Genomic DNA, 57671 nt, shown 5'->3' on the forward strand with positions numbered 1-57671 from the left:
TAACTGAATTTGGTTTATAACATTCAATTTATAATCGTTTATCACACACTATTTTTCCAACATTCCTTTTAAAACAGGGACTCAAAAAAATAATTAGTGTCAAATAAACATTTAATTCCTTAAATATGAAAGAAAATTTTCATATTTAAAAAATTGAATTAACTTCATCCTTTCAAAATAATGGAGAATTCGAGCGATATACACCTGTTGTTTTAAAACATTTTTGCTACACAACAACCAGTATTACACTTATTTTTAGCTACTTACTTTTTAGAGTTTTATGACGAGAGATGGAATGATGTCAAAAAAAAGAGATAAAAACATTAGATAAATGGAATATTACAAAAAAGATTCAGGTATCTTATTAGCCATCGACTGTATCATCTTTGGATTTAACGGAGAGTCGTTGGAAATTTTATTAATTAAACGTGATTTCGAACCCGAAAGAAACAAATGGAGTTTAATGGGTGGATTTGTTCAGTCTGATGAGAGCCCCGAAGAAGCTGCCAGTCGCATATTAAAAAAATTAACGGGCCTTGAAAATGTCTATATGGAACAATGCAGTGTATTTGGAGAGCCCAAACGTGAGCCTAACGATCGTGTGGTGAGTCTCTGTTACTTTGCTTTGATAGACACCCAACAATATCAACACATTTTAAGCGATGACTACGAAGCGAAATGGTTTCCATTACAGCAACATCCCGCATTGATCTTTGATCATGATCAGATGATTGCCTCAGCACAGCATCGCCTCCGGATGAAAGCCGCGCTTTATCCTATCTTATTTGAATTATTACCGGAGAAATTTACCATCCCACAAATTGCGGCCCTATATGAAGGTGTTTACAATATAGAGCTTGACAAACGTAACTTTAGCCGAAAGCTGCTCTCCTCAGGTTTGATCATCAAGCTACAGGAAAAAGACAAAGAAAATTCCAAGAAGGGAGCATACTATTTTAAACTGAATACCGCAATCTACAAGGAAAAAATCATGTCTTTCCTCCGCTACCTGCCAAGCTGGTCACCCGAAATATAGGTAGAAGTGTGCATGATAATGTGATGTTCAGGAATATATTTCATTTTCAATTTTCGTTTTTTTAATAATTCCTTATATTTATCACTAGCATATGTTAGCTTTGCAGCTGGTATAAACTGATTAAAAAATATTCTTATAAAATAGACAACATGAGCAGATTGAGATTCGCATTGGTATTCTTTACGATTTTATTTATTTCATCACACTCGTTATTACGGGCCCAGACACCTGCTGCGCAGGCTAACAGTGCCTTCAAATACAGTCCAGATGGTTTAAGAAAAGGAAGTCTGGCAAATCAATTTGACCACTTAAATTACATCTCAAAAAACAATTACGACTTTAAGATGATCCGCAAGACTAATTTGGACATCGTTAGGAGGAATGTTATTGATACCGTGTCCAAATTACATAAAGAGATCAATACACTCAGGTCCTCTTCTAGCAACTATGCTTCCAATACCAAAACCCTGCAGGATTCAGTTCAGGTGCTAAAAGATCAATTAGCACAGGAAAAAGAAAAGACGGATAGTTTTTCATTTTTAGGGATCAATACCAGCAAAGGTTTATACAGCACGGTGGTTTGGACCATTATTGGTGTTCTGGCAGTTGCAGCATTTGCCTTTTTAGTTTCCTATAGAAAAGCCAAGGTAGATACGGTAGAGTTCCAAAAAACAGCCGAACAATCCCAGGAAGAACTGGCGACATTCCGTAAAAAGGCAATGGAAAAAGAACAATTGTTAAAACGCCAATTGCAGGATGAGTTGAATAAAAAAATCTAACACAAGCTTGATCCGCTGTTAAAAAATCATCGACCTGTAACGTACCTTCCACCATATCGGCACTACAGGTCGATGTTATTTAGCCACTATTGACCGTTTGGATGAATGTGCTCAAATGGATCGTGTTTAAAATCCTATTCAGCCTCAATAAATACGAAAAACTATATTTGTAGGTATAAGAATCGAAACTAACAGAATTACAAGAGATAACATTTTGACCTACATTAATAAAAATGTAATTTAATTGCAAATTCTATTTGTTTTTAAAAACGAATAACCTTATTTTTGCTGACCAAAAAAGAGGCCTTTTGTGTCTCCTTTATAAAATTGATTAATAAATATTTAGTCCCTATAATATGCCCAAGATTGGTAAAATAGCGCAGATTATCGGCCCAGTTGTTGACGTCAACTTCGCCGACAGTGAAAATCTACCTAAAATTTACGATGCATTGTACATTCAAAAAGAAAATGGACAACGTGTTGTATTGGAAGTTCAACAACACTTAGGTCAGGATCGTGTTCGTACAATTGCCATGGACGCAACTGAAGGTTTGGTTCGCGGAATGGAAGTTGTCGATACTGGTGCTCCTATCAAAATGCCTGTTGGTGAAGAAATCAAAGGTCGTGTATTCAATGTAGTTGGTGATGCCATTGATGGTATCCAAAATTTGAGTAAAGAGAATGGTCGTCCTATCCACAACGTCCCTCCTAAATTCGAAGATCTATCTACTGAATCCGAAGTACTTTTTACTGGTATCAAAGTTATTGACCTTTTAGAGCCATATGCTAAAGGTGGTAAAATTGGTTTGTTCGGTGGTGCCGGTGTAGGTAAAACTGTATTAATCCAAGAGTTGATCAACAACATCGCCAAAGGCCACGGTGGTCTTTCCGTATTTGCCGGTGTAGGTGAACGTACACGTGAAGGTAATGACTTATTGCGTGAGATGTTGGAATCAGGGATCATCAAATATGGTGAGCATTTTATGGAAGGCATGGAAAAAGGTGAATGGCCTTTGGACACTGTTGACCACGAATTAATGAAAGACTCTAAATGTACTTTCGTATTCGGTCAGATGAACGAGCCTCCTGGTGCACGTGCACGTGTTGCTTTGTCAGGTTTAACTGTCGCAGAATATTTCCGTGATGGTGATGGCGAAGGTCAAGGTCGTGACGTCCTATTCTTTATCGATAACATCTTCCGTTTTACACAAGCAGGTTCTGAAGTATCCGCACTATTAGGCCGTATGCCTTCTGCTGTAGGTTACCAACCAACCCTAGCAACGGAGATGGGTTTGATGCAAGAACGTATCACGTCAACTAAAAACGGATCAATCACTTCAGTACAAGCGGTATATGTACCTGCCGATGACTTAACTGACCCTGCTCCAGCGACAACATTCGCTCACTTGGACGCAACGACAGTATTGTCCCGTAAAATTGCTGAGTTAGGTATCTATCCTGCTGTGGATCCTTTGGACTCTACATCACGTATCCTTTCTCCTGCTGTTTTAGGTGCTGAACATTATGATACTGCTCAACGTGTAAAAGAAATTCTTCAACGTTATAAAGAATTACAAGATATCATCGCCATCTTAGGTATGGATGAGTTGTCTGAAGAAGATAAATTGACGGTACACCGCGCACGTCGTGTACAACGTTTCTTGTCACAACCTTTCCACGTAGCAGAACAATTTACAGGTTTAAAAGGTGTATTGGTAGACATCAAAGATACCATCAAAGGTTTCAATATGATCATTGATGGCAAGGTTGATGAATATCCAGAAGCTGCCTTCAACTTGGTAGGTAACATCGATGATGCAATCGAAAAAGGTAAGAAATTATTAGCAGAAGCAGTTTAATTTAGATATTGGACCATAGATATGAGATAATAGACTTTCGATTATCTCATATCTATTTGAAAACCTAAAGTTCTCAAATCTCATATCTCAAATCTTATATCTAAGAATAATGAAATTAACAATTATCACTCCCGACAAATTAGTATACGAAGGCGAGGTAACATCGGTTACTGTTCCTGGCTCTGCGGGCTCTTTCCAGATCCTGAAAGACCATGCTGCCATTGTTTCTACTTTGGAAGATGGAAAAGTAATTATTCAACAAGGTAAAGGTGGACAAGAAGTGTTCATTAAAGGTGGTGTTGTGGAAGCAAAAGACAATGTCATTACCGTGCTTGCTGAAGGAATTATCGGAGATTAAATCAAATCGATTTTATAAAATTTAAAAGGCTTCCGATAGAAATATCGGAAGCCTTTTTTTTAAAGTTTTTTTGACATTTTCTTCATTTTAGGAAGAAATTTGGCCATTGTAACAAAAAATAATTTTTTGAATAGGTAGACCAATTTTAAATATGGTATACGACTAACAAAATATAAAACTGATAAAATCACATTATTTAGACTTAAAATTTTTTATAATTTATATTTTTAAAATTTTATTCTAAATATAAAATTCGTACTTTACCTATTGCCAATTATTGTAATTCCTACTACCTTGAGGAAATGAAAATCGGAACTCTTTGCGAACGCTTGAGACCGTGTGATTTACCACCAAGAGCCAGAACTAAGGGAAAATATTAACAGGGTAAATTTTGGGTTATGAAATATTACGACAAGAACACATTGATCTATTTAGACGGAGCTTTTGTAAAAGCTTCTGAGACGGCATTGGATCCCTTCGCCCAATCGCTTCATTATGGCTATGCTGTATTCGATGGTCTACGTGCGTACAACACCCACAATGGCCCCCGTATCTTTAAGGCAGACAAGCATTTTGAACGATTAAAGAAATCCTGTGAAGCAGTTAATATACCTTATAGCTGGAGTAACCGCGAGCTTATTGATAAGTGCTATGAACTGTTGGCTGTCAATAATTTAAGAGAGGCCTATATCCGGCCTTTAGTTCTTACCGGTTCAAATATGCACCTTACTTCATCCACTGCGGCGAATATCATGATTACCGCATGGGAATGGGGGCCTTATCTTGGTCAAAACCTTTTACGTGTATGCATCTCCGATATCAAAAGACCAAACCCAAAATCTTTTAAAACGGACTCGAAGATATCAGGTCAATACGTAAACTCTATTCTAGCAACAACCGAAGCCATTAATAAAGGTTTCGACGAAGCGCTTATGCTTGATCATGAAGGTTTCGTTGCCCAGGCTTCCAGTGAAAATATTTTTATTGAGAAAGATTTCAAAATCTATACTCCTCCGGTGAAAAACATCTTTCCCGGCATTACACGGCAGACTGTTAAAAACATCTGTAAAAAACTGAATTTCGAAGTCATCGAAAAACAGTTGACCGTAGAAGATATCTATACCGCAGATAGTGCATTCCTATGTGGAACTGCGGCGGAAATTATCGGAATCAAACAAGTCGACGATGTTGTCTATCCCGAAGCCTGGGAACACAGCATAGGTGCGTCGATCCAAAGAAGATATAAAAATTTAGTACTAGAGAACGAAAATTATGAAGTCATCATCTAACGGCGAAAATGCAATGAACAAATACAGCCGTACATTTACACAAGACGAAACGCAACCTGCTGCCAAAGCAATGCTTTATGGTATTGGCCTGACAGATGCCGATATGGAAAAAGCTCAGGTCGGTATTGCCAGCATGGGATATGATGGTAATACGTGTAATATGCACCTCAATGACTTGGCACAACTGGTCAAAAAAGGTGTTTGGAATAATGACTTGGTCGGTTTGACATTCGGCACTATTGGTGTCAGTGACGGTATGAGCAACGGTACCGATGGTATGCGTTATTCATTAGTCAGCCGTGATGTCATCGCCGATAGCATTGAAACAATCTGTGGCGGACAGTATTATGATGGCCTGATCTCTATTCCTGGATGTGATAAAAATATGCCTGGTGCCATTATGGCCATGGCCCGTTTGGATCGCCCTTCATTAATGGTGTACGGTGGGACCATCGCACCTGGCCATTATAAAGGCGAAGAATTAAATATTGTATCTGCCTTTGAAGCGTTAGGTCAGCGCATCTGTGGAAACCTCTCCGATGAAGACTACGAAGGTATTATCAAACATACCTGTCCAGGTGCCGGAGCCTGTGGAGGAATGTATACAGCAAATACAATGGCTTCAGCAATCGAAGCATTGGGCATGAGCTTACCCTATTCTTCTTCCAACCCGGCAATCTCGGATGAAAAGAAAAATGAATGTCTGGAAGCAGGTAAACATATCCGTACTCTCTTAGAAAAAGATATCAAGCCCTCGGACATTATGACACGCAAGGCATTCGAAAATGCTTTACGTACGATCGTTATCCTAGGCGGCAGTACCAACGCAGTACTTCACTTCATTGCAATAGGTAAAGCTGTCGGTGTTGATATCACACAAGACGACTTCCAACGCATGAGTGATGAAACACCGGTATTGGCGGATTTTAAACCATCAGGCAAATACTTGATGCAGGATCTTCAACAATATGGTGGAACTCCGGCCGTGATGAAATACCTATTGAATGAAGGTTTATTACATGGTGACTGTATGACTGTAACCGGAAAAACTGTTGCTGAAAACCTAGCGGATGTCAAGTCGATTATGGATTATGATCAACCGATTGTCAAACCATTGAGCGATCCGATCAAAGCAACAGGTCACTTACAGATCCTTTATGGAAATTTAGCTGAAAAAGGTTCAGTGGCCAAGATTTCCGGTAAAGAAGGTGAAAAATTCACGGGTCCTGCACGTGTATTCGACGGTGAACATGACTTGGTGGCTGGTATTGCGTCGGGCAGAATCAAACCTGGTGATGTTGTCGTCATTAAGAATGAAGGACCAGTAGGTGCTCCTGGTATGCCTGAAATGCTTAAACCAACCTCCTTGATCATCGGTGCTGGTCTAGGAAAGTCGGTTGCCTTGATCACTGATGGCCGTTTCTCCGGTGGCACACATGGCTTCGTGGTAGGGCATATCACCCCAGAGTCGTACAAAGGCGGATTGATCGGCCTTGTCAATGACGACGATGTTATCGAAATCGATGCGGTTAATAATACCATCAACGTACAGCTTTCGGACGAAGAAATCGCTCAGCGCCGTGCGGCTTGGGTACAACCAGCATTGAAAGTAAGTAAAGGAGTCTTATACAAATATGCCAAAACTGTGGCTGATGCCTCAGAAGGCTGTGTAACAGATCTATAGGAAATAAAAAAAAGAGACCGATAAGAAGAGAGGCCTCAGATCTAATATCTAAATACTAAAAAGACTGAATAATCAACAATAAAAACAATCAACGTAATGAGTACACTGGAAATAACAGAAAATAAGGCTGCTACCAAGCAAAAAACTCCTACACAAATTTCGGGATCGAAAGCTGTTATGGAAGCCTTATTGAGCGAAGGAGTTGATACCGTATTTGGTTATCCTGGGGGGGCAATTATGCCGATCTATGATGCCCTTTATGATTATACGGATCGTCTGAAGCATATTTTGGTGCGCCATGAACAAGGTGGAATCCACGCGGCGCAAGGTTATGCAAGAACTTCAGGTCGTACTGGTGTCGTCTTCGCGACAAGTGGCCCTGGAGCAACAAACCTAGTTACTGGACTGGCTGATGCTATGATCGACAGTAACCCTATCGTCTGTGTCACAGGTCAGGTCTTTGCCTCACTATTGGGCACCGATGCATTTCAGGAGACAGATGTCATCAATATCACAGCTCCGGTCACCAAGTGGAACTACCAAGTCACTGACGCCACCGAAATTCCAGCTGCACTCGCAAAAGCATTCTATATTGCCAGTACAGGCCGTCCAGGACCAGTATTGATTGATATTACAAAAAATGCGCAACTGCAATTATTTGATTACTTCGGGTACGAAAAATGCAACCATGTACGCAGTTACAGACCTGCACCACAAGTTCGTAAAGAATACGTTGAACAAGCGGCTGAATTAATCAACAATGCAAAAAAACCATTTGTTCTTTTTGGGCAAGGTATCATTCTTGGAAAAGCAGAGGAAGAATTCAAAACTTTTATCGAGAAGGCCGGAATTCCATCCGCAGCAACAGTGATGGGGTTGAGTGCACTTCCAACAGATCATAAACTTCATGTCGGAATGCTTGGCATGCATGGCAACTATGCCCCGAATGTCATGACCAATGAATGTGATGTATTAATCGCCATTGGTATGCGCTTTGATGACCGCGTAACAGGTCGCTTGGACAAATATGCCAAACAGGCAAAAGTGATCCACTTGGATATCGACCCAGCAGAAATCGACAAAAACGTACAGACAACCGTACCGGTATGGGGCGACTGTAAAGAATCACTTCCAATGCTGACTGAATTAGTCAACGCATCAGATCATTCCGCATGGTTGGAACAATTCCGTGAACTTGAAAAAGAAGAGATCAAAGAGGTCATTCACAATGAACTCCATCCGCAAACGGATATCATGACCATGGGAGAAGTGATCAACGTGTTAAATGAATTGACAGGCGGTGATGCTATTATCACAACAGACGTCGGTCAGCATCAGATGGTGTCCTGCCGTTATGCTAAATTTAACAACAGTAAATCAAATGTAACATCAGGTGGACTGGGAACAATGGGCTTTGGTCTTCCGGCAGCAATCGGTGCATGGTACGGCGCGCCAGAGAAAACTGTCGTTGCTATCATCGGTGACGGCGGAATTCAAATGACCATTCAGGAATTGGGAACCATCATGCAGTTTGGTGCGAAGGTGAAAATCATGATCTTGAACAACGAGTTCTTAGGTATGGTGCGTCAATGGCAACAACTGTTTCATGACAAACGCTATTCATTCGTGAATATCACCAGCCCAGACTTTGTCGCTGTAGCAAAAGGTTACTATATCGACGGTCAGAAAGTTTCTGATCGAAAAGATTTACGCAGTGCACTGCAGACGATGCTTGATCATGACGGGGCTTATCTATTGGAAGTTATGGTAGGAAAGGAAAACAATGTATTCCCAATGGTTGCACAAGGAACATCTGTATCGGAGATCCGCTTAAAGTAGAATTTAACATGGAAAAACAAGAATATACCATCACCTTATATACGGAGAATTCTATCGGTCTTATCGGTCGGATCTCAACAATTTTTTCAAGAAGAAAAATCAATATCGAAAGCTTGAATACCTCCCCTTCTGAAGTAGAAGGGATACACCGCTTCACCATAGTCATTACCGAAACGGAAGAGGTATTGCGTAAGCTATGCCGTCAGCTGGAAAAACAGATTGACATTCTTAAAGCCTACTACAATACCAATGATGAAGTGATCTGGCAAGAACAGGCCTTATATAAAGTACCTGCTGATGTGGTCAATGAAAAAGTATATGTTGAACGTTTGTTGCGTCAATATGGTGCTAATGTAGTTGTGATCCGTAACGATTATATTGTATTCGAAACGGCCGGCCATCGTGAAGAAATCGATAAGCTGACCGATGAGTTGACGAAGTATGGCTTGATCGAGTTCGTCCGTGGCGCCCGCATAGCGATCATTAAAGACAGTGCTGGCTTTCACTCTAAATTGATTCAGTTTGAAGCACAGGAGCCATCGGTAGAAATCGTTGAAAATGAATATCTCGACAAACGGGATGATGTCTTTACTATGTAATCAGATGCAAGAAACATTTAAATTTATCCTACAGGCACGTCAAAAGTTTATTGAACTGATCGACAGCCTCTCTATAGAGCAACTCAACAAAATCCCCGCTGGATTTAACAACAATATTATCTGGAATTTCGGACATATTGTAGTGAGTACGCAAACTTTAGTCTATGTCCGTACCGGTATCAAAGCAGACACTGCTTGGGTAAAATACAACGAAGATTATAAAAAAGACACCAAACCAACCCGCTTTGTCGAACAAGCAGAAGTGGATGAGTTGAAAGAAATCGCAATCCGTAGTATCGAGCAAATTGCCGTTGACTATGAGAACGGTGTTTTCGGAGCGATCACCTCCTTTTCAACTTCAACCTATGGTTATCCCTTGAACACAATCGAGGAAGTGATCGCCCTAACATCAGGGCACGACAATGTTCATTTCGGTTACGCAATGGCTCAACGTAGATGTTTGTAAATCAAAATAGAAATTAAAAAATATATCATTACTCAATACTAAATCAAAACAATGGCAAATTATTTCAACACCTTACCGCTTAGAGAGCAGTTAGAACAATTAAGTCACGCTGAATTCATGGACAACACGGAGTTCACGGATGGTGTAAACGCTTTAAAAGGTAAAAAAATCGTAATCGTAGGATGTGGTGCACAAGGCTTGAACCAAGGTTTAAACTTAAGAGATAGCGGCTTGGACGTATCTTATGCTTTACGTAAAGAAGCTATTGAACAGAAAAGAGATTCTTGGAAAAACGCTACGGACAACAACTTTAACGTAGGAACATACGAAGAATTAATCCCTACAGCAGATGTAGTCATTAACTTGACCCCAGATAAACAACACACTTCCGTGATCAACGCTGTTATGCCGTTGATGAAAGAAGGAGCGACATTATCGTATTCACATGGTTTCAACATTGTTGAAGAAGGCATGCAGATCCGTAAAGATATTACCGTTATCATGGTTGCTCCAAAATGTCCAGGTTCTGAAGTGCGTGCAGAATACCTTCGTGGTTTTGGCGTACCTACCTTGATCGCTGTTCACCCAGAGAATGACCCGCAAGGTAAAGGCTGGGCTGAGGCAAAAGCATACTGTGTAGGAACAGGTGGCCACAAAGCCGGTGTATTGAAATCCTCCTTCGTAGCCGAAGTAAAATCAGATTTAATGGGTGAGCAAACGATCCTTTGCGGATTGTTGCAAACCGGTTCGATCTTATCTTTTGACAAAATGGTTGAAAAAGGAATTGAGCCAGGTTACGCATCTAAATTGGTACAATACGGTGTAGAAGTGATCACTGAGGCCTTGAAACATGGTGGTGTGAGTGGCATGATGGACCGTTTAAGCAATCCTGCAAAAGTAAAAGCTTTTGAAATTTCTGAGGAATTGAAAGCGATCATGCGCCCATTGTTCCAAAAACACCAGGATGATATCATGTCAGGTCACTTTAGCAAGACGATGATGGAAGATTGGGCAAACGGTGATGCGAACTTATTGAAATGGAGAGCTGAAACGGGTGAAACAGCATTCGAGAAAACGCCAGCAGGTGATGTTAAAATCAATGAACAAGAGTATTTTGACAACTATACATTGATGGTTGCTTTCATCCGTGCAGGTGTTGAGTTGGCATTCGAAACCATGGTTGAAGCTGGTATCAAACCTGAATCGGCATATTATGAGTCATTGCATGAAACACCACTGATCGCCAACACAATCGCACGTAAGAAATTGTTCGAAATGAACCGTGTTATTTCTGATACAGCAGAATACGGGTGTTACCTGTTCGATCAAGCTTGTAAACCGTTATTGGCAGACTTCATGAAGACTGTTGATACCGATCTAGTTGGTAAAAACTTCAATGAAGGTAAAGATGCTTCAGTTGATAACGCCCAATTAGTTATTATCAACGAGATTTTACGTGATCACCCAGTAGAAATCGTAGGCCGCAAATTGCGTAAAGCAATGACAGCCATGAAAGCGATCAAAACTGTTTAAAAGTTCATGCTAAATTATTTGTTCTTTACAGGCCGGATGGGATATCTCGATGATTTCAATACCCTGCGTGCTCCAAAATCATGAATATTTCGTAATTTAGTATCTTAAAATCAAGGTGATATTGAGACATTTGCAATATCACCTTGATTCCTATAAAAATAACATAAGAGAGAATAAAAATGTCAAAAACATTAGTAGAAAAGATTTGGGATGCTCACGTCGTCAAGCGTGAAGAAGGGTTTCCGGATATTTTATATATCGATACCCACTTGATTCACGAGGTTACTTCACCTCAGGCTTTTGATGGCTTGCGCAAAAGAGGAATCCCAGTTTTTCGTCCAAAGCAAACGGTAGCAACTGCCGACCACAACGTACCGACACTCAACCAACATTTACCAATCAAAGAAGAGCTATCTCGCTATCAGGTAGATATGCTGACTAAAAATTGTGCTGAATTTGGCATTGAACTATATGGTTTGGGGCATCCATACCAAGGGATCGTACACGTTATTGGCCCCGAATTAGGCATTACGCTACCTGGCAAAACCATGGTCTGTGGCGATAGCCATACTTCGACTCATGGCGCTTTTGGTGCTATTGCTTTTGGTATCGGAACCTCTCAAGTAGAGCAGGTCTTCGCTACACAATGCTTGTTGCAGTCGAAGCCAAAAACCATGAAAATCGAAGTGAACGGAACCTTGCAAAAGGGTGTGGGCGCCAAAGATATCATCCTTTATATTATCTCCAAAATTTCTGCCGCAGGTGGTACAGGATATTTTATCGAATATGCAGGTTCAGCCATCCGCTCGTTGAGCATGGAAGCCCGTATGACCATCTGTAACATGAGTATCGAAATGGGTGCACGTGGTGGACTTATCGCACCGGATCAAATTACGTTTGATTATGTCGAAGGCCGTGAGTTCGCTCCTAAAGGTGAAGCATGGGACAAAGCCTTAACCTACTGGAAAACATTGTATTCTGACGAGGATGCCATCTTTGACAAAGTATTGACTTTTGATGCAGCCGACATCGCGCCAATGATTACGTACGGTACCAACCCGGGCATGGGTATGGGGATCGCCGAACATATTCCAGCCACAAATGCTCAACCAGAATCAGAAAGACCATCCTACCAAAAAGCATTGGACTACATGGGCTTCAAAGATGATTCCGTTGTCTTAGGAAATCGTGTTGATTACGTTTTCATCGGAAGCTGTACCAACTCCCGCATCGAAGATTTACGTGAAGTAGCTTCATTTGTCAAAGGCAAACAAAAAGCACAGGACGTGGAAGTTTGGATTGTACCAGGCTCCAAACAGGTAGAAAAACAAGCCAAAGAAGAAGGCTTGGATAAAATATTTGAAGCAGCAGGATTTCAATTGCGTGAACCAGGCTGTTCAGCATGTTTAGGGATGAACGAAGATAAAATCCCCGCTGGCAAATATTGTGTTTCCACTTCCAATAGGAACTTCGAGGGACGTCAGGGACCTAATGCCCGTACCATGCTGGTGTCTCCTTTGACAGCAGCAGCAGCAGCCGTAACGGGGAAAGTAACAGATGTAAGAGAGTTGATCTAAGCAGAAAAAAATGAAAAAATTTGAAACTTTAACTTCACAGGTAGTACCGCTGCCTATTGAAAATATTGATACCGATCAGATTATACCAGCACGCTTCCTGAAGGCAACTACACGGGAAGGATTTGGAGATAACCTATTCCGTGACTGGCGTTTTGACAGCGATAATCAACCAAAAACTGATTTCGTGCTGAATAATCCGACCTATTCGGGGAAAATATTGGTGGCAGGTAAAAATTTTGGCTGTGGTTCGAGCCGCGAACATGCTGCCTGGGCCATTCAAGACTATGGTTTTGATGTGGTCATCAGCTCGTTCTTTGCGGATATCTTCAAAGGAAATGCCCTAAATAACGGTGTATTACCGATACAGGTTCCCGAAGAATTTTTGGAAAAAATATTTGAACTGGTGCACAAAAATCCAGGTACCGAAATTATCGTCGACCTCGAAAAACAAACTGTGATGTTAACTGAAACCGGCGATCAATTTGAATTTGAAATCAATCCATACAAAAAATCATGTTTGATCAATGGATATGATGACATCGATTTTATCTTGAATCAAAAGGATTTGATTGCATCATTCGAAGCAAACAGACAATGGTAGATCCTGTCGTCCATATTGCCAATTTAACTATTCAGTACGGTAAAGATACCGTACTGCAAGACTTAAATTGGCAAATTTTTCCGGGCGAACAATGGATCTTGGGCGGTCCAAGTGGCACTGGAAAAACGACACTTGCAAAAGCTATTGCCGGGCAATTGAAATATGAAGGTAAAATCGCAGTCCACCTTGATCCCAATAGTCCCCTTCCAGCAAAAATTCACTACGTTTCCAACTGGTTCCAGTTTACCAATCTCGAAGGTGATCGCAACTTTTATTACCAGCAGCGATACAACAAATTCGCGAAAAACGATACATTAACGGTTTTTGCCGAACTAAAACATTTTGCGCAGGAACAACAGCTCTCATTTGAAAACGTACGTTCTTACCTGACAATTTTTGGATTCGAAAATTTCAAAGACCAGCAATTGATCGAGCTTTCCAGTGGCGAGCACAAAAGGCTACAATTGATCAAAGCCTTATGGCTCCAGCCTCAATTGCTCATTATCGACCAGCCATATACAGGGTTAGATGCACAGTCGAGAAAAGATCTCAATCGGGTTTTTGATCAGCTTGCAGATAAGGGCGTTTCATTGTTGCTGATCAGTAATGATGACGAACAACCCAGCTGCATCAACCGTTTTGCTGAGATTCAGGCGGGGAAAATCGTTTTTCGCCAAACGAGTGAAGAGATTTCCAAGGGTATCCCCCGAACAAAAAAAGCATTACCCTATTTTCTGCAACACCCCCCCAAGGTATCTGCTCATGTCATGGTAAAAATGAACAAGATCAATATCTCTTACGGTGATAAACAGATTTTAAAGAACATTGACTGGGAAGTAAAGGCAGGTGAAAAATGGTTGTTGCAAGGTCATAATGGTTCCGGAAAATCAACGCTGCTTAGTCTGATCAATGGTGACCATCCACAGGCTTATGCCAATGACATCCACCTTTTTGGGAAGAAAAGAGGATCCGGAGAAAGTATCTGGGACATCAAAGAACACTTAGGCATCATATCTCCCGAATTACACTGGTATTATGATATGAACGCTAACGTTGGACAGACCATTGCTTCGGGATTCTTTGATTCCATGAGTCTTTACCAGCGGTTAGGATTTGAACAGCAGCAAAAGCTCGAGCAGATTCTTCACTTCTTTGATCTCAAAGAGGTTAAACACAAAACATTAGGCTCATTACCATTGGGTCAACAACGTTTGGTCTTATTGGCGCGTACAATCGTGAAACATCCGGAACTGCTGATTTTGGACGAACCCTGTCAGGGCTTGGACAAAGAACAAACTCAATATTTCAACGACGTCATCGATGACCTGAGTAAAAGCGGTCAGACCCTCATCTATGTGGGACATTTCCAAACACAGTTGCCAGCTTGCATTGACAATAAAATCGTGTTGGAAAAAGGGGAAGTAAAGGCTGTAACTGAAGTTATCCACAAAAAAGAAACGTTATCAACATGAAAAATGTGGAAAACGTCAATTAAATAACAGATATTAGATGATGGATATTAGACAGTTCTAATATCTAAATACTAAATAAAACAATGAAGAAAAATATTTTAATCATACCTGGAGATGGCATCGGCCAAGAAGTTACGACATGGGGTAAAAAAGTTTTACAAAAAATCGGTGAAAATTATGGTCATGAATTTAGCTTTGATGAGGCGATCATGGGCCATACTGCGATTGAAGCTACAGGTAATCCACTTCCAGATGAAACATTGGCGAAAGCAAAAGCTTCCGATGCGATCCTTTTCGGTGCCATTGGACATATCAAGTATGATAACGATCCTTCGGCAAAAGTAAGACCTGAACAAGGTTTATTGAAAATCCGCAAGGAATTAGGTCTTTATGCAAACCTTCGCCCAATTCTTTTATTTGACGAATTATTGGATGCTTCAAGCCTAAAGCCTGAGATCCTTCAGGGAACAGATATTCTGTTCTTCCGTGAGTTGACAGGCGATGTTTATTTTGGGGAGAAAAACCGTAACGAGGACAATACCTTTGCCTCAGATCTGATGAACTATAACCGTTACGAAGTTGAACGTATTGCACGCAAAGCTTTTGATGCAGCTCGTACACGTAGCAAAAGATTATGCTCTGTTGATAAAGCCAACGTATTGGAAACTTCGCGCCTTTGGCGAGAAGTGGTACAGGAAATTGCAAAAGAATACCCAGATGTTGAAACAGAACACATGTTTATCGATAATGCAGCAATGCAGTTGGTAAAAAACCCGAAGAAATTTGATGTGGTATTAACAGCCAATCTTTTTGGTGATATCTTGACCGACGAAGCTTCACAGATTGCAGGTTCAATGGGCATGCTGGCTTCTGCTTCCGTAGGTGATGGCACAGGTTTCTTTGAACCTATCCACGGTTCTGCACACGATATCGCGGGTCAAAATAAAGCAAACCCGCTTGCGTCTATTTTATCAGCCGCATTAATGCTTGATATCAGCTTTGGCCTGCAGGAAGAAGCTAAAGCAGTGACCAATGCTGTTGCTGAAACATTAAAAGCTGGTTGGAGAACCGGTGATATTGCCAACAGCAGTACAGAAACATCAAAAATCTTAGGTACTCAGGAAATGGGTGAAAAAGTATTGGAGTTTATTAAATAGTAATGAGACATAAGTAATGAGTAGTATGCATTTGATGCTGCAAGCCCATAGCGGTAGCATTTAGACGCGCTGTTTCTTACTTATTTAGTATAAATCTTTGAATTAAGAAATTATGTTACACGACCCTAATCATCTTTACATTTTCGACACCACCTTACGTGATGGCGAACAGGTGCCCGGCTGCCAATTAACTACACCAGAGAAAATTGAGATCGCCAAAGACCTGGAAAAACTGGGTGTGGATATCATCGAGGCCGGTTTCCCTGTGTCAAGCCCTGGTGATTTCCAATCTGTCGTAGAATTGTCCAAAGCGGTGAACGATGTCATTATATGTGCATTGACCCGCGCCAATCAAAACGATATTGATGTAGCTGCGGAAGCATTGAAATATGCCAAACGGCCACGTATTCATACCGGAATCGGCTCTTCGGACATGCATATCAAATATAAATTCAACAGCACAAGAGAAGAAATTTTAGAGCGTGCCGTTGCTGCCGTAAAACATGCCAAATCCTATGTGGAAGATGTCGAGTTTTATGCCGAAGATGCTGGCCGTGCAGATTTGGAATTTTTGGCTAAAATGGTTGAGTCTGTTATTGCTGCCGGTGCTACGGTCGTTAATATCCCCGATACCAATGGTTATTGTTTGCCTGATCAATACGGTTCTAAAATCAAGTATCTGAAAGAAAATGTACGTAATATCGATCAGGCAATTATCTCCGCGCACTGTCACAATGATTTAGGACTTGCAACAGCAAATTCTATTGCTGCAATACAAAATGGTGCCCGCCAGGTGGAATGTACAATCAATGGTATTGGCGAGCGTGCAGGAAACACCTCATTGGAAGAAGTGGCCATGATCCTTAAAGTGCATAACCAATCGTTCGGAAGCTTAACCTCGAATATCGATAGCCGCATGTTCACCTACTTATCCCGTAAAGTAAGTGAAATGATGAACATGCCTGTACAGCCGAACAAAGCAATTGTCGGCCGCAATGCCTTCGCCCATAGTTCAGGTATTCACCAGGATGGTTTCTTAAAACACCGTGAAAACTATGAGATCATCCGGCCAGAAGATGTGGGTCTCGATGAAGCAGATATCATCTTGACTGCCCGTTCGGGAAGACATGCCCTTAAACACCATTTGGAGCGTTTAGGCTTCCATCTTGAAAAAGAGGATCTGGCAGATTGCTATCAACGCTTTTTAGTTTTGGCCGACGAAAAGAAGAATATTTGTGATGATGACCTCAAAAGCCTCATCCGAGAGAAAATATAAACGAAGGAAGGCTGCTCATGCAGCCTTTTTTCATCAGAAAATACTTTTTTAAAACAGTCAGTAGCACAAAGTATAGTAGGTTTTGTTTGATACAGCTGCTGTCTTTTCACAAAAATCAACTAAATTTAAACATACAGTAGCGGTAGAATATCTCGTATAACAACGGATATCAGCATTTTCTGTACTACCTTAACTGGGTAATCATCTCACAATGGATCTATCAACCTTAAACATCGATTCAGAAGCTACGCTTGAACGCATCAAAACCGTAGTCAACCGTACGCCTTTGCAATATAACCGACATCTATCCGAAAAATATGGCGCAGAAGTCTACCTCAAACGCGAAGATTTACAGGTAGTCCGCTCGTATAAACTGCGCGGAGCCTACAACAAAATCACTTCCCTGACCGAGGAAGAGAGACAACGTGGCGTGGTCTGTGCCAGTGCAGGCAACCATGCACAGGGGGTCGCTTTCTCTTGCAACAAACTGGATATTAAAGGGGTCATCTTTATGCCTGGCCCGACACCACGTCAAAAAATTTCCCAAACAGAGATGTGGGGCAACGGTAATGTGGAAATCATCCTGACCGGCGATACCTTTGACGATTGCCAAAAGGCTGCCTTGGCTTACACCCAAGAACATGGCATGACTTTTATCCCACCCTTTGATGATCTCAAAGTGGTGGAAGGACAAGGCACTGTAGCCGTTGAAGCGCTACAGGATCTCCCTGATATGGACGCCATATTTATCCCCATCGGGGGTGGCGGTCTTGCGGCAGGAGCAAGCTACTATCTGAAAAGCAAAAACAAAGCAATCAAGTGCTATGGCGTTGAGCCCGAAGGTGCTCCATCCATGCAGGCAGCCTTAGATCATGGACAACCTATTGAACTGGAGCATATTAATAAATTTGTGGATGGCGCGGCCGTAAAAAAAATTGGTGCAACCACCTTCGAGATTGCCAAACAGCTGCTGGATGACACACGCTCTATTCCAGAAGGCAAGATCTGTACCTGTATCTTAGAGCTCTATAATAAAGATGCTATTGTGGTCGAACCGGCAGGTGCACTTTCCGTTGCAGCACTGGAGTTTCACAAGGATGAAATTAAAGGCAAAAAAGTTGTCTGTATCATTTCTGGAGGAAATAATGATATTGACCGCATGAGTGAAATCAAAGAATTGTCTCTACTTTACGAAGGATACAAACACTATTTTATCGTCCGTTTCCCACAGAGACCTGGCGCACTGAAGCTTTTTGTATCTGAAGTGCTTGGGCCTAAAGATGATATCACACGATTTGAATTCATCAAAAAGACTGAAAGAGAACGGGGCCCTGCCTTAGTCGGTATTGAGCTCAATAAGCCCGACGATTATGAGACATTGATTACCCGCATGAAAGAATATAAGTTTGATGTCATCGAAATCAACAAAGATCAGACGTTATTTGAATACCTTGTTTAATAAGAAAGCCAGCAGTGAAACCGCTGGCTTTCTTATTTATTGATTTTTCCTATTGTTTTAGGCTAAATTCCAGGTATCTACAGGAAGCATTTTTAAAGCCTCAAAAAAACATGCTATTTTCGTCGCTTAAAAATCTTATCTTTAAGTGTTTAATCAAATATAGACAGACATGAGAATATTAGTTTTAACAATTTTGACATTAATCGGTCAACTTGCTTTTGCGCAGACCGACAAAAGCAAACGACCAAGTCCACCGGACAGTGTTAAGGTAACAACCACAGATGGAGTCACCATTGACATCCATTACAGTCGTCCATCACTCAAAGGCCGCCAATTAGGTGTTGATATTGCTCCAATTGGTACGGTCTGGCGTACGGGTGCGAATGAAGCCACTACCATTGAATTTGACAAGGATGTACTTGTTGAAGGAAAAAAATTAGCAGCAGGCAAATACGGACTCTATAGTATACCCGGAGAACACGAAACCACCATCATGTTCAATAAGGTCTGGAACCAATGGGGAACAAAATACGATGAGAAAGAAGATGCTTTGCGTATTTCCGTAAGCAATGGTACGGCAAATAACAACCAGGAACAATTCAAGATCGGAGCTACTCCCGAAGGAACTATATCATTGGAATGGGGAGAATATATTGTCCCTTTCAATGTCAAGGCGAGCAACTAATCGTTCATCTCCGGACTGAACGCCTTCTTGCAATGGCACATGCTCTTGTCTAATGGTGGCACCAGACATGTGCTATTGCATCATTTCATTTCTTTGTTTTCATTCAGCCCATATTTTGCGATAAAAGCATCATACTCATCTTCCTCACGACTCATTTTATCATACCAGTTTTTCTTCAGAATTAGCGTCGTGATCCCCAGTATCAGGATACTTGTCACCAATCCTTGCCTTTGTTGGATCACAATGTACATGGGAATCAAGGTCAAACAACATTGCCATATGATTCCAACTGCCACGTTGAACATATCGCGCTTAAAATGATCATTCTTCTTCAGATCAGGGTATTTTTCCAGGGCCTTCTGATGAATGGCCCTCCAGAACCCCCATGGGCGCACACGCACATAGAAATCTATCAATACCGCATCTTCTGTAGGTTTGGAAAGCCAGGTTCCGGCAAAACAACCGAATAAAGACAATACAAACAAAAATGGAAAATAATATAACGGCAGCGTATCCGGAAAAAATTGTGGTAATAGGATTGCCCCGAATATTCCTGCCAGCATGCCCCAAAAGAATCCGGAACCATTAAAACGCCACCAATGCCATTTCAGCACATTGGCAGCAATATATCCCCCATATAAAGCCGATACAATCCATTGTAAAACCGAATTAATATTCTGTACATATAAGCCAATAACTGTACTACAAATGACCACAGAAACCGAAACTATATAACTCAGCCGGATCTGTTTTTTGGGTGAAGCCGATCGATAGAAAAATTTATATCATCCCCTTTGGAAAGTTCATACAATAAAACCAGAAGCTTCATAACAGCATAGAAACCATCGCGTTCCAAGGTCAATATCCGCAGTAGTGGCAGTACGCGATCCACCGTACCTTTACCAAAGACCACCCCACGGGATGCCTTCGCCAATAGTTGCTGGATGCTTGCAAACTGCTTTTTATCCAAATACTGCTCAATGAGGGAGGGGTGAAACTGAATGGTGATTTCATGAATATCATTCGATTGGCATTCTCCGTCTTTCCAGGCATGTTCAAGTTCTGGACTTGCTATGAGAACCAGATCCTGTTCCCCTATGGTTTCCACAGAATTACCAATAATCCGCTGCGCACCTGAAGCACCCTCTACATAATTGAGTTCATATTCAGGATGGATATGTACCGGAAAAGTAAATGAAGATTTCCTTCTATCAAAGACAACAAAACAGTCATCAGCGGACAATGGCGATTTCTCTCGAAATATATCAGGTCTCATAAATTTAGCTTTTTTCCCTCTTGGTAAATTACCCAAACTTAACGAAAATTACACGCTTAATCAATTTATTTCCCATTCTGCCCATGTTAAACTCCATTTTCCCTCGCTTTATTAAAACGATGCTTGCTATGCAAATCATCCCCCGCACAGGGGCACAAGCAGCATTATCGAACAGTGACATGCTTTCCTACGGACCTCATCTGAACTCCTATTCCCTCCAGAGGTTACCGCAAAAAAAAGAGGTTGGTTTAAGAAACAGCCTCTTTTTTTTGGATTTGGGGAATTAGTGTTTCAGATATTTTTCCAGAAACTGATCCTGCTCCCACAGCAGGTGGAAAATATTTTCCTTAGCCACATAGCCATGGGCTTCCCGTGGTAAAATCACCATACGGACTGGAGCCCCTAAGTTTTTCAGGGCCTGAAAGTATCTTTCAGTCTGTAGGGTAAATGTCCCCGGATTATTATCTGCCCCGCCATGAACAAGCAATAAAGGTGTTTTCATCCGATCAGCACTCATAAACGGCGACATGGTCATATACAATTTGGGATTATCCCAAAAATTGCGCTGCTCACTCTGAAAACCAAATGGTGTCAATGTACGGTTATAAGCTCCCGAGCGGGCAATCCCAGCTGCAAATAGATTTGAATTGGACAATAAATGAGCAGTCATAAACGCTCCATAAGAATGCCCCCCCACAGCTACCCGCTTGCGGTCGATGTAGCCCAGTTGATCCACAGCATTGATCGCCGCCTCCGCATTGGCCACCAACTGTTCAATAAACGTGTCGTTGGGCTCTTTTTTACCTTCACCAACGATTGGAAAAGCAGCATTGTCCAGTACTGCATATCCTTTAGAAACCCAATAAATAAACGAGCCATAGTTTGGGAAAGTAAATTCTTTTGGGTTTGCAGTACTTTGGCCGGCCGTGGTTTTGTCTTTATATTCCCTAGGATAAGCCCACATCAATAAAGGTAATTTTTCTTTTTTGTTAAAATCGTAACCTGCTGGCAAGTATAGTGTTCCTGAAAGTTCCACGCCATCTTTACGCTTATAGTTCAAAATCTCTTTGTGAACCTTCTCTAAGGACTTGAAGGGATTTTCCAAGGCTGTCAGCGCTACCTGTTTACCAGATTTCATGTTTTTCATAAAATAATTAGGGTACACCGTGGCCGATTGAAGCGAAATGAACAATTCTCCGGTCTTGGGGTTGACCAGCTGCTCGATACGTTCTTGCATTTCGGATGCTGCTGCAGTATACAGACGTTTCTTCTTGAGCGTGCGTAAATCCAATTCCTCCACGAACGGGAATTCTCCTTCTTTCGTAAAACCTTTCCCTACAAATAGCGTTTTATCCTTTTCTAAGAACATGGTATAAGTGCCAAAAGCATTGCGTTCTTGATACACTGTTCCAGGGTCATGATAGACATCCTGGCTGTTACGATCATGTAACAGCCTTGCCTCTCCACTGGAAGGATTAACGACAAATGTCTTCACATTGCGTGTATTGTACCAATGTGAATTGACCAGGGCGTATTTTTCATTCCCCCATACGACACCTGCATAACGATCCTTCATTTTAAAAATCAGTTTGCTTGGTCCTGTATAAGGATATTCCACCGTATATAACGCATCACGGAATTCTGCCGGCTGGTTTGCGTCTCCACCGTCAAGTGCCTCCACGTAGGCTAGTGTCGCCGGTTGGTCGCTTCGCCAATGCAATGAACGTTTTCCTGTCCGAGTGGATGAGAATCCTTTTGGCATCACCTCCGTCAGAGGCACCTCGTTGACCAATGCTATTTCCTTTCCTGAAAGATCATAGATATGTGTCTGTTGGGGAAAACGTGAGGCCGGAACAATATAGGAGTAGGGTTTTGTGATCGTTGTGACCATCAAATATTCACCATTTGGTGAGCATGAAATTCCAGCGTAGATTGCTTTATCTTTGAATTTTGTGATCGTACCATGGAGATCCACAAATTGTAGATTCGATTGTACCAACGTTTCAAAATTGGCCTCATCCTGTGGGTTTTTCAGCAGATCCTGGTATGTCCTTAATTGGGAGACTTGCCCATCGCTCGTGGAAACAACCGGTCCCGTAGGTAAATCCTTCGATGGATCCAACAGGGCAGATTTTTCCTTTGGCAAAGACGTGATCAGTAAACGCTCTGAATTGCGCAACCATTGAAAGGGAGCATCCAGTGTGGCATTTAAACTATAAGGTGTGAGCTGACGGGCAGTTCTTGTAGCAAGTTCCAGCACAAACAATGCTGTTCCGGAATCATTGGTATTTGTAAATGCCAATTGCTTATTATCAGGGGAGAATACAAAATGAGCCAGCAAGGCATCTTTTGGCATCCCCTCAAAGGAAGTATATTCAATTTCTTGACCAATTTTCTTTAACGCAATTTTATTAAAGAAGATGGTCGAACTTTCCATATTTGTGCGTGGGTTGATCCGCAGTCCGGCCAACTTCATTTCTTCCTGCCCCAGCTCGGCCAGACTCTTATAAGTCGGACGATAAGTAAACAACATCCAGGCCTTATCGCTGGAAATTTTTATTTGAGGCGGCCGAACAAAATCTGCCAGGGCCAAAATTTCTGGGTCAGGTTCCTGAAAAGTGATACGCTCCTGCGCAGATGCCTGCAATGACAACACGAACAAGAGACCATAGAATAGCTTCTTCATAAATTTATTTTGCGAATTAGGGCAATAAAAAGTAATAAAATTATGAAAAAAAAACAAGTATTGTAGTTATTTTATGACACAAAAATTAAACTAAAATTCTTTCGTAAAAAACAAGTAAAATTTCATAATTTAAAGTTATCCACATTTATACAAACCTAATAGTCAACTACTTAAATACACTAATTAGCAGTAAACAGGTCCTGTGACAAACTTTTACCCAAAATGTGGAAAAGTCGAATTACCGCTTCGCAGGAAAATATAGGATATTTGTTAAGCTAATGGAAGAAATTGGCAATTCAACGAAGTAACGACCTCTCTTTTTTCTATGAAGAGCGGATAACAAAATAAACATATCGACATGGCAAGAATTATCAAATTTGAGAAAAATGATTGTGCTCCTTGTGCACAAGTATCGGCTTATTTGGATCAAAAAGGTATCCAATATGAAACGGTTAATCCTTTTGATGAACCTGACTTGGCCGCAAAATTTAAAATCCGTACGGTTCCAACAGTTATCGTATTGGAAGACGAAGAAATTCAGCACCGTATCATTGGCTTTAAACCAGAAGAATTGGCTGCCATTGCACTTTAATAAATCGAGGGTATCATGACCATAAAAATAGCACTATGATACACATTTATTACGATTCCAGAACAGGTAATGTACAACGTTTTATGGATAAAGTAGCACAGATCACGGGCTGGCAAGTTCATAAAATTACCGCAGACCTTCAGGTCGAACATCCAGGGCATTTGGTCACTTTTACGACTAATTTTGGGCAGGTACCTGAAAACACGAAAGAATTCATGAAACGAGAAGCAAAAAACATGTATTCGGTAACCTCCAGTGGCAATCGCAACTGGGGACCAAATTTTGGTTTAGCCGCTGATCGTATTTCACAGGATTTTGATATTCCTTTGGCGTTTAAATTTGAATTGTCAGGGACAATGGAAGACATTAATCAATTTATTGACATCTTAAAGAACTTTTGCGATGGTAGCAAACGAAGTAGCAAAAAACTGGATATTGCTTAATAATGAAATCATGATTAAGCATGATGACGAGTTCAGCTTACATAAAGACAAAGAAGCTGTTCGCGCCTATTTCCTGGAATATGTAAACAAGAACACGGTGTTCTTTTATACATTAAAGGAAAAAATCGACTATTTGATAGAGAACAATTATTATATCGATTTTTATCAATGGTTTACATTTGAAGAAATGGAAGAAGTATTCAATTATGTATACGCTAAAAAATTCCGTTTCGAATCCTTCATGGCGGCATTTAAATTTTTCCAGAGCTATGCATTGCGTGACGATTCTGGTGAAAAATTCCTGGAGCGCTATGAAGACCGTGTCGTGGCTGTATCCTTATTCTTAGCCAGAGAAGAAGGTGTACAAAAAGCCATTGAATATGCAGAAATCATGATCAATCAAGAATATCAGCCAGCGACCCCAACATTTTTGAATGCGGGTAAAAAGCGTTCCGGCGAATTGGTATCTTGTTTCTTGGATGAAATCGGTGATAACCTGAATGGTATCGGTTATGCCGTGGATTCAGCGATGAAATTATCCTCTATCGGAGGTGGGGTTTCTTTCAATATATCCAAAATCCGTGCACGTGGTGAAGCCATCAAAGGTGTTGAAGGCCGCGCTGGAGGGGTCCTGCCGATCATGAAGATCATGGAAGATACATTCTCTTATGCCAATCAGCTGGGACAGCGTCCAGGAGCCGGTGCGGTATACTTAAACATATTCCACTCTGATATCGAAGAGTTTTTGGACTGTAAGAAAATCAATGTCGACGAAAAAGTACGTATCAAATCTTTATCTATCGGTATCATCGTTCCAGACAAATTCATGGAGCTGGCCGAAAAAGATGAACCTTGTTACCTCATCTATCCGCACACGGTTATGCAAGAGTATGGTCAATATCTGGATGAAATGGATATGGACAAGATGTACGACGAATTGATCACCAATCCAAACGTGAAAAAGAAAAAAATCAATGCACGTCACCTATTGGTTAAAATCGCTCAGACACAAAAAGAATCAGGCTACCCATATATCTTCTTTAAAGAGAATACCAACCGTGTACATGCCCTGAATGGAATCGGTCAAGTGAAATTCTCTAACTTATGTACGGAGATCATGCAGGTTTCACAAGTATCAGATATTGAGATCTACGGCAAGCAAGACAGCATCCGTTACGGTATCTCCTGTAATCTGGGGTCATTAAACATTGCAACTGTGATGGACAATAAGCGTATTAAAGAAACGGTGAAAACAGCCATGCGCGCTTTAACAGTTGTTACAGACGTAACCAATATCGATATGGTGCCTTCCATTGCCAAAGCAAACCGGGAGTTGCATTCCGTAGGGCTTGGTGCGATGAACTTACATGGGTACCTCGCAAAAAGCTTTATCATGTATGAATCAAATGAAGCATTGGATTTTGCCAATACCTTCTTCATGATGATGAACTATTATTCTTTGGAAGCATCCATGGAAATTGCCAAGGAACGTGGAAAAACATTTGTCGGATTTGAAAAATCAGCATATGCAGATGGTACCTATTTCAATAATTATGTAAACCGCGACTATATTCCAAAAACAGATAAAGTCAAGGAACTGTTCGAAGGTATACATATCCCAACGGTAGAAGATTGGTTGGAATTAAAAGCTAAAATTAAAGAACACGGTATTTACCATGCGTACCGTTTGGCTATTGCTCCAAATCAGTCAACTTCTTATATCATGAATGCAACAGCATCCGTGATGCCAATCGTCGATATTATCGAAGTTCGTGAATATGGAGACAGCACGACCTATTATCCAATGCCATACCTGACAAACGATAATTATTTCTATTTCAAATCAGCATATGATATGGATCAGTTTAAAGTACTGAAACTGATCTCCGTGATCCAACGCCATATCGATCAGGGGGTATCCACAATCCTGCATACCAACTCGAAAGACTCGACAAGAGATCTGTCTAGATATTACATCTATGGCCATAAACTGGGGTTAAAATCCCTTTATTATACACGGACAAGAAAATCGACCATCGATGAATGTGTCTCTTGTTCAGCTTAATCTTGAGATTTTAGTATTTGGATATATAATGTGAAGAGGTCAAAAGTTGTCTAAGTTATTGACAACTTTTGGCTTAATTTACACATCAGCCGTCTAAATACATGATATTAAATGCCTAATACTTTAAACTAAAAATGAGTAAAACATATAAAGCTGTCAATTGGAATACGCCCGAGAACGATTATGTATTGATGTTCTGGGAACAAAATATCCGTCAGTTCTGGATCGATACCGAGTACATTCCCTCGAAAGATATCGATAGCTGGAAACGCATCAGTCCAGAAATGAAAGAAGCCTACAAAAAGGCTTTAGGAGGGCTAACCCTACTGGATACCCTGCAGAGTCATACGGGTATGCCAAAAATCATCGACCATATCGACACTTTACAGAACAAAGCTGTTTTGTCCTATATGTGTATGATGGAAGCCATCCATGCTAAATCGTATTCCACTATTTTCACAACCGTTTCAACGACAGCTGAAATCAATGAAATCTTTGAATGGGTCCAACAAAATAAATATTTGCAATATAAAGCCCAGATGATTGATGGTTATTACCGTGCCATTGATAAGGAAGATGCCTCAGACGAGGAGATCTACATGGCTATGGCTGCGTCCGTATTATTAGAGTCCTTCTTGTTTTACTCTGGTTTCTTTTTGCCGTTATGGTTATGTGGGCAAGGAGAAATGGTAGCTTCTGCAGATATCATCAAAAAAATCATCGCTGACGAGTCCATTCACGGCGTATTCGTAGGGTTGATGGCACAGGATCAATTCAAAACATTGAAAAATCAAGACCAGGTAAAAGCTCGTTTTTTAGCCCTGCTTTATAACCTGTATGAGAATGAACTCAAATATACCGAAGAGATTTATACAGAAGTCGGTCTTACAGCCGAAGTCAAAGAATATGTACGTTACAATGCCAATAAGGCATTGATGAACTTGGGCTTTGACCCGATCTTTGAGGTTAAACAAGTCAATCCAATCGTCTTGAACGGTTTGAATACAGAAACAACGCAACACGATTTCTTCTCCAAGAAATCGACGAACTACGAAAAAGCAACCGAAATCGTTCATTTAAAAGATGATGACTTCAAAATGGATGTTGTCGTAGATATATAATCGTTGCATTCTATAGAAAATAAAAAGCCCTAAGATCTATCTAGGGCTTTTTATTTTCTATAGAATGATATTTTTATTGTTGGAATGCTTTGATAGCCTGTCCACGCCAAGCTGCATCAAGCGGAGCCCGAAGCAACCAAGTCAATGTAGGAGCTATATCATAAATCATCACTGTTCCTTTTATTTCCTTACTTTTTGGTACCCCCGGGCCTGTCATCACCCACGGGATCTCCACTTCAGCCAATGATTTTCCACCATGCCCTTTTCCTGTTCCACCATGATCTGCAGCCACCACAAAGATGGTTTCTTTGGCAATACCGGCATCTTCCACAGCCTGCTTTAATTTGCCGATACGCTCATCCACATGCTTTAACTCCGCATAATATTCAGGCGTATTATGTCCAATATTGTGCCCTACTCCATCAGGTTGGTCAAAATGAACAAAAGTGATCGTCGGTTTATCCTTCTTGATAATGTCCACGGCCGTATTCAAGGTTGCTTCCTCATCATCTTTTGTTCCAACAACCGTCTGTACGACTTTGCGGTCGATCAGGTAACCAATACCTTCCCAACTATGGACAACGGCAAATTTTGCTTTTGGATCTTTGGCTGCCACCGCATTAAACAGCGAGGGGAACATGCCATTCTGAGTTTGTACCGTAGAGGGAATCTCAGGTGTCTTACTGTCCCATTCCGTATAACCATGTGCAGTCGGTCCTGCTCCCATCAGCATTGAAGCCCAGTTCACCGCACTTGACGAAGGTAAAACGGTACGCACATGCGTGCTGTAAGTCCCTTCAGCCATCATCTTTTTGAGATTAGGCATATCCGCTTTGAGTAAAGCATAAGCCCCAAAGCCATCAAACCCGACCAAAACAATATGCTTGACCTTTTTACTCTGTGCCAGTACACTGCAGGTAGATAGTCCAATAAAAATAAACGGCAATAACAGATTCTTAATTTTCATAATAAACTTAGATTGGTATTTAACAAAAAAACTGTCAATATCTCCCATAGGATTTCTAACTCCACGCCCTTGTGGCAATGTTCACAAATAAGCAACAGCCCCCCTTTCAGCTCGAGGCCTCCGCTCCCATCGAAAGAATAAAGCTAGCCTACCTGTTATTATTGACAATTTGATATACCTCAAAAGTAAAAACTTTATTGTTTTATTATGTTAAGTAAACATTATTTAATGTATCTAACCAATATGTTACATGTACCGGCATAGGGGCCATATTGTCCACCTATCAGCGTCCTAATTTTGCTAAACGGGCATACATTTCGACAAAGGCACATTGGTCCAACAGCCATTTCGATTTATTTCTTTCCTTCAATGTCCAATCCGCGGTAAACAGGCCTTCCTCACCGCGCATATTTTCCCAGGCAAAATCTAAGTTTTTGGTAAAAATATCGATATACATCCTATTGCCATCCAGCTTTGCCAATTCAATATATCCCCGCAGCATCACAGCATGAAACCATAGGTTGCTGTTTTTCAACCGGGGATAGTCCTGATCTTCAGTTTTTTCAAAAAAGTATACCAAGCAAGCTTCGGCAAGTTCCTGTGCTTCCTGCAGATATTTTTTCTCTCCAGAAAGCTTATACAACAAAGCTGCTGCCTGCAACATTTGTCCAGCGTTATACGAAAATTTCGTCCGGTCAACCTTGCCATTCAGATGGATATTATCCCAGTACAACTTGTCTGCTGGATCCTGTAGGTGTTCTTTTGTCCATTCATAAAGACGTCTTCCTTCCGTCAGGTATTGCTTTTCTTTGGTCGCTTCAAAGAGCTTGAGCGCAAATACACTGGCCGGGGCATTTGAGCATGTATTTTTGGATTCTTTCTTTTGTTCGCACCAATAAATACCGCCACCAAGCTGATCATCTTCGCCACTCTTGACAAAATCCCAGATTTCTTTGGCCGATTGCAGATAGCCGGTTTTGCGTGTATGTATATAGCTATCTGTGAAATCAATCCCCAGCCAGATATTATCGTCATAAAAGCGGTCCGATGCTGCTGCTGTATTCAGATAGGAAGCATATCCTGTTGGATTGCGCTTGACATCGCGGTATTCACGAAGTCCCGGCAACACTTTTTCATCAAGCACTTTTTGATATGTATTTTTCACTTCGGGCAACTCCAACAGGGCATTTACTGCCGAAAAACTTCCTGAAAAAGGCCACAGATAAGCATACTTTTTTTGCTGGGCAGCCTGCTGATTATTATTCAGGTAATCCGCTTTAAAATTGTTGTCAAATGGGTATTTCTCAGCTAAAAGTTGGTTTTCGGTATTTCCGAATTTTTGGTAAATACGGTCCAGTGTCTGAACAGCATGGGACTGAAAATTATTTTTCTGCGCAAAGCTTGCACACAGACAAATTAAATTCAAAAGCAATGTCGTAAAATATCTTTTCATTCTTTGTTGTTTTATTCATTTCTAACTCACCATGGTAGGCGTGTATGCTCCTTCAACGGTCAATGGCTGATGAACCCCGAAGAATAACATTGTTTTATATCCATATCATACACCCACTTACAAAAAAGAATACGGGGGCCTAGGCTCCCGTATTCTTTTGGATTAATAGCCAGGATTTTGCTTTAAATTTGGATTAATTGCCAGCTGATCCATAGGCACCGCATAGATTTCCTTGTTTTTATCGTTCGAAGGTTTATGGTCCCACCAAGTTGCCGTAGTGTATTTACCAAAACGGATAAGATCAGTTCTTCTTTTCCCTTCAAAAATAAACTCCCGCCCACGTTCAGCCAACAATTCATTCAAGGTCAATGTAGCCGTTGTATATTTATTGGCATTCCAGTCAGCATCTTTGAAAGCCCGTTTACGGGATGCATTGATGAGGTCTACAGCTTCCTGTGTTGCTGTCCCACCATTTTTCCGCATCAGTGCCTCGGCCTTATCAAAATAAATCTCTGTCAGGCGATAAATGATGTAATCATTTTCCCAATAGTTAGGATCATCCAGCGTGCCTGATTTATACTTATTGAAGCGTGCGCCTGAATTTTCCTCTCCTTTCGTCATGCCTCCCTCAGAAGTCTTATCGCCTTCACTTTCTCTACGGATTGAGTTGACAAACACTAAAGGTTTACCTGAATATTCCTCTGTTCCTAAGACAGGAATCGTTGTTCCATACTTATATTGAGGTCCAAAAAGAAACCACTCTTTCTTCCGCAGGTCATTTTCGGCATAAGCATCAAATGCTGTTGGGATCACCACAAAGGCATTCCATCCTCCATACCCCACTTTGAGCACTTCTTTCATATAGTCATAACTCATATAAAAACCTGCCCAATCAAATGTAAAACCTGCTTGCCGACTATACTGAAATTGAAATAATGACTCAGGGTTTTCAGAATTTGTATTACTAAATAAAGAATTTAAGTCAGAGGCTAATTTGGGAGTCCCTCCTATTCCTCCTGTTTCCCCTGAAATTATCTTATTACATGCAGCAATACATTGGTCATACATGGCCTTACCTGACCACTTTTCCGCGTTCAAATAAAGCTCGGCCAGCATTGCATAACCAGCAGCCATCGAAACTTGGCCGATATTTTCAGCAGAAGTTTTAGGTAATTTTGGTACATTTTCCTCCAGCTCTTTTTGAATAAATGCAAAGACTTCTGCACGTGGTTTCGTTTCCGGATTTAATGGATCAGCTACTTTTGTAGCAATCGGAACATTCCCCCAAAGATCCATAATCTTGATATAATGAAAAGCTCGCATTACTTTTAATTGCGTAATAATTTGAGCTCGTTCTTCTTCTTTTAGGTCAGGGATTTGTGTAATATCCAATTTTTCTATATCCTGAATGGCATTATTCACATAACCAACTCCACCCCACATTAACTCCCAAGCTCCACGCATCCGTCCCTCATTACTTGTCCAGGTATGGTAATGCTGTCTGATATGATCTCCACCATCATATCCATGTCGACCTTTTTGCGGCCAAGCTACCTGATCCGCACTCAATTCTGAGTGGTAGTAAAACCCATTTCCTCCTGTTGGGGCCAACCAGGCTTGCATGTGCGTAAATGGGCGCAAGGCGGCCTGCATTACTTCTCGTTTATTCTTATAAAAATTTTCATTTTTAATTCGGCTATATACATTCTCATCTAGTTTAGTACATGATGAAATTGTTCCACCCAGCATCAAGGCCGACAATGTATAGCATATATATTTATTAGCTTTTTTCATGTTATTACAATTTTAAAACCCAACATTTAAACCAATTGTCCAAGACCGTGTTCTTGGATAAAAACTTCGTGAATCAATTCCAGCTTCGAAACCTGTATCTTGTAGTTCAGGGTCTAATCCCGTATACTTTGTAAATGTTGCAATATTTCTTCCTGTTGCATAGACATATAAACTTTTGATATAATCAGTCTTCAATTTGAAATTATAACCCAACGTGATATTATCCAACTTCACAAAACTTCCGTTCTCCAAATAGTAATCGGAATATTGTGGATCTTGTTTGATAGCTGCATGTTTGGTAAAGGCACTTTCAAAAACGTTATTCGGTAACCATTTCTGATTTCCAAAAAACATGTCTGCAGTATTTAGGATATCGTACTTGAATTTTCCTCGGAAAAAGATGGTTAGATCAAAACCTTTATAAGCAAAACGATTTCCTAAAGAAGCATTAAATTTCGGGACACCATTGCCAATATACGCTCGGTCATTATCATTCACTTCACTCGTTGTCCCAGTAGTACCATCAGCCTTATAGAATAACCATTCTCCTTTATCATTCAATCCAGCGTAACGTTTTCCATAAAAAGAGCCTATTTCCCCCCCTTCTTCCAAACGGATGGCATCTCCCAGATTACCAGGTGAAGGAAGTCCTCCAAAGGTTAACCAGTCATTTTTAAAGATATCATTGGACATAGACACTAATTTATTTTTTTGGTAACTTCCTGCAAAATCGATTGTCCATTTGAAATCTTCCTTCTGCATGGCTATACCAGTTAATTGCAATTCTACACCTTTATTGGAGACCTCTCCGACATTATACCAGATTTTGGTACTTACATATGCAGGCTGCTGAGCTTTATATTCGTAAAGCAAATCGTTCGTTTTTCGATTATATACATCCAAGGATCCTGTCAAGCGGTTATTCCATAAACCAAAGTCAAGACCTATGTTTAATTCCGCTTTCTGTTCCCATTTCAAATCCGGATTTGGATTTTGTGTTGGTCCATAGGTTTGGTAATAGATCCCATCCTGAGGATAAACTCCGCCCGTACCTAATAAAATCAAAGAGTTATAATTTGGAAATCCCTGATTACCAGTAATACCATATCCGGCACGCAGTTTCAGATTATTAACCACATCTTTATTTGTGAAAAAATCCTCATTGGTAATCGTCCAACCTGCCGAAATTGCTGGAAAATTTCCCCATTTGTGATTTGCTCCGAAGCGTGAAGAACCTTCTCTTCTAAGAATTGCACTTATAAAATATTTTTGATCATAATTATAGTTTACCCTACCAAAAAAAGCGATTAGTTTATTATCTTCTTTAAATGAGCCCATTGATGGCCTTGGTAATTTGGTATTGGTTAAAGCCGTTCCACTTCCCATATCCCAGTCCTGGAAAGCATCGGTTGTAAATCCATTATTTGCCATCTCGAATCGCTCATACCCATTATATTGGAAACTGTAGCCTAATAATCCAGTGACATTATGCTTTTCATTAAAAGTTTGATTATAATCAATTGTTGTTTCAAATGTTTTGGACCAAGTCAGTTCATTACGCTTCCAGGCATAGCCCATACCTTGATATTCTGAATTTTGGCGCTGATCCCAATCTTTGATTGATCTATACTGACGATCATTCCAATTATTCCTAAGATAAGATCCGAATGCAGAAATACTTAAGGGTTCAATAATTTTGAATTTTAAACGGGCATCTCCCGAAAACGTCTCTTGATTTCGTTGATCCACACGATTGGCCATACGATCCAGGGGGTTAAAATTATTATATCCTTGGGTCTGATAAAAACTACCATCTTCATTATATAATGGGGCAGTTGGATTACGTTGAATTGCCTGTTCAAAATATTCCGTTTTCCCTCCAAGTAGGTCAGCTTTATTAAAATTTGCCGCAATATTACCCGAGAATGTCAATCGATCCTTTAATCCTGTCTGTGAAAAATTAATACGTCCACCAAATTGCTGACGGCCATTCTGTTTGGCAATACCTTCTGCATTTTCATAATTAATTGAGGCACGATAATTAGATTTTTCCCCACCTCCACTAGCTACGAAGTTATGAAAGGTTGAAAAATTATTTTTGTTGATCAATTCATCATATAGATCCGTTGAAGCACCTAAGTCCAAATCAGGTTTATTTTGTCCATTGACCACATAATCCCTAAACTGCTGTGCACTTAACATCTCCGGCCTCTTAGCTACAGCCTCATGTTGACCATAGGTATAATATTCAAATCGTGGCTCTCCAGACTTTCCTTTTTTGGTGGTGACTAAGATCACACCACCATTCCCGCGGGTACCATAGATTGCTGCTGCCGAACCATCTTTCAGTACGTCAATGGATTCGATATCGCCTTGTTTAATTAAATCAAGATTTCCTCCCGGGATTCCATCAATAACAATCAAAGGACTATTACCCCCTTTTAAAGATGCCATACCACGCAACTGAATATCAGAACCAGCGTTAGGATTACTTCCCTGCGTCCGGGTGACGTTCAGACCAGCGACCTTCCCCTGTACCAGGTCCATTGGATTGCGCATTCCCCCTTGATTAAAATCCTTCTCTTTCACGGAAGCCACGGCCGATGTTACTTCACTTTTCTTTTGCGTACCATAGCCCACGACAATGACTTCTTCCAATTGGTCTGCTGCTGATGACAGTTGAATACTCAGCGGCGCATTATTGGTCACCTTTACCTCATTGGACCGATAACCGATGGAGGAGAAGACCAGAATATCGCCAGCCTTCGCCTGAATCGCAAAATTACCTTCCCTATCGGATGTTGTCCCCTTAGCAGAGCCTTTGACACTTACAGAAACTCCAGCGATCGTTTCGCCAGTCTTTGCGTCCTGTACCTTTCCCTTGATCAGCTCCTGAAAATTAGCCATCTTATCGATGGAAGCCTTTTTCGATTCATTGCCCGGGACAAGACCAGCAGCATATGCCTGATGCATTGTTCCCGCGATAACAGTCAACGAGAAAAATAACTTTGTATTTTTCGTTAACCGCGCAAATGTTTTTAAATCAATTTTGCTCATATAATTAGTGATTTGGTTTATAAAACGTTTTAGCTTTTGGTCACAAAAACGCCTATGTTTAATTAGTATTCATTATTGATCATTGAAAATGACGCAGGTCCGTCCGCAGTTTTTGAGCGAGATGAACCCTAGTGGTCAATCCTATATTATCTTTTAAAAAAAAATACAAAATAGTCCGCTGTGTAAAGCAACTAACTCAAAATATAATCGTTGATTAGAACTTTGCAAAAACGGTTTTGCTCTTTAAGAAAAAAAAATAGTCTGTTTCTTTTTATATATTAGCTAGCTTCCCTGTTGGCTATTGTATTTAGCTTAAGTGCTTGATTATGATCTCAAGATAATACTTTAATTTTTAAAGGGGAAATTTTTAAAAAAATTTGACATCAAATTATGCGTATTATATAGTTCACGGATTAATTCAGGAATAACCATGGCCATCTGTTGATGGCCATGATAGGCTGCTATTGATATCCCGGGTTTTGGGTCAGCTTATTATTTCGCTGTATTTCATCCGGAGAAATTGGCCATAACAGATCGGATTCCTTAAAGGTTGCTCCAGATCCGTTTTTAGCACCTACTAAAGGAACAAATGTCACTTTTCCGGCTTCTGTAGTCGAAATTATAGGGAACATTTTTGTCCGTAGGATATCGTCCCACATCTTAAATTCAAGCGGGAACTCTCTCAGCCGTTCGATCCAGCATTCTTTGACGAAATCTTCTGCAGATAAAGCTTGTAATTCGGTGGTAAACGATGCAACAGACTTTCCTTCAGTATTAGCACGTGCTTTCACTTGAGCGAGGTATCCTGCAGCTTCAGAAGTGACACCAGTTGATTTAGCGATTCCTTCCGCAGCGATCAACAGCGCCTCAGGGAAACGATAAAAATTCCAATCCTTCGTTCCTCTACCCGTTACCGTAGCTGCCTGTTCATCAAAATAATACCAAATACCAGGTACATCAGAAGTCCATTTCTTACCATTTACAGGGTTTGTATAGGACCAGTGAAAAAACTGATTGGGTTGAATACGTAAATCCTTCTCCTCATATACATTTAAGAATTGGTTTGTTGGACCGTAAATACGTTCAAAAATGGAATATTTGTCGAAAACTGAAGTTGCTGAAGAACTAAATGCATAAGTCGTCCACCAACCGCTATTATTGATCGTTGCATCATACTCCTGGGCATAGATTACTTCTTCCAGATCATCAGTTGTACGCAGTTTATTATAAGCACTATTCAATTTTAGATCAGTATTGGCGGTCATTTTATGTCCTGAATTAATGACAATCTTGGCGGTTACTGCTGCATCCGCAAATTTACCTTGTTGCAAGTACACATTGGCTAACGTCATTGCCGCAGCATATTTACTGATGCGATGTCCATTTTGCGCAAACATAACTGCTGGCAAACCTGCAACAGCATCTTTCAAGTCTGCCTCAATCAGCTCATATACCTTGGCTGGCTCGGTACGTTCAAGATAAAGATCATCCGCCAAGGTTTCATTTGGGTTTATGGATAAGGGGATTGCTCCAAATGTCTTTACCAAATAGAAATAATTATATGCCCTAAAGAACTTCGTCTCAGCCAATAAAGTTTTCTTCCGCGTTTCATCCATATTAATTTCAGGAATATATTTAACACCTGCATTGGCGATATTAATGGCTTTGTAACTTTCATCCCAAATGGTATTCATCGTACTGGATACAACGCTGGTGTTTTGCTGTCTAGTAAGCTGTCTAGCAAACAAGCATATTCTTTCTTGACCTTCGTATGTATTTATAAAATAACCCGTTAGCATCGTATTAATAGAAGCTGTTGGTCCAACATAAGCACTAGCGGCAACAGAATACCGCTGTGGCGCACCCCTACGGTATAGCGAGTTCACCGTAGCCATGGCTTGCCCTTCATTGGCATAGTATTGCTCTGAGGATAAATTGGACCTCGGCTCTTCCTCTAAAAATTTATTACAAGATGTTGTTAAAGCCATGCCGGCCAGCAACAACAGAAATAATTTATTTTTCATTTTGATAAGTTCTAAATTAAAATGTAACATTTACACCCAGAGAGAATGTCTTTGCTCTCGGATAGGCAAAAAAGGTCATGTTCTGTCCAAATTTACCTTCTCCTTGTGAGGTACTTTCAGGATCATAACCTTTAAAATCACTGGAAGTAAACAAGAATGGGTTATTGGCATTCGCATATAGGCGTAATCTTGAAAGACCAATCTTTTTGAGTGCTTCCGGTGTAAACGTATACCCTACCTGTATCAAATTAACACGTAGATAAGATCCATCTGCAATCCAGGCATCATCCACATTGGAATCCTGTCCACGATGCCCACCATTGGTCAGATAAATGGCCTGTTCCATCGTATTCGGATTTGATCCATTATAGGCATCTGTCAAAATTTCCTTCAGGCCGTTGGTGATACCAAAACGGTCATACGTGGAATGGAAGAATTGTTGCATGATCTCCACACCTTTGACAAATTGAAGATCCAGGGTAAAGTCAAAGTTTTTGTACCTCAAATTATTGACAAAACTTCCGGTCCAGTCTGGTAGTCCTTTACCAATAATTTCTTTTTCAGTTGAACGTTTCGCGCGTCCAATGTCTTCCATTTTCGCATCTCCGGCATCCACATCAGCCTGTGTATAGACTCCAAGCCTTCTGTAACCATAGAAACTATTTAAGTTTTCTCCGACGCGAATAATGCTATTGGCACCACCTACCCAACTGTTCATAAGGATATCGGCATTATTTTCACCTAGTTTTAATACCTTATTCTTATTATAGTTGGCGTTTATAGAGGCTTTCCAGTTGAAGTTTTCATTGTTCACAATCGTTCCGTTGATCATGATATCCAGTCCTTGGTTTTGGACAGAACCAATATTTTTCATGACCGTACTAAATCCAGAGGCAGTTGGCAAAGGCGCATCCAATAAGAGGTCTGTTGTTTTTTTGCGGTAATAAGACACATCAAAATTTAAACGATTTTGAAATAGCCCCAATTCCACACCCACATCAAATTGTGCTGTCTTTTCCCATTTTAAATCCGGATTGGCAATGGTATTCACAAATGAATAGGGTGCTCTTACATTATTCAATAGAATTGTACCTGCATCCACAATGGCCAATGATTTATACGGATCAATCTCCGAGTTACCCGTCATACCAAAACTGGTATGGAGTTTCATATTACTCACAGATTCATTCCCTTTCAAGAAATCTTCATTGGAAATATTCCAGGCTAAACCTAATGAGGGGAAGAAAGCATACTTGTTGTTCTTACCGAATTTGGAAGATCCGTCATAACGACCCGTCACTGTAGCCGAATAACGATCATCATAGGAATAAGCTGCCCGTAAAAAATAAGAATTCATTGCCCACTTATTCCAATTTGACGTAGGGGGATCTGGTGTTACGCCAATACCAAGATTATTATATTCATAGAAATCATCAAAAAATCCAGTTGTCCTTGAACTATTATAATCGTAAGTTCTCGCTTGCCATGAAAGACCGGCCATGGCATTGATCCGATGCTTATCAAATTGTTTATTATAAGTAAGATAGGTTTCTTCCTGCCAATAAAGGGTATTCGTGCTGTTCATTTCGGCCCAACCATTTGGCCTGGAGATATTATTCAAGGATATGGATGAGTATCCTTTATAATTTTTTCGATGACTGTCAATCCCCAATTGCGTTTTTAGATCTAAGCCGTCTGCCAGGTGAAATGTGAGTGCGGCATTACCGAAAATCTGGGTATTATAACGCATCCTTTTTTGTAAATCCAAAATTGAGACAGGATTGGCCATTCCTTCAAACCCCAATTTATCAGATACCGTAGACGAAGACGAATTAGTATATTCACCATCTTTATCATAGACCGGATACCATGGGAGCATTTCTATCATGGTACGGCGGGCTTCCTGGCCACCACCATCTTCCGGCGTATAACGTCCCCAGGTATGATTCACCGTCAAATTGACTGCCGTAGATAACCAAGAAGTAGGTTTGGCGTCGTAGGCCAGCTTACCGTTCACACGCTTATTCCAGGTATTAGTTACGATACCTTGTTGATCGGTGTAATTCAAGAAAGCACCCACCGATGATTTCTCATCCCCTTGCTGAATATTCAATTGGTGGTTGTGAGATATTGCAGTTCTTGTAGCTTCCTTCTGCCAATCTGTATCATACAGTGGGTTGCCGTTAGCATCAAAGTAATTTGGATCGTTGAACCAATCTTTTTTATCCAATGACCATGGCTTCCAATTCTTATCCCTGTCCTTCAAAAATTGAGCAGCATATTTATTTTCATTTTCCAGCCCGATCATAAAGGCGTCAACCCATTCTTGCGCATTCAGTACGTCCATATAACGCTGTGCCGAACTGACCCCTGCAGATCCTTGATAACTGATTGTACGTGTACCATCTTTACTTCCACGTTTTGTGGTCACTAAGATCACACCGTTTGCACCACGCGCACCGTAGATTGCTGCTGAAGAAGCATCTTTTAATACCTCGATGTTTTCAATGTCATTGGGATTCAGCAAATGGAAATCTTCCATCACAACCCCATCCACTACATACAAAGGATTTGATGATGAATTGATCGTCGCCACACCACGGATCACTACCCGGTTCGCATAGGCACCAGGTTGGCTCGAGTTGGAAAAGATATTTACACCGGACGCTTTACCTCTCAAGGCATCCAAAGGGCTAAAGCTCTGATCTTTGATCATATCAGCCCCTTTTACCATCGCGATAGACCCCGTTACATCCGACTTACGCATGGTACCATAGCCGACCACAACAACTTCATCCAGCTGGCTCTGGTCTTCCTCCAACTGTACAGTAACCGTGGTACCTGATACTGTTACTTCTTTCGCTTTGTAGCCCACAGATGAAAGGACTAAAACATCGCCCCCTTTAGCTTCAATGGTAAAATTTCCCTGGGCATCCGATTGGGCCCCTTTAGAAGTTCCTTTCACTGCAACGGTAACCCCTGCGATAGGTTTTCCGGCAGCATCCAGCACTTTTCCTTTCAGTTCCTGCTGCAGACTGTGCACTTCCTTTACGAAAGATTTAGTTTCGTAATGGCTTGCAGTTCCGACAGCGGCATTGACATGTTGGAAAGTACCAGCAATGACAGCCAATGAGAAAAATAGTTTTGACTTTTTCCCAAGCTGCGCAAATGATTTTACGTCAACTTTGCTCATATTAATAGTGATTTGGTTTATAAAAACGTTTTAGCAAAAGATGCAAAAAAAACGTTTAGTTTAATTTAGTTTTCCCTTAATTGATGTAGATGCACTATTTCGCCACCAACCTAAGGATCATGTTTTCCATCGGACCTAACTGGTTATCAAGGCCCCACAAGCACATTTCACATGGATCGATCCTTATTCTCTTTACTCACAGGCTCAATTTCCTGCTGAATAACCGCAAAATCGCTTTGCTTCTCTTTAAAAAAATTTGATGAATCAATTTGGTTTATTATTGTTTGTATCTGTTTTTCTCTTGCTTTTTGGTTACTGTTATTGGGTTTAAAACGGTCTATTAAGACCGCAAATTAGTATTTTAATTTCAATAGGGAAAGATGTATTGTTTAAAACCTTTCCCCATTGAAAATTAGATATTTCCTTTTTTCATTTCGCTGATGGCGTAATCAACCGATCGGGCCGAAAATGCCATATATGTCAATGAAGGGTTTTGTGTAGATGTTGAGGTCATGCATGCACCGTCTGTAACAAAAACATTCTTCACAGCATGCATCTGATTCCATTTATTCAAGATGGATGTTTTCGGGTCATGTCCCATGCGAGCTCCGCCCATTTCGTGAATATCCAGTCCTGGAGCCTGCCAATGTGTATCTGGCCGGATATTGGTAAAACCGGCATCCGTAAACATCTCGGTCATGACCTCGATATAATCTTTTTTCATTTTTTCGTCGTTTTCATCATAGTCCACGGCAATCTTCAACAGTGGGATACCCCAATCATCTTTTTTGCTGCTATCCAACGATACCTTTCCCGATTCTTTCGGAATGGTTTCGCCCATCATATGCGAACCAACTTGCCATACCCCCAATTTGGGATTCAGCAGATTATTCTTGAGATCCAGTCCCAAGCCCGAACGGTCGGACTGCTTGCTGCGTGAGGCGCCAAAGCCTGCGGCATACCCCCGCAAAAAGTCGGTTTCTTGCTTGTGCAGGTTTCTGAAACGTGGGATATAACCACCACCAGCAGGGTTTCGGCCTTCGGCAGTATAGTCCAGGAGCCCTTCATACTCCGCATAGATCCTTGCACTATAGTTATGGAAGGCAACATATTTACCCAATACACCACTGTCATTCCCCAAACCATTGGGAAAACGATTTGATGTTGAATTCAGTAGAATCAGATTGGTATTGATCGCTGCCGCATTGACAAAAATTAATTTTGCGTAAAAATCAATTTCCTCCTTGGTATTCGTATCAATCACACGGACACCGACAGCCCTGCTTTTTTGCTCATCGTACAAGATGGAATGCACTACCGATGATGGGCGCAAGGTCATATTACCAGTTTTAGCTGCCCAAGGAATAGTGGTTGCATTTGAGCTAAAATACCCCCCAAAAGGACATCCTCGCTGACAGAGTACACGATTTTGACATTGCACCCGTCCTTGTTCGATATGGATCTGGTTGGGTTTAGATAGGTGGGCACAACGTGCGGAGATCACTTTACGTTCCGGAAATTTCTTTTGCACCTTTTCCTTGAAATACTTTTCAACGATGTTCAGGGGATATCCCGGCAGAAATTCACCATCTGGTAGTTCAGGCAGGCCATCATGGTCACCAGCAATACCAGCAAATTTCTCCACATAGGCATACCATGGGGCCAGATCCGCATAACGGATAGGCCAATCCACCGCAAATCCATCCCGTGCAGGGCCTTCAAAATCAAAATCCGACCAGCGCTGTGTCTGCCGCGCCCACAATAAAGACTTACCTCCGACCTGATAACCCCGTATCCAATCAAAAGGCTTTTCCTGTATATAAGGATGCTCTTTATCTTTTACAAAAAAATGAGCTGCGTCTTCATGGAATGCATAGCATTTGCTGACAATCGGATTTTCTTCTTTGACTTTAAATGGTATCTCATTCCGATGTTCAAATTCCCAAGGCATCATATTGGTGGTTGGATAATCTTTGATATGTTGTACATCACGTCCTCGCTCCAGCACCAAGGTTTTCAGTCCCCTCTCACACAATTCCTTTGCGGACCAACCGCCACTAATTCCCGAACCTATCACAATCGCATCGTAGGTTCTATTTTTTTCACTGTCAATATTTAGATTTGCCATGTTGGATTTATCCGTTTACTTTTACCGCACCATTGTACGGCCCTGGAATAAGCTTATAAATAACCTTATTCTTCATCACATATTCTGAATTCATATAGCCTTGAATGGCACGCGATTTAAAGATCTCAAAGAATGCTTTTTCATCCGTCTTGTCTTTCAAGCTTGCCAATGCAACCTCAGTCTCCTTGCTATTGCCTAAGTTGAGTTGTTTTCTAAGTTTGTTGAAACCGGCTACAAATTTTTCCTGATTCTCCGGCGATTCACAATCATCCACCATCTTGATCACAAAAAGGTGTAAATTGAGGTCTTTTCCCCCTGGTGTATCCGATTTCGGGATCAGGATATCGGCAAGATCACCTAAAAATTGTTCGTCTTCAGCAGATATTTTCAGTTTGTTCAATACAATCGATGCACCTCCATCATTCATACAGGAGGACAAAATCGTCAATCCACCGGCGATAATGAAAAATTGCTTTATTGCGGTTCTACGGTTCATAATCAGAGTTCCCTTTACAATTCGGTAATATTACGGATATCCGAATAAAAATACAAATGCTAAAACGATTAAATTACACGACTAACTTCATTCCACTGGGATAACAGGGCTTTTACCGCCCATAAGTTTTCCACAATGTTATCCACAGCTGTTAGTCTAGCACGCTCAACCTCTTGTTTGGTGACAGCAATCAATTGCAGGCCAGCGCCTAAAGCAGCAGTGCTACCTGTCAATGTATCTTCAATCGCCACACAGCTTATTGCTGGTAATCCCAGATTTTTCAGCGCCAAACGGTAGGGTTCAGGATTGGGTTTAGGAGATTCCACACATTCCCGAGTCACAAAAAATTCAAAGTAGTCCAGAAGACCGTGTTTTCCCAAGACCGTATCGACCGTACTACGATAGCTAGATGTTACCAAACCAATGCGGATGTGATTCTCTTTCAGGTAGGCCAAGATTTCCTGTGCGCCGGGCATTAACTGAATATCACTCATATTGGAGTCCGCATAAGCTGCCCGAGTGCGCTTCCACATATATTCCTGCGTTGTATCAAATCCGTAATCGTCGATCAAGCGTTCGACATTATGCGCCGTTGTATGCCCTGCAAAATCGCGGATCCAATCTTCATAAGTGATCTCCAGATCAAACTCCTCTTTTAATATCGGAGCCCAGTTTTTGAAATAGAAATACTCCGAATCAATTAATGTACCGTCTAAATCAAACAATACAGCCTGTATTTTATTCATAGTGTTAAAGATACACAAGTAGCCGGAAAAATCCTATTAAATGGTCCCGCAATAGGTAGAATTTGAAAATACATCTCTATACGTGTCCCAAAAGCCGATGTACACATGATATTCAGCTTGCAGATTTAATTCAACCGGTACATCGACAAAACATTGACCATCCCTAACAGATGCAACTGCTAGCTTTAACGAGCACAAATCATTTAAGCTAACGCATGCCAGATTTAACTTATAAATTTCATCATCATACGCCGGGTTTGGTATCCATTCCAAAAATATACGTCCTTCATTCACACTTACCTTCGTCCCGTCTGGGGGCATTAGATCTCCCACAAACACGTTCAAATTTTCAAAATTCACAATAGGATTATAATCAGCGTCAAAAGCCAGCACATCATTGAAAACATGTTTTTGCGCAAATTGAAATGCACCATATTTAGATCCCTTTTCCTTTTTTTGCCCATAGCCATAATCAAAAACAACCTTGTTTTCCGCACAAAATTTTCCGACAGCTTTCATTTTCTGGCGATGTAATCGTTGGGATTCAGTCGGAGGTTTACTACTTTTCCGCCTTGCACCCCGAATAATCCATTGTCCCATACGATTGTATCCATATATCGATCCAACCTTACCTCGAAAACCACCATTTGGCCCATCTTCTAATATAGCCATACTTTAAGTTTTTTGTTTAATTATCACTTAATACCTACCCCTTAACAATCGATCTGTATTAATGTTTAAATTAAGTTAGGAATAAATATGAATTAGGTTAGATATAATTTAGGTTTTAGTTAGGTATAAGCTATATTATACCTAACTAAAACCTAAACAAAACCTAACTAAAACCTATATAAATATATGTTTTGAATTAAATTGTACATACGCTTATGTTTCTTCATTTTTGGATAAACATAGGACATTTGCTAAGTTTGTTTATCATTATTATAATTCACACGCATGAAAATAATTGCCATAGGCCGTAATTACGCCGACCACGCAAAAGAACTCGATAATCCTGTCCCTGAAAATCCCATCATATTTTTAAAACCAGATACCGCCGTGTTAAAGGATAACAAAGATTTTTATTATCCTGAATTTTCCAATAACATCCAGTTTGAGACCGAGGTTGTACTTCGGATCTGCAAAGAAGGAAAACATGTTACTCCAAAATTTGCCTCGACTTATTATGATGCCATTGGCCTGGGAATAGATTTTACAGCAAGGGACCTGCAACAGGAACTGAAAGCGAAAAGCCTTCCTTGGGAATTGGCAAAAGCCTTTGACCATTCCGCAGTCATCAGCAATTTGATTCCAAAGGAAGAAATAACGGATGTGTATGCCATTGATTTTTCTCTGCAGCAAAACGGGAATACAGTCCAGGAAGGGAATACCAAGGATATGATTTTTTCCTTCGAAGACCTGATTGTCTATACATCCAAATTTATCACGTTGCGCAAAGGAGACCTGATTTACACAGGCACTCCAGTGGGTGTTGGTTCGGTCGCTATTGGAGATTTGCTGGAAGGTTTTATAGGCCAACAAAAAATGTTTAGCTGTAAAATTAAATAAGGAGGAAAGAGCATGACGAAAAAGACAGCATTACTACTGGGTTTACTGATTTGCATGGCAGGGCTAAGCCGGGGACAAGATATTATCAAAAGTCGCAATTACCCGAAGAACTATTTTGCACGTCCGATGAATATTGCCCCGCAAGCTTCAGGATCTTTTGGAGAACTACGGGCAACACATTTTCATGGGGGGGATGATTACCGTACCCAACAGCGCATCAATATTCCGGTGCATGCTGCCGCAGAAGGCTTTGTTTCCCGTGTAAGGGTGCAAATCGGTGGCGGCGGAAATTATGTATATATCGATCATCCCAATGGGTATACCACAGTATATATGCACCTGGAAAGTTTCAACGCGGATCTAGCAAAAATCATCAAAGACGAACAGTACAAACAAAAGCGTTTCGATGTGGATGTATTTCTAAAACCAGGTCAGGTGCCGGTAAAAAAAGGAGAGTTTATCGCCAATTCAGGAAATACAGGCGGTTCTGCCGGACCACATCTGCATTTTGAAATCCGGGATACCAAAGCCCAACTTCCTTTAAACCCACAGCTATTCGGTCTCTTATTTCCAGATGGCGTAAAACCGATCATCCGGGGACTTACGGTCTATGATCTTGGCGACGAGATTTTTAATGAAAATACCCCCCGTAGGCATCAGACCATCCGATCGGCTGGTGGGGGTAATTACAGCTTGGCAACCACGGCGCCAATCTCCGTCAATGGACAATTTGGGCTAGGCATCAATACCGTTGACAAGCGGGGCGGCATCTCATTTACTTATGGTGTTTATTCCATCGAGCTTTTTCTCGACGACAAAAATATCAGCACCGTATTGTTTGAGTCAATCCCTTTTGATCAGACACGTGCCATTCAGTCTTATGTGGACTACCCTTATCTGAAAAAATCCGGCGTACGTATACAGAAAAGTTTTAAAGAACCCAACAATCCGATCAGCATCTTTAAGCATCTGGATAACCAGGGAATGATCGAGCTGAAGGACAATGAAGTCCACAGGGTTAAATATGTCGTCAAAGATGTTCAGGGCAACAAGAGCGAATTGAACTTCAAGGTGCAGAACAATCCTTCTTTAGCAATAAACCGCCAGACACCTGCCGGACTCAAAATGTTTCATTATGCTGAGGAGAATAAATACGAGGCAGAAAATGCGAGGATCTACATGGGCAAAAACATCCTCTATAATGACCTTTATTTCAACTATTCCCAGTCGGCAAAACCGGCCAAGGGCTACTCGGAAGTACAGCACATCCATAATAAATATACCCCACTCTTCGGGTACTACAAGCTGATGATCAAACCTGACCATACCCTCCCCGAACGTCTTTACGACAAAGCGCTGATTGTCTCTGCCGATGGCTCCGCCCAGGGTGGTAAATACGAAGCTGGTTGGGTCGTCGCCAATGTACGTGAATTTGGGGGATTCTATATCGCTGTTGACACGCTGGCACCAAACATCAGGGCACGCAACCTGAGTGATGGAAAGAACGTTTCCGTCCAAAAATCGATCGATTTCACCATCAGTGATAACCTGTCAGGCATCGCTTCTTTTGAAGCCTATATTGACGGGAAGTGGGCGCTGATGAAATATGATCCCAAGACCAGACATATATGGCACGACTTTGAGGCAAACCTGGGCAGTGGTACACATCGGCTCAAACTGGAAGTAAAAGACAATAAAGGTAATTTAAAAACATACGAAGCTTCTTTCAGCAGATAGATCAGCTGTCTTGCTTTATGAAGCTTTCATACTTATCCGATGATTTTATCGGGGATAAATCGTATCTTAATACGCTAAATAGAAATAATTATGGCAACACTAGAAATAGGACAGCAGGCACCGGATTTCAGTGCAAAAAATCAACATGGGGACACCGTCCGCCTTTCAGATTTCAAAGGGAAAAAAGTTATTTTATATTTTTATCCAAAAGACAATACACCAGGCTGCACCACGGAAGCCTGTAATTTCAGAGACAATTATCAGTCTTTGAAAAAAGATGGTTTTGAAATCATAGGCGTAAGTGTGGACAGCGAAGCATCGCACCAAAAATTCATCAGCAAACACGAATTACCTTTCCAGCTCCTTGTCGATGAAGACAAAAGTCTCGTGGAGGCTTATGGGGTATGGGTAGAGAAAAACATGTATGGTAAAAAATATATGGGTACAGCACGCACAACCTTTGTGATTGATGCAGATGGCATTATCCAGCATATCATCAAAAAAGTAGATAACAAAAATGCGTCCCAGCAGATCCGTGATTTAGGCATTTAAAGAATACCTCTTATCAAGAATCTTATATCTAAAATCTAAAACTAATATCTATATTTGCCACTTATGAGCAAACAGACAGACGACTTTTTCAAAAGTGTAGTATCACACGCGAAGGAATACGGTTTTGTATTTCAATCGAGCGAAATATATGACGGATTAAGTGCCGTCTACGATTATGGTCAATTGGGTTCGGAATTAAAAAACAACCTAAAGACTTATTGGTGGAAATCCATGGTGCAATTGCACGAAAACATTGTTGGTATTGATGCCGCAATTTTCATGCACCCAACAACATGGAAAGCATCTGGTCACGTTGATGGTTTTAACGACCCGATGATCGACAATAAGGATTCAAAAAAACGTTACCGTGCTGATCAATTGATCGAAGATAAGATTGCACGTTATGAGGCAGATGGTAAGACAGCTGAAGCTGCTGCATTATTAGACGCTTTGAATACCGCATTGAATGCAGACGATTTAGCTGGACTGAAAACCATCATTGAAGAACATAATATCGTATGTCCGGTTTCAGGTACCAAAAATTGGACTGAAGTACGTCAATTTAATTTGATGTTTGCAACCCAAATGGGTGCTATGGCAGATGGAGCTGATCAGGTTTACCTTCGCCCTGAAACCGCACAAGGTATTTTCGTCAACTTCCTGAACGTTCAAAAGACAGGACGTATGAAAATTCCGTTTGGTATTGCACAAATTGGTAAAGCTTTCCGTAACGAAGTAATTGCACGTCAGTTTATCATGCGTATGCGTGAATTCGAGCAAATGGAAATGCAATTTTTCTGCCGCCCGGGTACTGAATTGGAATGGTATAACAAATGGAAAGAAACACGTTTGAAATGGCACTTGGCATTGGGCTTCGATTCATCAAACTACCGTTACCACGACCACGATAAATTGGCTCACTATGCCAATGCTGCCGTGGACATCGAATTCAACTTCCCATTTGGATTTAAAGAAGTGGAGGGTATCCACTCCCGTACGGATTTTGACCTGAAACAACATCAGGAGTACTCCAAAAAGAAAATGCAGTATTTTGATCCTGAAATCAATCAGAACTACATTCCTTATGTCATTGAAACTTCGATCGGCTTGGACCGGCTGTTCTTGACTGTATTATGCAATTCCTTGGTACAGGAAGATCTTTCCACAGCGGAAAAACAAGATTCCCGCGTGGTATTGAAATTCCCACCAGCACTTGCCCCCGTAAAAGCAGCGATCTTACCACTGACGAAAAAAGATGGTCTTCCAGAAAAAGCCCGTGAAATCTTGAATACACTGAAATTGGATTACAATGTCCAATATGATGAAAAGGATGCCATCGGAAAGCGTTACCGCCGGCAAGATGCTATCGGTACGCCAATCTGTATCACCGTGGACTACGATTCATTGGAAGACAATACAGTCACCATCCGCCATCGCGACACCATGGAACAAGAGCGTGTTGCAATCGCTGATCTTGAGAAAATCCTCCACGATCTGGCTGGCTGGAATACTTTATTAAAAAAATTAATATAACCTTACTGTCTAGGTTAGATGAACAATGGCTGCCCTGAAAAATAGGACAGCCATTGTTTTTGATCCAGAGCAGGGATCACCAGCAGGATTAACTTTCCGGATTAATACTCAATCACGATGTTATCTTTCCATTTCTCGTTCTTCTCAACCACAAATCCCTGACCTCCCTTGAAGCCTTCCAGCAATTTTCCTTTGAACAATAACTGCACATTATTCGAAATGCTGCTTTCCACCATGAATCTTCGTATCATTTCCCCTTGTCTAAAGACACTTAATTCATATTTCACCTCTTTGTTTGCGAGGTAATCTCCCATAAACTGATTAAAGACCATATTCTTATTGTCGCCACTAAAAGCGGGAATAATAGTCAGGAGGGCAGGATCTTCTTTGTCATTGACTTTGCTGACAAACGGATAATACAAAAAGGCCGGATGAAGCTGTCGGACCTGTACACTATCAATTTGGCTCAGATCTACGGTATCTATAAACTCAAACTGGATCTCACTGTAAATTCGGTTTAGTGTCAGCTTTCTTTCCAGAGCATCTTTTACCTCAAAGGTATCACGGGCGGCAAAAGTCTCCGCATCATGCTCCTTGAAAGGATTTGAGATATAAAAGCTGTTGATATCATTGGCTGTGTTTGCTATCTGGAATGGCAAGGTAGAATTTTTAGCGACCAAGCTAAGATAATAGTTACCTTCTGGCAGGATGATATCAAAAACTTCTTTGGCATTGAGGCTGCCCGACTTGATCATTATTTTTGTGCCCGCATCAAAAATATGATAATACAACTTGCTCTGTAAGACAGACTGGTCGGCAATGCCGCTAATTTTTAAGTTATCCATTTTAAACGTTCCGGTCACCGGATTATAGTCTGAAGCTCCTGCCCTATTACCTTCAAACAGACTTATTTTCAGCCATAGTTCTCCAGCCTGGGGGGTAGCGACTGGGCTCAGGGGCTCGTCAACAGCAAACTTGGCAGAAGAAGTTAAGTTGGACGGATAATGTAGGGTATCGGTCAGAGGAGCAAATGTACTTCCTTTGTCCGTAGAATAACTCAGTACCAAAGCACGTGGTCCCGTAGCTGAGCTATTGGCATCAAAGCTTAAGCTCCCCAGCCTTGTGATAGTCGAAAGCGGGATTTTAACCAATACTTCTTTGACTCCCCTGAAACTGATCGCTTTGCCAGTAGATGGCCATCCGGCCACAAAATTATAGTCTGTTTTACCCGTATTGTAATCCAGCTGAACCGGGGATTCCAATGCCACCGTCGGGTCTGCGTTCTCCCGATCAAAATCCCAATAATACAATACTTGATTTTCAGCTTCAGCAGTGGTGGATGCTGCCTTACTACGACTGGGGGACTGCCCTTTAAGAGGATTGACAATCGTTTCAAAATCCTTGATTTTGAATTTTACGACATGAGCTTTTTCATGGCTTTCATCTGGAAGTTTCGGATTTTTCTTACAGGATGGAGCTACGGCTAAAATCAGGATGAATGCACATGAAAAGATCTTCCAAGTCGACTTGGTTTTCTTTTTCATAAACACAAATGATTTATAAGTTAATTAACCGGCACTTTAAAATTAACTCATAAATCATTTGACAGCAATAGTGTATCTAAAATATTACTTCTGTTTTTTCACTCTTACAGGTGGTTTCCAGATCTACTTTCTGAACATAAACTTTCCGGCGGCTGTCGGTACGCTTTAATGTCAGTATGTTATTTGTACCAGTTGGACGAACATATTCGCCATTAAATTCATCCCATTCATAAATAGGGCTACCATCAGCATTTAACCAGATGTAATTAAACCTGGCGTCGGACTTATCCTGTACGATCAGCTGGATCTGGTTTTTCTTTTTGCCGCTCTTGACACGGATCTTCGTTGGTCGCTCCACTTTCTCCAGCGTTTTTAACAAAACCCGGGCAGGAGCGGATTGTTTGTTTTTCCAAGTTGCAACCACCTGATAGTAGCTAGATCTCTTCAAATTCTGTACAAACACATTACGACCGGTTCCGAGCAGTTTTCCGGTAGCAGTCTCATACCAATGATAGTTCACTCCAGCCACCGGCTTCTTCACACTGAGCACTTGATCCCCTCCAAAACAGGTCTCCAGCGTATCGCCCCAGGTACGGACAGGAGCCATCAGATCAGGAGAAGTCACCTGATCCAGTTGCCAAACCACGGAGTCTATATGGTTTACATAGGCGGGGTTACGCAGCAGATTCGTTGTATCCCGAATGGTGACCTTCAGTTCGTTGGAACCAACGGTCAGCATACCCGGATCGACATAGATTGAATCTATATCGGTGGCAATGGTTTCGCCGTTTAACAACCAGGTCAGCTTAAAGGTATTTGGTGATGGTTTTGCCAGATGTAAGGTAAATTTCTGCAGGCTATCCAGTGTCATGCTGCTTTCCAAGGCTGGCTTTACAGCGATAAAAGGGCTTGATTTCCGTTTTATCGAGGCCACAAACTGTTCTTGACACACCGGACAGAATGGAGCTACAAGATATTGCATTTTACAATATTCATGCGGCCGGAACCAATTCGAAGGCGAACCTTTATCTCCATAGGAGTAGATGCCGACACCATCTTGACCAATCCAGTATTTCCATGGAATCTGGTTCACATCTGCCGACTGCGAACGGTTTACCGATTCAATGGCATATTGGTTGCCTGCCCAATATTCATCGGCCAATTGAGCAAAGGAATGTCCGATTTCGTGTACTGCAATATCATTACTTTTGAAATTGACCGTTGAGGTTGCCCACTTACCACCGGACCCACCATAAAAAGGTGAATTGACCAAAATGACCACCTGTGTATAGTTAGGGATATGACCCTTCAGGATTTGTTCAATACGGTCATTATCTTGAGGGACCACCAGTCGATGCAGTCCACCATTGTCAAAGCTACTGCCGAAGATCGTCTTGGGATGGGTCACCGGGACGGGATGGTCCCGGGGAAATTTATTGTATCGTTTTGGATATTTGCTCAGGTCTATTTCACCATGTACACAATCTTCCGCTTTACAGTCATGGGTCGCACCGGACTCTTCAGATATGGTACGGATGGCAAATACATTAAAGAAACTACTGTACTGTTTAAAAGGTTCTATCGAGAAAAAATAACCGGTAAACTGCTTGGCATCTTCTACATAATCGTTCAATTGGTCCTGGGTATAGCCGTCGCCTAAAATCACCAGATTTACCATACTTTTGGTTGTCCCTTGATATTGTAATGTATCGATTTGGTAGATGCTTGATTGGGCCTTTGCTTGCACAAAACAGAAAAACAGACAGGCAAGTAGACTAATTAGATTTTTGTTCATTGGAGTGACCATGTTAAACTTCAAAAATAGCATTTTTGCGTCTGCGATCTTTAAATTTTATTGACAAGAGCTTCTCCTATATTATCAACTGGAACAGCTTAATCGCGCATACGATGCTCCTGTACATATTCACTTGGGGAGAGTTTCGTAATTTTTTTAAATACCCGGTTGAAATTGACCACATTGTTGAAGCCTGTCTTAAAGGCTATATTGGAAACACTTTCAGAGGATTCATCGATCAGCATTTTACAGGCCCGCTCAATCCGGATCTCATTCAAAAATGTCACATACGTTTTTCGGGTATGTTTTTTAAAATACTTGCAGAAGGCATGTGGTGTCATATGCGCGACAGCAGCAATATCCTCCAGGGAGATCTTGTCTCCAAAATGCTGAAAGGTATACTGGAATATTTCATTGATGCGAAGTCCTTCCGCATCCGAGAATTTCTTTTGTGGAATACCGGTGTACAATGAAGTCCATTGATCCACCTTTTTGCTCAGGAAGTTGATGAGCTTTACAAAAGACAATAAGCGGTCTATGCCTGCCGTGGAATTGATCTGTATAAATTTCTCTTTTAAGGTGAGGGAGTGTTCGGCATCTAGCTTCTTACTCACATTGATATGTTCCAGGAAGTACTTGACATCATCAAATTCGGGAAAATCCAGAAAAGACTTAAAATGCTCATAATCGAAAAAAATATGAATGGCATGAATCCCATCTTTGATGTCTTCCGCAGTCTTAAACATATGGGGTTCATCGGCATCCACAATATAGATTTCATTTTCTTCAAAACTATGGGTAAAGTTGCCGATCATAAAGGTCCCCCGACCCTTTAAAATATAAGTCAGCTGGATTTCTTTGTGCCGATGGTAATTGCTATAAAACGAAGGCAAGACATCTTCTTGTACACAAATAGATCCTTGATAAACGACGGGGACAGTAAATTGAACAACCTTCATGCTGATTGAAATAACAAATATTAAACCGTTAATTCAAATATACCATTTTTTAAGACAATAAACGTTAAATTTCAGCAGATTTCCTTCAGCTCAACTCGATTGCTCTTCTATTTATAACAAATACTAATTTAATATACCTTGATTTTGCCCGCTCAGCATCAAGAAAACTTAATGCACCTGGTAGTCCTTATATTCTCCATTTTGAAAGATGCGTACTTTTCCTTTTTTTCCACTGATGTTAAGATCGACAATTTTTCCATTCTCCCATTTCATGTCTACCGTATAATTCCCACGGGCTTTAAGTCCTTTCACCGCTCCTTTAGACCAGGTTTTAGGTAATGCTGGCAGCAGGTGGATATATCCATTGTGACTTTGCACCAACATCTCGGCAATCCCCGCAGCGCCACCAAAATTACCATCAATCTGAAATGGAGGATGTGCACAAAACAGGTTGGGATAGGTCCCAGCGCCCTCTCCCTGATAGGTCGTTTCACTGGCAAAAGCAGGTTTTAGGAGCTGTCTTAGGATTTCCAGTGCATGGTCACCATCCTGAAGTCTTGCCCAGAACAAGATTTTCCAAGCTCTGGACCAGCCTGTCCCTTCGTCACCGCGTACGGCCAGGGTTTTACGCGCCGCTGCTGCCCATTCGGGTGTGGTCTGCGGAGAAATAAATGCTGCTGGATATAATCCATATAAATGGGATACATGGCGATGTTTGGGTTCTACTTCTTGATAATCCTCCAGCCATTCCATGACACGTCCGGACTTACTGACGACTACAGGTGGTGGAATTACCTCGAGTTTTGCTTTCAAGGTCCCCACAAAGCTATCTTTTATCGCCAGAATAGAATCAGCCTGAATCAATGCCTGATACAATTCACGTACAATTTGGTTGTCTATTGTCGGTCCCATGACCACCGCAGCAACATGACCATTGGCCATGCGAAAGGCATTTTCAGGTGATACTGAAGGTGCCGTAACCCACCAGCCGGTCTTCGGATCCTGAATCAAGGTATGGTCGTAAAATTGTGCTGCTCCTTTTAAGATCGGATAGATTTCTTTCAGATACTGTTGATCACCCGTAAAAAGATAATGCTCCCAAAGGTGATTACAAAGCCAGCCCGAGGCTGTACTTGCTCCCCAGGATGCCTGTTCTCCAGGAGCAGAATACCCCCAGATATTGGTCATCATATAGACCACCCAGCCCGGCGCATTGTAGTATGCTTTTGCGGTATTTTGACCGGTCTTTGCAACCCGTTTGATCATTTCAATAAAGGGCTTGTGGTACTCGCTCAGGTTATTGACTTCCACCCCCCAATGGTTCATCTGGGCATTGATATTCAGATGATAATCGCCATTCCACGGGGTATTGATCTCATTGGCCCACAGCCCTTGTAAGTTTGGTGGAAGCGCATGGGGATGTCCCGGGGCCGAACTCGAAATATTCAGGTAGCGCCCGTACTGATAGTAAATTGTTGCCAGATCTGGATCCTGAGCAGGATTTTTATAAAATTTGGCAATACGTTCATTGGTCGGAATACCTGCGTTCGATGGATTTCCAAACAGCTCCAAGGTAACCCTGTTGAAGATCTTCTGGTAAGTGGCCAGATGATTTTGGTATAATTTACCTGGACTGCTGGCCGGAAGCTTGGCCATGGTCGTCTTCACGGTCTCCAACGGATCTCGTCCATAATAGGAAGTACTTGCCGTCAGATAGACCACAAGATTGCCTGCTGCTGAGACTTCCAATATGGAATCTTTTTTACTGACCTGCAGGTTGTTGCCTTTTATTTTAATCAGCCCAGCAAATCTTAAGTTTCTGCCGCCCTTGCCATCTGGTAGCGCCCCTTCGATCAGGATACCATCGTCCAACAGTGTATATCGATCTATATGCTCCTTCCGTTCGAAAGAGAGCCCTACAGTCTGTACCGCGTCTGTATTTTGGTCCAGCTGAATGATCCCTATATTTTTATCAAAAGAGGTATAATAGCGACGTTGGATTTTCCGATTTCCGATCTTAAACGAGGTTTTCGCCGTGGCTGTCGACAAATCTAAGGAACGACGGTAATCTTCCACGGGCGCGGATGGTAGTTTATACGTCAGGATCAGGTCACCAAACAACTGGTAACTGCCATAAGGTACAGTGGCACCATTTCCCCCGCCCGAACCTTTGCCATTGGTCACAAAAGTTTCGTTGACCAATTTTTCGGCTTCGTCGTTCTTTCCAGCCTTCAGTAAGGTCTGGATGGCTTCAACATTTTTATAAGCCTGGTAGTTATTGGGGTCTTCCGGGCTCCCAGACCACATGCTGATCTCGTTGAGGACGATTTTTTCCCGTTCCGGACTCCCATCTGGCATCATGCCGATCAGTCCATTGCCCAAAGGCAGCGTCTCCTCCCACACCTTAGCGGGTTTATCATACCAAAGTTCAAGCGGTTTATCCTGCGCAAAAGAGAGCGTAGCATGAGCTAACCCCACCACGAGCAGCAGCAGTTTATTTACCATAGAGTTCAAGTTCGGCAATAGTCAATTCATTGCCCTCAATAAATTGTTTGGGTTCAAATTTGATATACTTGGTATCGGCTGCTGTATCAAAAAACACTTGCTGCAGAATTGGGTTTGCCTTGATATTGGAAAATTCACCTTCTTTGGCCAGCGTCCATTTTTTACCATCTGCACTGGTGGATATCTTATACTGTGTCGGGATGCCTCCTGTTTTCCCGTCCTGGCGAGGAAGGAAACCAATACCAGAAGTGGCTCCATTAGTGGCAATCACAAGAACTCCCTGATCTCCAACTGTAGCAAAGGTTGATGGTTTCCCATCAGTTATATATGCATTATCCTTCGATCTTCCTGTTTTCAATTTAAATCCAGATTGCTTTTTAAGCTCCTGGGTATCAAACGAAAAAGATTCATCATACTCTTTGAATAAGCCAAAATCACTGAGGGTGATCGCGACAGGAGCATAGATATGTAAACGTAGACGTGCGGTTGTGGTTGGCTGCTCAAGTTTTATCAGGCGGTTTGCACCGATACTTGTGGCCTTGGCCAGCGGTTTCCAAGCATTGTTTTCCCATTGTTCCAGGGCCACACTGTCGATACGTTGTCCCAATTTGATATTCTCGCGTAGCTGAATGAGGTCGAATGTCGCCGGAGACTTCAACTGAATTTCCAAGGTTGCATCGGTCTTCGTATCATCCGTAGCCCAGTAGCTATACCGGTCAGCATCAGTAATAAGTGCCGTGGCATAGGTTTTTGTATCTCCATTGCGTGTATTCGAAGCTGTAATCGTCGCCCCTTCGGCCAGGTTATCCTGGAATGTCAGCTTGATTTTCTTACCAAAAGCCTGCAACGATTTAACATCATTTTCATGAAGTGTGCCGGAAGGCATCGGTGCTAATCCAAGATTCATACAGGCACCTCTTCCTACGGACTTCAAGTAGATTTCAAAGAGCTGATTTGGTGTCTTTACACGGCTATTTTGCTCCTCATGATAAAACCATCCTGGGCGTTGTGGCACATCACATTCTGCCGGGATCCAATACTTTCCATTTCTATCACCCGTTTCTGCATTATGGGATTCTGTTGCTCCAGGCACAGCGACTTTCCCATTTAATCCGATCGGTGTAAAAGTGGCCCAGGATGTTTCAGCGGCAAATCCTTTCTCATTGCCTACCCAACGCATATCAGGGCCAATATCTGAAAAAATCACTGCATCAGGCTGTAATTTCCGTACAATTGGCCAGGTCTTTTCATGCCATTCGTAATAGGTGGTCCGATCGATTATCCGTTTTCCTTCATGTCCACCATAATAACCATCACCTCCATTGGCACCATCGTGCCATGAAGTGAAAAGCGGCCCATAGTTGCTCATCAGCTCAGTCAGCTGCTGCCTATATGCATTAGCATATGCTGCTGTACCATAATGTTCGTCATGACGGTCCCAAGCGGAAAGATAGACCCCAAATTTCATCCCATTACGATGGGTCGCTTCCATAAACTCTTTCACCATATCACCCTTACCGTTCTTCCAGGGAGAGGAAGCAACGCTATAAGAGGTTGTCTTGGTAGGCCATAAACAAAAGCCATCGTGATGTTTTGCAACAGAAATCAACCCTTTAAATCCCCCCGCAGCTGCGGCCTGAGCAATTTGGTTGGCATCAAAAGCCGAGGGATTGAACAGCGATGGTTTCGCATCACCATATCCCCATTCCTTATTCTGGAAAGTGGTCGGTGTATAATGGATCAAACAGTAAGTTTCCATCTCCTGCC

43 protein-coding genes (1 of these 43 cut by a window edge) are annotated in these 57671 nt (G+C 41.4%); 25 read left to right on the forward strand and 18 right to left on the reverse strand.

The window, feature by feature from the left end:
• Positions 1–331: 331 nt before the first annotated feature.
• The 17 genes from HX021_RS04945 to HX021_RS05025 all read left to right on the forward strand — a co-directional run bounded on the left by HX021_RS04945 (position 332) and on the right by HX021_RS05025 (position 19669).
• Positions 332–1036 (forward strand): NUDIX hydrolase, encoded by a 705-nt coding sequence (locus HX021_RS04945; RefSeq protein WP_286588882.1) that lies wholly within the window; start codon positions 332–334, stop codon positions 1034–1036.
• A gap of 149 nt (positions 1037–1185) precedes the next feature.
• A complete protein-coding gene (locus tag HX021_RS04950; protein WP_286588883.1) occupies positions 1186–1815 on the forward strand; it encodes a hypothetical protein in 630 nt (209 codons plus the stop codon).
• 356 nt (positions 1816–2171) lie between these two features.
• Positions 2172–3674 (forward strand): F0F1 ATP synthase subunit beta, encoded by a 1503-nt coding sequence (gene atpD / locus HX021_RS04955; protein WP_286588885.1) that lies wholly within the window; start codon positions 2172–2174, stop codon positions 3672–3674.
• Between the two features lie 109 nt (positions 3675–3783).
• Positions 3784–4032, forward strand: a complete 249-nt coding sequence (atpC, locus tag HX021_RS04960; RefSeq protein ID WP_028071934.1) for an ATP synthase F1 subunit epsilon — start codon at positions 3784–3786, stop codon at positions 4030–4032.
• A gap of 398 nt (positions 4033–4430) precedes the next feature.
• Positions 4431–5321 carry a branched-chain amino acid transaminase gene (locus HX021_RS04965; protein WP_286588893.1) on the forward strand — a complete coding sequence of 297 codons (891 nt, stop codon included), beginning with the start codon at positions 4431–4433 and terminating at the stop codon, positions 5319–5321.
• Positions 5305–7005 (forward strand): dihydroxy-acid dehydratase, encoded by a 1701-nt coding sequence (gene ilvD / locus HX021_RS04970; RefSeq protein WP_286588894.1) that lies wholly within the window; start codon positions 5305–5307, stop codon positions 7003–7005. Before HX021_RS04965 ends, ilvD begins: the two co-directional genes overlap by 17 nt.
• A gap of 96 nt (positions 7006–7101) precedes the next feature.
• Positions 7102–8844: a biosynthetic-type acetolactate synthase large subunit gene (gene ilvB / locus HX021_RS04975; protein ID WP_286588895.1), complete on the forward strand. Its 1743-nt coding sequence runs from the start codon at positions 7102–7104 to the stop codon at positions 8842–8844.
• Positions 8845–8852: 8 nt separating this feature from the next.
• The gene (gene ilvN / locus HX021_RS04980; protein ID WP_286588896.1) at positions 8853–9443 is read left to right on the forward strand and encodes an acetolactate synthase small subunit; all 591 of its coding nucleotides are present in this window, start codon (positions 8853–8855) and stop codon (positions 9441–9443) included.
• Positions 9444–9447: 4 nt separating this feature from the next.
• The gene (locus tag HX021_RS04985; protein WP_286588897.1) at positions 9448–9909 is read left to right on the forward strand and encodes a DinB family protein; all 462 of its coding nucleotides are present in this window, start codon (positions 9448–9450) and stop codon (positions 9907–9909) included.
• A gap of 51 nt (positions 9910–9960) precedes the next feature.
• On the forward strand, positions 9961–11442 hold the full coding sequence (gene ilvC, locus HX021_RS04990; protein WP_286588899.1) for a ketol-acid reductoisomerase: 1482 nt from the start codon (positions 9961–9963) through the stop codon (positions 11440–11442).
• Positions 11443–11621: 179 nt separating this feature from the next.
• Positions 11622–13019 (forward strand): 3-isopropylmalate dehydratase large subunit, encoded by a 1398-nt coding sequence (leuC, locus tag HX021_RS04995; protein WP_286588900.1) that lies wholly within the window; start codon positions 11622–11624, stop codon positions 13017–13019.
• A gap of 10 nt (positions 13020–13029) precedes the next feature.
• Positions 13030–13620: a 3-isopropylmalate dehydratase small subunit gene (leuD, locus tag HX021_RS05000; protein WP_286588901.1), complete on the forward strand. Its 591-nt coding sequence runs from the start codon at positions 13030–13032 to the stop codon at positions 13618–13620.
• On the forward strand, positions 13614–15092 hold the full coding sequence (locus HX021_RS05005; RefSeq protein WP_286588902.1) for an ATP-binding cassette domain-containing protein: 1479 nt from the start codon (positions 13614–13616) through the stop codon (positions 15090–15092). Before leuD ends, HX021_RS05005 begins: the two co-directional genes overlap by 7 nt.
• An 83-nt stretch (positions 15093–15175) precedes the next feature.
• Entirely contained in the window at positions 15176–16249 is a 1074-nt protein-coding gene (leuB, locus tag HX021_RS05010) for a 3-isopropylmalate dehydrogenase (RefSeq protein WP_286588904.1), read from the forward strand.
• A 112-nt stretch (positions 16250–16361) separates the two neighbouring features.
• Positions 16362–17525, forward strand: coding sequence for a 2-isopropylmalate synthase (locus tag HX021_RS05015; RefSeq protein ID WP_286588906.1), 1164 nt, complete (start codon positions 16362–16364; stop codon positions 17523–17525).
• Between the two features lie 211 nt (positions 17526–17736).
• Positions 17737–18984, forward strand: a complete 1248-nt coding sequence (ilvA, locus tag HX021_RS05020) for a threonine ammonia-lyase IlvA (protein WP_286588907.1) — start codon at positions 17737–17739, stop codon at positions 18982–18984.
• A gap of 169 nt (positions 18985–19153) precedes the next feature.
• Positions 19154–19669, forward strand: a complete 516-nt coding sequence (locus HX021_RS05025) for a DUF2911 domain-containing protein (RefSeq protein WP_286588909.1) — start codon at positions 19154–19156, stop codon at positions 19667–19669.
• Between the two features lie 80 nt (positions 19670–19749).
• On the opposite strand, the gene HX021_RS05030 is transcribed toward HX021_RS05025, so the two are convergent.
• The 3 genes from HX021_RS05030 to HX021_RS05040 all read right to left on the reverse strand — a co-directional run bounded on the left by HX021_RS05030 (position 19750) and on the right by HX021_RS05040 (position 23631).
• Positions 19750–20385: an SLC5/6 family protein gene (locus HX021_RS05030; protein WP_286588911.1), complete on the reverse strand. Its 636-nt coding sequence runs from the start codon at positions 20383–20385 to the stop codon at positions 19750–19752.
• A gap of 20 nt (positions 20386–20405) precedes the next feature.
• A complete protein-coding gene (locus tag HX021_RS05035) occupies positions 20406–20945 on the reverse strand; it encodes an AraC family ligand binding domain-containing protein (RefSeq protein ID WP_286588912.1) in 540 nt (179 codons plus the stop codon).
• Between the two features lie 283 nt (positions 20946–21228).
• On the reverse strand, positions 21229–23631 hold the full coding sequence (locus HX021_RS05040) for a S9 family peptidase (RefSeq protein ID WP_286588913.1): 2403 nt from the start codon (positions 23629–23631) through the stop codon (positions 21229–21231).
• 358 nt (positions 23632–23989) lie between these two features.
• Between HX021_RS05040 and HX021_RS05045 the strand changes: the two genes are divergently transcribed.
• The 4 genes from HX021_RS05045 (at position 23990) to nrdF (ending at position 27852) form a co-directional block, all read left to right on the forward strand.
• A complete protein-coding gene (locus HX021_RS05045; protein ID WP_077437059.1) occupies positions 23990–24223 on the forward strand; it encodes a thioredoxin family protein in 234 nt (77 codons plus the stop codon).
• A 35-nt stretch (positions 24224–24258) separates the two neighbouring features.
• The gene (gene nrdI, locus HX021_RS05050; RefSeq protein WP_286588917.1) at positions 24259–24666 is read left to right on the forward strand and encodes a class Ib ribonucleoside-diphosphate reductase assembly flavoprotein NrdI; all 408 of its coding nucleotides are present in this window, start codon (positions 24259–24261) and stop codon (positions 24664–24666) included.
• A 10-nt stretch (positions 24667–24676) separates the two neighbouring features.
• Complete coding sequence (nrdE, locus tag HX021_RS05055) at positions 24677–26731, forward strand: class 1b ribonucleoside-diphosphate reductase subunit alpha (RefSeq protein WP_286588919.1); 2055 nt, start codon at positions 24677–24679, stop codon at positions 26729–26731.
• Positions 26732–26865: 134 nt separating this feature from the next.
• Positions 26866–27852: a class 1b ribonucleoside-diphosphate reductase subunit beta gene (nrdF, locus tag HX021_RS05060; RefSeq protein WP_286588920.1), complete on the forward strand. Its 987-nt coding sequence runs from the start codon at positions 26866–26868 to the stop codon at positions 27850–27852.
• 73 nt (positions 27853–27925) lie between these two features.
• On the opposite strand, the gene HX021_RS05065 is transcribed toward nrdF, so the two are convergent.
• From HX021_RS05065 to HX021_RS05110, 10 genes are all read right to left on the reverse strand, one after another.
• Positions 27926–28819, reverse strand: coding sequence for an alkaline phosphatase family protein (locus tag HX021_RS05065; protein WP_286588921.1), 894 nt, complete (start codon positions 28817–28819; stop codon positions 27926–27928).
• Between the two features lie 283 nt (positions 28820–29102).
• On the reverse strand, positions 29103–30272 hold the full coding sequence (locus tag HX021_RS05070) for a glycoside hydrolase family 76 protein (protein ID WP_286588923.1): 1170 nt from the start codon (positions 30270–30272) through the stop codon (positions 29103–29105).
• Between the two features lie 162 nt (positions 30273–30434).
• Complete coding sequence (locus HX021_RS05075) at positions 30435–32066, reverse strand: RagB/SusD family nutrient uptake outer membrane protein (protein ID WP_286588925.1); 1632 nt, start codon at positions 32064–32066, stop codon at positions 30435–30437.
• A 12-nt stretch (positions 32067–32078) separates the two neighbouring features.
• Positions 32079–35123 (reverse strand): SusC/RagA family TonB-linked outer membrane protein, encoded by a 3045-nt coding sequence (locus HX021_RS05080; protein ID WP_286588926.1) that lies wholly within the window; start codon positions 35121–35123, stop codon positions 32079–32081.
• Between the two features lie 461 nt (positions 35124–35584).
• Positions 35585–37147, reverse strand: coding sequence for a RagB/SusD family nutrient uptake outer membrane protein (locus tag HX021_RS05085; protein WP_286588928.1), 1563 nt, complete (start codon positions 37145–37147; stop codon positions 35585–35587).
• A gap of 16 nt (positions 37148–37163) precedes the next feature.
• The gene (locus HX021_RS05090; RefSeq protein WP_286588929.1) at positions 37164–40340 is read right to left on the reverse strand and encodes a SusC/RagA family TonB-linked outer membrane protein; all 3177 of its coding nucleotides are present in this window, start codon (positions 40338–40340) and stop codon (positions 37164–37166) included.
• 412 nt (positions 40341–40752) lie between these two features.
• The gene (locus HX021_RS05095; RefSeq protein ID WP_286588930.1) at positions 40753–42468 is read right to left on the reverse strand and encodes a GMC oxidoreductase; all 1716 of its coding nucleotides are present in this window, start codon (positions 42466–42468) and stop codon (positions 40753–40755) included.
• 7 nt (positions 42469–42475) lie between these two features.
• Positions 42476–42964 (reverse strand): gluconate 2-dehydrogenase subunit 3 family protein, encoded by a 489-nt coding sequence (locus tag HX021_RS05100; RefSeq protein ID WP_286588932.1) that lies wholly within the window; start codon positions 42962–42964, stop codon positions 42476–42478.
• A gap of 68 nt (positions 42965–43032) precedes the next feature.
• On the reverse strand, positions 43033–43710 hold the full coding sequence (locus HX021_RS05105; protein WP_286588934.1) for an HAD family hydrolase: 678 nt from the start codon (positions 43708–43710) through the stop codon (positions 43033–43035).
• Between the two features lie 36 nt (positions 43711–43746).
• Positions 43747–44382: a hypothetical protein gene (locus HX021_RS05110; protein WP_286588935.1), complete on the reverse strand. Its 636-nt coding sequence runs from the start codon at positions 44380–44382 to the stop codon at positions 43747–43749.
• 285 nt (positions 44383–44667) lie between these two features.
• Between HX021_RS05110 and HX021_RS05115 the strand changes: the two genes are divergently transcribed.
• The 4 genes from HX021_RS05115 to HX021_RS05130 all read left to right on the forward strand — a co-directional run bounded on the left by HX021_RS05115 (position 44668) and on the right by HX021_RS05130 (position 49101).
• On the forward strand, positions 44668–45279 hold the full coding sequence (locus tag HX021_RS05115) for a fumarylacetoacetate hydrolase family protein (protein ID WP_286588936.1): 612 nt from the start codon (positions 44668–44670) through the stop codon (positions 45277–45279).
• 12 nt (positions 45280–45291) lie between these two features.
• Entirely contained in the window at positions 45292–47016 is a 1725-nt protein-coding gene (locus HX021_RS05120) for a M23 family metallopeptidase (RefSeq protein ID WP_286588938.1), read from the forward strand.
• A 90-nt stretch (positions 47017–47106) separates the two neighbouring features.
• Positions 47107–47568 (forward strand): thioredoxin-dependent thiol peroxidase, encoded by a 462-nt coding sequence (gene bcp, locus HX021_RS05125; protein WP_286588940.1) that lies wholly within the window; start codon positions 47107–47109, stop codon positions 47566–47568.
• Between the two features lie 63 nt (positions 47569–47631).
• A complete protein-coding gene (locus HX021_RS05130; RefSeq protein ID WP_286588942.1) occupies positions 47632–49101 on the forward strand; it encodes a glycine--tRNA ligase in 1470 nt (489 codons plus the stop codon).
• 101 nt (positions 49102–49202) lie between these two features.
• On the opposite strand, the gene HX021_RS05135 is transcribed toward HX021_RS05130, so the two are convergent.
• The 5 genes from HX021_RS05135 to HX021_RS05155 all read right to left on the reverse strand — a co-directional run.
• A complete protein-coding gene (locus HX021_RS05135; protein WP_286588943.1) occupies positions 49203–50645 on the reverse strand; it encodes a hypothetical protein in 1443 nt (480 codons plus the stop codon).
• A 76-nt stretch (positions 50646–50721) separates the two neighbouring features.
• On the reverse strand, positions 50722–52440 hold the full coding sequence (locus HX021_RS05140) for a M64 family metallopeptidase (protein ID WP_286588944.1): 1719 nt from the start codon (positions 52438–52440) through the stop codon (positions 50722–50724).
• Positions 52441–52538: 98 nt separating this feature from the next.
• Positions 52539–53399, reverse strand: coding sequence for a helix-turn-helix domain-containing protein (locus HX021_RS05145; RefSeq protein WP_286588945.1), 861 nt, complete (start codon positions 53397–53399; stop codon positions 52539–52541).
• A gap of 168 nt (positions 53400–53567) precedes the next feature.
• Positions 53568–55904: a glycoside hydrolase family 95 protein gene (locus HX021_RS05150; protein WP_286588947.1), complete on the reverse strand. Its 2337-nt coding sequence runs from the start codon at positions 55902–55904 to the stop codon at positions 53568–53570.
• On the reverse strand, positions 55894–57671 hold the 3' portion of the coding sequence (locus HX021_RS05155) for an alpha-L-fucosidase (protein ID WP_286588948.1). Its footprint extends 103 nt past the window's final position; the window shows 1778 of its 1881 coding nt (coding positions 104–1881); its start codon lies off the right edge, out of view — the gene reads right to left on this strand; its stop codon occupies positions 55894–55896. Before HX021_RS05155 ends, HX021_RS05150 begins: the two co-directional genes overlap by 11 nt.

This window comes from Sphingobacterium sp. N143, from assembly GCF_030325625.1.
Classification (GTDB): Bacteria; Bacteroidota; Bacteroidia; order Sphingobacteriales; family Sphingobacteriaceae; genus Sphingobacterium.

What these genes read in the sequence shown, in the direction of transcription:
- HX021_RS04945 (WP_286588882.1), top strand. Translation starts at nt 332, where the DNA reads ATGGAATATTACAAAAAAGATTCAGGTATCTTATTAGCCATCGACTGT.
- HX021_RS04950 (WP_286588883.1), top strand. Translation starts at nt 1,186, where the DNA reads ATGAGCAGATTGAGATTCGCATTGGTATTCTTTACGATTTTATTTATT.
- atpD (WP_286588885.1), top strand. Translation starts at nt 2,172, where the DNA reads ATGCCCAAGATTGGTAAAATAGCGCAGATTATCGGCCCAGTTGTTGAC.
- atpC (WP_028071934.1), top strand. Translation starts at nt 3,784, where the DNA reads ATGAAATTAACAATTATCACTCCCGACAAATTAGTATACGAAGGCGAG.
- HX021_RS04965 (WP_286588893.1), top strand. Translation starts at nt 4,431, where the DNA reads ATGAAATATTACGACAAGAACACATTGATCTATTTAGACGGAGCTTTT.
- ilvD (WP_286588894.1), top strand. Translation starts at nt 5,305, where the DNA reads ATGAAGTCATCATCTAACGGCGAAAATGCAATGAACAAATACAGCCGT.
- ilvB (WP_286588895.1), top strand. Translation starts at nt 7,102, where the DNA reads ATGAGTACACTGGAAATAACAGAAAATAAGGCTGCTACCAAGCAAAAA.
- ilvN (WP_286588896.1), top strand. Translation starts at nt 8,853, where the DNA reads ATGGAAAAACAAGAATATACCATCACCTTATATACGGAGAATTCTATC.
- HX021_RS04985 (WP_286588897.1), top strand. Translation starts at nt 9,448, where the DNA reads ATGCAAGAAACATTTAAATTTATCCTACAGGCACGTCAAAAGTTTATT.
- ilvC (WP_286588899.1), top strand. Translation starts at nt 9,961, where the DNA reads ATGGCAAATTATTTCAACACCTTACCGCTTAGAGAGCAGTTAGAACAA.
- leuC (WP_286588900.1), top strand. Translation starts at nt 11,622, where the DNA reads ATGTCAAAAACATTAGTAGAAAAGATTTGGGATGCTCACGTCGTCAAG.
- leuD (WP_286588901.1), top strand. Translation starts at nt 13,030, where the DNA reads ATGAAAAAATTTGAAACTTTAACTTCACAGGTAGTACCGCTGCCTATT.
- HX021_RS05005 (WP_286588902.1), top strand. Translation starts at nt 13,614, where the DNA reads ATGGTAGATCCTGTCGTCCATATTGCCAATTTAACTATTCAGTACGGT.
- leuB (WP_286588904.1), top strand. Translation starts at nt 15,176, where the DNA reads ATGAAGAAAAATATTTTAATCATACCTGGAGATGGCATCGGCCAAGAA.
- HX021_RS05015 (WP_286588906.1), top strand. Translation starts at nt 16,362, where the DNA reads ATGTTACACGACCCTAATCATCTTTACATTTTCGACACCACCTTACGT.
- ilvA (WP_286588907.1), top strand. Translation starts at nt 17,737, where the DNA reads ATGGATCTATCAACCTTAAACATCGATTCAGAAGCTACGCTTGAACGC.
- HX021_RS05025 (WP_286588909.1), top strand. Translation starts at nt 19,154, where the DNA reads ATGAGAATATTAGTTTTAACAATTTTGACATTAATCGGTCAACTTGCT.
- HX021_RS05035 (WP_286588912.1), bottom strand. Translation starts at nt 20,945, where the DNA reads ATGAGACCTGATATATTTCGAGAGAAATCGCCATTGTCCGCTGATGAC.
- HX021_RS05040 (WP_286588913.1), bottom strand. Translation starts at nt 23,631, where the DNA reads ATGAAGAAGCTATTCTATGGTCTCTTGTTCGTGTTGTCATTGCAGGCA.
- HX021_RS05045 (WP_077437059.1), top strand. Translation starts at nt 23,990, where the DNA reads ATGGCAAGAATTATCAAATTTGAGAAAAATGATTGTGCTCCTTGTGCA.
- nrdI (WP_286588917.1), top strand. Translation starts at nt 24,259, where the DNA reads ATGATACACATTTATTACGATTCCAGAACAGGTAATGTACAACGTTTT.
- nrdE (WP_286588919.1), top strand. Translation starts at nt 24,677, where the DNA reads ATGATTAAGCATGATGACGAGTTCAGCTTACATAAAGACAAAGAAGCT.
- nrdF (WP_286588920.1), top strand. Translation starts at nt 26,866, where the DNA reads ATGAGTAAAACATATAAAGCTGTCAATTGGAATACGCCCGAGAACGAT.
- HX021_RS05065 (WP_286588921.1), bottom strand. Translation starts at nt 28,819, where the DNA reads ATGAAAATTAAGAATCTGTTATTGCCGTTTATTTTTATTGGACTATCT.
- HX021_RS05070 (WP_286588923.1), bottom strand. Translation starts at nt 30,272, where the DNA reads ATGAAAAGATATTTTACGACATTGCTTTTGAATTTAATTTGTCTGTGT.
- HX021_RS05075 (WP_286588925.1), bottom strand. Translation starts at nt 32,066, where the DNA reads ATGAAAAAAGCTAATAAATATATATGCTATACATTGTCGGCCTTGATG.
- HX021_RS05080 (WP_286588926.1), bottom strand. Translation starts at nt 35,123, where the DNA reads ATGAGCAAAATTGATTTAAAAACATTTGCGCGGTTAACGAAAAATACA.
- HX021_RS05085 (WP_286588928.1), bottom strand. Translation starts at nt 37,147, where the DNA reads ATGAAAAATAAATTATTTCTGTTGTTGCTGGCCGGCATGGCTTTAACA.
- HX021_RS05090 (WP_286588929.1), bottom strand. Translation starts at nt 40,340, where the DNA reads ATGAGCAAAGTTGACGTAAAATCATTTGCGCAGCTTGGGAAAAAGTCA.
- HX021_RS05095 (WP_286588930.1), bottom strand. Translation starts at nt 42,468, where the DNA reads ATGGCAAATCTAAATATTGACAGTGAAAAAAATAGAACCTACGATGCG.
- HX021_RS05100 (WP_286588932.1), bottom strand. Translation starts at nt 42,964, where the DNA reads ATGAACCGTAGAACCGCAATAAAGCAATTTTTCATTATCGCCGGTGGA.
- HX021_RS05105 (WP_286588934.1), bottom strand. Translation starts at nt 43,710, where the DNA reads ATGAATAAAATACAGGCTGTATTGTTTGATTTAGACGGTACATTAATT.
- HX021_RS05110 (WP_286588935.1), bottom strand. Translation starts at nt 44,382, where the DNA reads ATGGCTATATTAGAAGATGGGCCAAATGGTGGTTTTCGAGGTAAGGTT.
- HX021_RS05115 (WP_286588936.1), top strand. Translation starts at nt 44,668, where the DNA reads ATGAAAATAATTGCCATAGGCCGTAATTACGCCGACCACGCAAAAGAA.
- HX021_RS05120 (WP_286588938.1), top strand. Translation starts at nt 45,292, where the DNA reads ATGACGAAAAAGACAGCATTACTACTGGGTTTACTGATTTGCATGGCA.
- bcp (WP_286588940.1), top strand. Translation starts at nt 47,107, where the DNA reads ATGGCAACACTAGAAATAGGACAGCAGGCACCGGATTTCAGTGCAAAA.
- HX021_RS05130 (WP_286588942.1), top strand. Translation starts at nt 47,632, where the DNA reads ATGAGCAAACAGACAGACGACTTTTTCAAAAGTGTAGTATCACACGCG.
- HX021_RS05135 (WP_286588943.1), bottom strand. Translation starts at nt 50,645, where the DNA reads ATGAAAAAGAAAACCAAGTCGACTTGGAAGATCTTTTCATGTGCATTC.
- HX021_RS05140 (WP_286588944.1), bottom strand. Translation starts at nt 52,440, where the DNA reads ATGAACAAAAATCTAATTAGTCTACTTGCCTGTCTGTTTTTCTGTTTT.
- HX021_RS05145 (WP_286588945.1), bottom strand. Translation starts at nt 53,399, where the DNA reads ATGAAGGTTGTTCAATTTACTGTCCCCGTCGTTTATCAAGGATCTATT.
- HX021_RS05150 (WP_286588947.1), bottom strand. Translation starts at nt 55,904, where the DNA reads ATGGTAAATAAACTGCTGCTGCTCGTGGTGGGGTTAGCTCATGCTACG.